Consider the following 57,671-nt stretch of genomic DNA (forward strand, 5'->3'; position numbering starts at 1 on the left):
TTACGCCCTGAACGAAATCGAGCGGTGCATACAGAGAATAGGTAATGGTGTTGCCCGGTTCGATAAACATCGCTCCGCCACCCGTGCAACGGCGTACCACGTCGAAGCCGAGCTGCTTGGCAATGTCCAGATTCACCTCGTCCTGGGCCGATTGGAAACGGCCGATGACCACAGCCGGGCCCACCCACTCCCATAATCGGATGGTCGGCTGTCGTGTTCCTGCTGCGACTTCACGCGCCCAGGTCTCGTCAATGGCCATTTGTTCGTCCGGAGTACGCGGATGGTCGTGGATCACGGTGAGTTGAGGCTTGAGGGCGTTCCAACGCTCCCGGTATTCAGAGCTTTTGTCGGACTGTTTGGTTTGTGTATTGATGGATGCTGGGATGTTCGGCGCATCGGGGCTGACCACCCCCACCCGCTGCGCGGGAGCCCCCGCCAGCGGGGGCAAGTTGCTGCTTACGGCTCGGCTGTATGCGGTTTTGATGGCAACTTCATCGGTGCCGATAATTCGGCAACTTGGATGAGCGTCCAATACGGACCGCAATGAATCATCGCTAATTAGCGCTTGTTCCAGGTCATGTAACAAAGCATGAGATTCGGCATCCGAAACTGATTCAATAAAGAAATCACCACTGATATGGCATGACTGTGCGGTGCCGTCATCATCGACGGATACGGTCACGGCGACTAGTTTGCCGCCAACGGTTTTGCATTCCCCATGTCGTATTTGCATGCAACTCAGTATAGAGAGTTTTCTGGCTCCCCTCTGAAGGGGAGCCAAGTTTGAGGTCACATGCGGGCCAGAATGTCCTTGCCGACCTGGTCGGTGGAGCGCACGGTGGAGCCGAGCTCCTCGATGTCCGCTTCGACGGCGGTGTGAATCTTCTTGGCCGCATCATCAAAGCCGAGATGCTCGAGCAGCATGGCGGCGGAGAGGATGGCGGCGGTCGGGTTGGCCTTGTTCTGACCGGCGATGTCCGGAGCGGAACCGTGAATCGGCTCGAACATGGACGGGAACTCGTCGGAGGCGTTGATGCAGCCGGAGGCGGAGTAGCCCACGCCGCCCACCACGGAGCCGGCCTCATCGGTCAGAATGTCGCCGAAGAGGTTGTCGGTGAGAATCACATCGAAACGGCTCGGGTCGGAGACCAGGAAGATGGTGGCCGCATCGATGTGCTGGTAGTCGTGGGTGACCTCAGGGTATTCCTCGCCGACCTTGTCGACGATGCGCTGCCACATATCACCGGCGTTGACGAGCACGTTCTTCTTGTGCACCAGGGTGACGTGCTTCTTGCGCTTCATAGCAAGCTTGAAGGCGTAACGCACCACACGCTCCACACCGTATGCGGTGTTGATGGACACCTCGGTGGCCACCTCCTGCGGGGTGTTGCGGCGCACCGCGCCGCCGGCACCGCAGTACAGACCTTCGGTGCCTTCACGCACCACCACGAAGTCGATGTCGCCGGGGTTGGCGAGCGGCGAGGTGACGCCCTTGTACAGCTTGGAGGGGCGCAGGTTCACGTACTGGTCGAGGTCGAAGCGCAGCTTCAGCAGCAGGCCGCGTTCCAGAATGCCGGCCTTGATACGCGGATCGCCCACGGCACCGAGCAGAATCGCGTCGTTGGCCTTGATGCGCCCCTCTTCGTCCTCGGGCAGGATCGCACCATCGCGCAGATAGCGCTCGGCACCCAAGTCGAAGTTCTCATACTCGAAGTCAGCTACGCCTTCAGCGGCCTTTTCCAAAGCCTTCTGAGCCCACGGAGTGACTTCCTTGCCAATACCGTCGCCGGGAATAACGGCGATTTTATATGTCTTTGCCATAGTTCAAGGAGCCTACTCGCGCGACCCCCTGCCGGCCCGAACCCGCTCAGCTAGTGGACACAACCAACATGCGTATCGTGTCGAGACATTCATTAGGTCATTTTAGTGTTCATTAGGTCGGTGTGGGTTCATTTCAGGGACTGAAATGGCGGCATTTCAGTCTCACATAGAAGAGGACACCGACCTAATGAACGACAGAATGACCTAATGAGCGAGCCCCATCACATCCATGCACCAAGCGTTCTCATAGGAAACCTCTTCCCATTGCTTGTAACGCCCGGATAGACCGCCGTGACCGGCCTCGACCTCAATCTTGGCCACCGCGTCCACGCCGGCGGACTGCAGACGGGCCAGCCATTTGAGCGGCTCGACGTACAGCACGCGGGTGTCGTTCATCGAGGTGGTAATGAAGATTCTCGGGAATTGCGCGGCGGCGAGCGCGCCGGTGGCAGCCCCATCAGCACTGCCGCCACCGGCAGCCTCGTCGTCGCCGCCCTCGAGCACGGTGACCGGCACATTCTCGTATGGCGTGTACGACTTCATGTACTGATACACCTCAGGGTCATGCAACGGGTCTCCCCATTCGTCCCATTCGGTGACGGTCAACGGCAAGTCCGGGTCAAGAATGGAGGTCAACGCGTCCACGAACGGCACATCCGCCTCAATACCGGCGTAGCATTCGGGCGCCATATTGGCAATCGCGCCCATCAGCAGGCCGCCAGCGGATCCGCCGTTGGCCACGGTGCGCCAAGCATCAGCCAAATGCGCCTTCTGCAGCGCGCGTGTGGCGTCCACGAAGTCCTCAAAGGAATGCTTCTTGTTCAGTCTGCGCCCCTGTTCATACCAGGCACGTCCCATTTCGCCGCCGCCACGAATATGCGGCACGGCGTACAGCACACCGCGATCCAACATGCTCAGACGAGAGACCGAGAACCCCGGATCGGAGGAAATCTCGTATGCACCATATCCGGTAATGAACATCGGCGAATCCTGCGCCGGGCAATCGCGGTGCCAGACGAGGGAAACAGGAATGCGTTCGCCGTCGCGCGCGGTAATCCACACACGGCGTTCCATGTAATCGCGTGGATTGAAGTTGCCCAACACGGTGGCTCGCTTCAGCAGCGTATCTTCACCGGTGGCGGGATCGATTTCGTGCAGCTCGCCCGGGCGGGTGTAGCTGGCGAACGAGTAGCGCATGCGCGGCGCCTCATACGATGGGTTGCCGCCGACGCCGATGGTGTACAAGCGCCGGGTCTCACCGGGCAGGTGGTCGTCGCTGGCACCATCGGAAGATGACGTGTGATCCGTGGGGGCCTCATCTTCGGTCCACAAGATTTCGCCATGATCGCCGGTGAAGCCTTCGCGATCGGCGGCAACCATGTCCCAGTCGTCCTCCAGGGCAGGCGGCAGCAGTTCCGTAAACCGCCACGGCCGTCCGGCCAGGAAGTCGGCGGCAGCCGCGCTCTTGGTCATGTATGCCACGTGCGGCTGGCCGTCGGCACGGTAGCTCAGGGACACAAAGTTGCGATGCAACGCGATGCCTTCGATGCCCAGACCGTGGGCACCCTGCAATATCGCCGGATTGGCGGCGTTGAAGTATGCCTCGGTAATCGGCTTATCCGGCTCACCATGTTCACAGCCGTACGGCGACCCGGCGGCAATGCACACGCCTTCGCCGAGCCGGTACGGCGGCTCATGGCCACGCATGTCAATGACGTCGATTTCGAAATTCGGATTGGCGGCGTTGTGATAGACCACGGCGAGTGGCACATCCGCACCGTTCTCCCCCACGCCTTCAAAACAGGCAAAGCTCACATCATATTCAATATCGTTCTGACGTGGAATGAAGGCTTGGAATTCGCCTTCAGGCGTGGCCACCGGCAGCATCAGCACTTCGGTGGTGGTTTTGGAACCGGTGCCGATCACGATATTGCGCTCATCAAAACTGATGCCGACGCCCACCCAGAACCGTTCATCGGTTTCTCGGTACACGCACACATCCGATTCGACCGCCGTGCCAACACGATGCCGCCACACGGCGAGCGGCCGCCAGGAATCGTCCAATTCCACCCAGAACACCCATTGGCCGTCCGGCGTGAAGCATGCGCTGCCAATGCCGGTGAACTGTTCGGGCAGTTCGCTGACCGGCTCCCCGGTCTCCAGCCCGGCAAGGTCGCGAATGCGGAAATCATATCGTTCGTCTCCCGCAACATCCACGCCGTACAGCATCCAACGGCCGTCCTTGCTCAGATCCAAGCCGCCGAGCCGGAAGAAGTCATGCCCCTCGGATTCCTTGTTCGCATCAAAAACGACCTGTTCACCGGGCATGGAGCCGGGCGCGCCTTGCGGATCCACGACCGGCGGGTCCCAGTCATCGGCATCGCACACGGGGATGCGGCATTGCACGCCATACTGTTTGCCCTGCTGCGTGCGGGTGAAGTACCAGTAATCATTGACGCGCGTGGGAACCGACATATCGGTCTCTTCCACATGCGATTTCAGCTCTTCAAACAACGTATGCCGGAAATCCGCCAGATGCGCCATGCGACGCTCGCAGTACTGGTTTTCGGCAGCTACGTAGCTGCGCACATCATCGGAGTCTTTGTCTCGCATCCACTCGTAATCGTCTTCGAAAACGTCACCGTGGAATTCGCGGCGCTTCGGCTCGCGTTTGGCATAAGGCGGCATCGCGGCCGCGGCGTTTGTGCTCTCGTCAGTCATACCACGCGATTATAGGCGAGGCACCACACCGGGACGCATTCGGCGTTCATCACGCCGCGCTTATCGCAACACCGTCTTCAGATACGGCAGCATGGTCTTCAGAATGTTCGAGCCGGTGGTGCCGGTGAATACTGGTACATCGGTTACCGGAGTCGGCTGGGTCGAGGTGAGCCCCGTCACCGACGCCAATCCGGTTGATTCGCGCGGGCTCAACTCACGAATGACGATAGCCAGTACACGTCCGGGATATCTGCGGGCGATGGTGGCGTACGTGGTCGGGTCCTTCTGCCCGTCATCGCCCACCAGAATGAACTTCATGTCCGGGAAGTCGGCCATAAGTTGTTCAGCAAACTCAAGTTTGTGCTGGGGGCCGGTGGGCACGAAGGTCTTGGGCCTCGGGTCGAGGTCGCGCAGCAGCAGCGGGCCTTCGGGAAAACCATGGTCAGTGATGAAGTTGCGAATCGAACTCTCCACATTCCAAGGCGATGTCGAAAGATAGAAGAACGGTGCGCCGGGGAACAAGTCGGCGATGCGGGTGAACAGCACGCTCATGCCCGGCACGGAGGCTTTCTTCTTGGGGTCGAGGAACAGCAGGTTGTACGCGGCCTTCCATGGCACCGGGGCCTGCGTGATCATGATGGTGTCGTCCACATCGGAGATGATGCCGACTTTGGCACTGGCGGGGATGGTGTACAGGTTGGCGCTCACGGGTTTGCGGTTGGCCACGCTGTAGGAGACGCGATGGATGCCGGGCACCAGACGATGCTCGGCCACGAGGTCGAGGTATCCGGCGGAATCGGAGATGGCGTATTCGCTGCCGAGATCGCGCGTGCGGTCCACCTTGTCATAGACCTCGGAGACACCGATCTGCACGGTGTTCAGCGGCATGTCATCAATGCTGGCCTGCACGTGGGTGCGCGGCGCGGGCACGGCAAGCATGCCGCGGATGCCGCGGATCAGTTCGCCGGATTGCGCATGCTTGGGGGCGTATACCGTGCGGCAGATCAGGCGCGAGTAATCGCCGGTGCCATAACCCACATAGGGTTCCACTCGCGGATACCAGCCCCATTGGCGCACCACCTGAGTGGAGATGTGTGACCATACGCCGAACACGCGGGTGATGGCACGACGTATGAATCGGGTGATCGGCGGCTTGACCTCGATGCGCTCATGCTTGGAGGGGGTGTCGAACGTCGTGGCAGCCTTGCGTGCGGGAATCGGCACGGTGGGCATGTCATCGGAATGTTCAGCATTGCTGGCATTGTCGGCGCCATTGGCGGATGCCTTGACGTCAGAGACTGGCGCAGTGGCGGACAGCGCTGCATTGCGAGCAGCAGCATCCCAAGGCAGTCGCTTGCCTGCCGCCTCAAAATCCTCGCGTGGGCTTCTCATAGACACCAATATAGGCCATACACCTCATTTTCTTGGCTCCCCTCTCTGAGGGGAGCTGTCGCCATGGGCGACTGAGGGGAGTCCCCAACATATGGAAACTCCCCTCAGTCCGCTTCATAGCCAGCTCCCCTCAGGGGGGGGGAGCCATGGGTAGAACTACCGCACGACATTCGCGTATTCGTCGGCGCTCAGCAGCTCCGGCTCATCGTCGTCAAGCTCGACCTTCAGCAGCCAGCCTTCGCCGTACGGATCGCCGTTGACCACGGACGGGTCGTCCGCCACGTCACGGTTCACATACTTGACCGTACCCGCCACGGGGCTGATCAACGGCTGGACGGCCTTGGAGGATTCAAGCTCCACGATCTCGTCGCCGGCCTCCACACGGGCGCCAGGCTCAGGCAGATCCACGAACACAAGTTCGCCAAGCTGGTCGGCGGCGTATTCGGTGATGCCGATGATTGCGGGGTCGACCGAACGGTCCACCCACGCATGCTCCTCGGAGTATTCGAGATGGTCGGGAATGTCGAGGTTCAGCGGCTGTTCGTTTTCGTTGTCATCACTCATAGTCATAAGCCTAACCTATCTTCGCGGTCCGTCACAGCTCGCGACCGAGCCATTCCTCAATCATGTAGCGGGCGATGGTGGCGCGGCCCGGCGCCGCCATACGGCCGGCGATGAGCTCGGCCGTGTATTCGTCGCGTGTGACCCATCGCGCGGTCATGGTCTCCTCGCCGTCCACATGCACGTCGGTGGTGATTGCATGTGCTTTGAACGCCATCATCAGCGAAGCCGGGAACGGCCACGGCTGCGAGCCCAGGTACCGCACCTCGCCGAGCTTGATGCCGGTCTCTTCCATGGCCTCGCGGCGGCAGGCGTGTTCAAGGTTCTCCCCCGCCTCCACAAATCCGGCGGACACCGAATACAGCCTCGAATCATTCCATGCCGCGTTGTGTTGCAGCAGCAGACGGTCGTGCCCGTCCACGATGGCGGTGATGACCGCCGGCTCCACGCGCGGGAACAGCACACGGTTGCCGTCCGCCTCGTTGGTGCATCGCTGCGCCCATCCGGCGAGCGCCGGCCGGACCGCCGCGCCACAGGTGGGGCAGAACCGCTGGCGGCTGTGCCAGATGCTTAAGGTGATGGCACTGGTGGCTTGCCCAGCCTCGCGCGCGTTGGCGTGAGGGGCGAATCCGCGCAGGTCCACCCAGTCGAACCGGGTCACGGCCTGTTGCAACAGCGTGGGCTTCGGGACCAAGGGTTGTACGGGCGCGCCGACCGAATCATCGAAGGCATCGTCCGCACCTTGCCCGGCCGAATCCGGTACACCGAGCGGCCCGGCGATTTTGGCTGCGGCTACGCCGCCATTGCCCTTGGTATTTCCCGGCTGCCGTATTCCGGCGGCAGCACCTCCGCTGATGCCGTTCTTGCCCAGCGCGCCGTCCACGGTGCCGGAATCCTGGGTGCCGAGCACGCCGCCGGCAGCACCGGAAACATCAGCAATCCCGTCAACACCGGGAACACCGGCTTCCGGCACGCGCGTGATATCCACGGCGACCACGGATTCGCCGCGCGCCCCGACATAGGAGCCGAGGAACATGGCGACCGCTTCGGGGTAGCGTGCCAGTTCGGCGGACACATAGGCGCCCGGCAACGTGGCGAGCCGCATTTTCACGTTCTCATAGTCCACGAGCTCGCCTTGGCCGCGCGGTACGGCGACAAGTCCGCCGCGCGTAAGCACGACTTTGGTGGTCGGCTCGGCCAACAGCTCGTCGATCAGACCGGGTTCACCGCGCCGGTCCACCTGATAGTCGATGTCACCTTGCGCGAGCGGCAGGAACGGCAGCGCATGGGTCAGTGCCAGAGGTGAGAAATGAATGTCAGCGGTCATCGAGGTCTCCTATGCGTTCTTCTGCGCGCTCTGCACGCGCCTGACAAGCGAGAGCAGCGCCCGCGCCACGGTATCCGGATGTTCGACGGCGCTGAAATGGCCGCAGTCCGGAATGTCGATGAATTCAGCGCCGGTGATTCGTTCGGCGAGCGGACGCATCACGCTCGGGTTGCTGGAGGGGTCCAGTTCACCGGATACCACCAGGCTCGGCGCGCTGATCGTTTCCGGCACCGCCTCCAATTCGGGCCGGCCATAGGTCATGCGCTGACGCCAAGCCAGACCAGCCGGGTTCTGTTCGTTGATCCAGTCGGTCATGGTCGCGATGAATTCAGGAGTCTTCTTGACGGTGGAATCGCCATCGGCCGGTTGCGCGAAGTGCATGACCGGTTCGACCGAGTTCGTCTGTTCGGCGGCGTCCGCCATCTTCAGTCGGTTCTCTCCGCCCACACCGTCGGACGCGGCCATCGTGTCGCACAAGGCCAGTCCGGCCACCGTTTCGGGGTACAGGCGCTGGATGTCCATCGCCACGTAGCCGCCCATCGACAGCCCGACCCAGATCGCCTGCTCATAGCCGGCGGCCTTGATCAGGTCCACGTAGGCTCCGGCCAGGCGATCCAGCGCCTCGCTGTACGCGCCGTTGGCCATACGCGGGCCGGAATCGACCTCGCTGGGAACCGGGGATGCGCCGGAGCCGGCCATATCCGGCGCCCAAATCGGGAAGTCCGGCACATCGTTCAGGTCGGCGAAGTCGGCGAGCGCCTTCGCGCACACGTCCCACATGCGGTGGTCCACCGGGTAGGCGTTCATCAGCACCACCGGCACGCCTTCGCCATCGCGATAGATATGATTGGCCAATTCGATTGCCATTGTCGTTACTCCTTCACATTCACACCCCACTGGCGGAGCTGTCGGCTCAGTCGGCTGGGAGCGGTTTCAACGCGGACCGCCCTCCGTCGCCACGCGCCATCCCCACCAGCGGGAAGCAGAACAACTGTCAGATTCCGGCCCAGGCCAACGCCTGCCGCACGATGCGACCATGACCGTTGACCATCTGCGCCACGAACGTGTTCATTACGTCGCTCTTGGGATCCACCCATTCCACATCCAGCGTCTCGTCCTGTGGCTTGCAGTCGCCAGCGATAGGTACCACGTAGCACAGTGCGATGGCGTGCTGGCGCGGATCGTAGTATTCGCTTAGTCCCGGCGTCGGGAAGAATTCGGCCACGGTGAACGGCTGGAGCCCGACCGGCAGCAGCGGCAAGGCGATATCGCCCAAATCCTTGGCCACATTGCGGGCGATGGCCTCGCGCAACGTTTCGTGATACAGCACACGGCCGGTGATCAGCGTACGCTCGATCGACCCGTCTTCGGCGACGCGCAGCAACGAGCCGACCTGGGCAATGCGGCCCATCTCATCGGTGCGCACGGGCACGATCTCCACGTACGCGATGGGCATCTGGTGGCGGGCCCGGTTGATGTCGGCCGGTCCCAGCCATCCCGGCGGGTTGCCGTGGCCCGAACCGCCGCCGTGAATGAAGTCCTCGGGCGTGATGTTGTCGAATTCGCCGCGGCCACGGCCGGCATCGTAATCGCCCTCGTCGGGCACTTCATCATTCATGACTGGCATGGTCTCATTATCGCGCGCATTGATGAACATGGGCACAATTCACCGAAAAATTGTCTGTGAATTCTCAGCAAAGCGCCTCATCGCCTCCATGCGCCCGCAATCCATTCAGCTTGGGGCACAAACTTTTGCCGAAATGTTGGGTGGTGCTGGGAAACTGGTATACAGCATCAAGCACTGTGTTTGAGGAAGGAACTTCAATGGCCACCACCGCCATCACTTCAGCTGAGTTTGAGAAGACCATTACCGACAACGAAATCGTGTTCGTTGACTTCTGGGCCACTTGGTGCGGTCCGTGCCGAGCATTCGGCCCGATTTTCGAGGCTGCGTCCAACGAGCCGGAGAATGCGAACATCGCTTTCGTCAAGGTGGACATCGATGCCAATCAGGATCTGGCTCAGGCTGCCGGCATTCAGGCGGTGCCTACGCTGATGATTGCCAAGCAGGGCGAGGTCATTTTCCAGCAGGCCGGCGCGCTGCAGGCCTCCGATCTGGACGACCTCATCGCCCAGGCCAAGGCGCTGGATCTGGCCGCCGCCAAAGCGCAGCAGGCAGCGCAGGAGCAGCAGTAAGCCTTATCACGCTGCGGCAGCGGAAGCACGGAAAAAGACCATATATAGCGCTTCCTTGCACTGCTAGCTACTACATATGCCATCCGTGGCGGGTCGAACACCCACCACGGATTTTTTATTCATCCACTCAACGTCCTATGATGGAGAGCAGTGTGTACCCAACCAAGGAGCGCAATGTCGAAGCACGCTGAGCGAACCTCAATCGTCAAGACCCTATCTCGGGGTCAGTGGGCGAAGATCGCAGCGGCCGTAGCCGCAGTGGGTCTCATTGCCACTGCAGGCGTTATATCTCGCGACTTCTATCAGTCGAGCACCGCTACGCATCCCATCACCCCAACCTCATTCTCCGCCACCGACGGCGCAGCTTCCCGCTCGGCCTCCCGTGGTGCGCTCAAGAGCACCACCTACGTGACCGTCAAGGTCAACGGCAAGTCCCGCGTGGTCCTCGGCGAAAAAGACAACATGACCACCGTCAAGGATGTGCTGGAAACCGGCGATATCGTTCTCGATCCGGAAGATAGCGTGAGCCCAAGCCTGGATTCCAAGGTCACCGAGTCCACGGTCATTTCCATCGACCGCGCCAACACCACGGTGGAGACCACTGACACCGATATCGCTTTCAATGAAGTACGCAAGGAGACCTCGAGCCTGCCCAATGGCCAGGAGAAGGTCGAGACCGAGGGTGAGAAGGGTGTGCTGGAGACCACGTCTCTGGTGACCCGCTCCGGCGATAAGGTCGTCTCCTCCAACGTGTTCACCTCATGGGTCAAGAAGGCACCGGTCGACAAGGTGATTCTGGTGGGTACCGCCACCGTGTCTTCGCCCAGCGCCGCCAGCATCGGCACTACCACGCCGGCCGGCGAGATTCAGTCCTGGGCGCATGACTACCTGATTTCCAACGGCTACTCCGAGGCCGACTTCACCGCCGCCAACTTCATCATCAGCCACGAATCCGGCTGGAGCCCCACCGCCACGAACCCGTCTTCAGGTGCTTATGGCCTGCCGCAGGCGCTGCCGGGCAGCAAGATGGCTTCCGCAGGTGCAGACTGGCAGACCAACTACCAGACCCAGTTCAAGTGGTTTGTGAATTATTGCAAAGACCGCTATGGTTCGATTTCCGGCGCGTACGCGTATTGGCAGGCGCACAAGAGCTACTAAGCCAGCCAAATCAACACGCACACAACAGGTTCCGCGCCGCAAGGAGGCTGAGTGAAACCCGGCCCAAACGCCGAGCGAACTCATGCGCATGATGCCGGTTCCCAATCATCGGGGATCGGCATCAGCATTTCTGCGCCTTATCAGCCGAATAATAATTGTGTTGTCTATCTCTAACATTTTATAAAATGTTAGAGATAGACAACACAATATTCATATGTAATGTTAGAATGATCGAACAATGACAGTAATGTTCGGTATTACTAACATCCAGGTGGATCAATGAAAGCTTCTAGTATCATACGGTCGCCCCGTCAGCTCGCTATCAGCCTACGTGACGCACGCATCGCCAAAGGACTCACGCAGACAGCGCTCGCCCAACAAACCGGTCTCGGCCGTCCTTGGATCAACCAATTAGAACAAGGAAAAATCGAAAACGCCAGCCTCAGCCGAATCCTTGCATTATGCAACGCCCTAGAGGTCACTTTTACCGTGTCATACGAAGTGCCCTCCACACAGGACATAGCCCCGTACCCATCAGCGCATGCATCTCTCGCAAGCAATCAGAATACGTTCGCAGAAACATCAGATGCATTGAGCCAAACCAATACACCAAGCATGGCAAAACTGGCCAAGCAGATTGCGGAACAAGCGACCTCGTTACCATCATTCCAAGAGCAGCTCAAACAATATCAGCTTCAACTGAAATCCATATCTTCGCTGCCAGTGCGACAATATCTCGACACATTGCATGACCTATCCTCAGCATCCGACGCATATGACCTTACAGGGGCAGACGAACCGAACGACAGCGAGGAATACGATGACAAAAATCAAGATGCTTAACGTTTTTTTGGAAGGCATCCACTTAGGAGTCCTCCAAGAGGATCTTTTCGGCAATCATACTTTCACCTATGACTTATCAAGCCCCAGCAATGCGCAGTTATCATTATCGATGCCGCGCCGCGCAGCACCATGGAAGGGCATTGCAGTCGAAGCGTATATTGATGGGATCCTTCCTGATGACCCAGCAGTCAGGCAACGCATAGCACGTTTACATGGCGTTAATGCGCGCAATCCTTTTTCGCTACTCACCGCCGTTGGCCTTGACTGTGGTGGAGGGGTGCAATTCATTCCCGAAAAATCAGACTCTCTAATCACAGAAACGATTACGCCAATCAGCAAAGAACAAATCGGACAACGACTCGAAAAAATAACAGGGGAACAGCCGCCTTCCTGGCAAAGCCCCGATGAACATTGGTCTTTAAACGGCGCACATGACAAACTCGCCGTCAGATTCACCAATGGACAATGGTATGAGGCCGAAGGCAAAGCCGCCACTACTCACATCATCAAACCCGGAGTAAGTAGTCTGCACGAACAGGCATTCAATGAATACATATGTCTTAATACCGCAAAGAAACTCGGAATTCCCGTTGCACAATCCGACTATTGTCTTTTCGGCGGCATTCCGGCAATAGTCAGCGAACGATGGGATCGCATTGTCGACAACAGCGTCGCACCCGCAATCGTGAAGCGCATTCATCAGGAGGATTTATGCCAAGCGATGAGTGTTATGACCGACCAAAAGTATGAATCAGAGGGAGGCCCAGGAGCCACTGACATCGTGCATTTCATGCGCGACAATGGTTTGCCAGAGGACAGCGTACATCTTTTCTTCAAAGCGTTGGTTTTCAACTACATCATTGCCGGCGGAGATGCACATGCCAAGAATTATGCTATTTTGGAACCAATCGGCGGGACACCCCATCTTGCACCGCTATACGATATCGCATCGTATTTTGCCTACGATACACAGCGCAAAGAACGTAAACTTGCGATGCGCATTGGAGGAGAATATTCATGGGAACGTATCGATTTACGTCACTGGCATCGATTTGCCGAAGCATGTACAGGACAATCCGATTGGGAGACGCTCGGTAATATACTTCTCGAATATGCATTGAGCACATTGCCAGCATTCCTACAAGTTTCTGAGGAAGCTCTTGCACTGGCACAACAGCTGGAGCAATCCGCCACCGGCGAACAAACCGCAAATAAATTCGAACTGATTATGCGAATCCGTGACGGCATAGCGGCACAAAGCACGCGTATATTGAGCTGGTTCGCAACAGCAAATGGTGGAAATGCGCGCTACTGTTATTCGCGGTTCCTTTGACAATTAGGCTAGAGCACAATCACTTACGGCTTCGGCTCAACTTCCGGTTCCTTCTCCTGATCATCTTTCGGTTTCTTCTCCTGATCAGGCGCCGGGGCGCCTGTCCCCCTCATCGTCTGGTTGTTCTGCTGCTGCAACAACTGCTGCTGCCTTAATCGTGCATAATAATCATTCAGAGCTTTCTGCCGCGCTGCTTCTTGCTGAGCCTCAACAGCTGCGCTGTAGTTGGCCATGGACGTGTTGACTGCATCCATGGACGCAGTCAACGTGTTGACGGCATCCTGCATGGCCTTTACGTCAGTGCCCTGCTGGGACAGCACGGTATTGGCGTTGGCGATGTCGCTTTCCAGCGTCACTCGCGTTGAATTATCGTCGACGGCATACAGGCTGTTGTCCAGCAAAGTCTGTGCCTCGGCGATCTTGCCTTGCAACGCCTGCTGGGCGTTAGCCTGATCCTTAGTGTTCTTGCTGTCCGTCACGGCCTTTGCCGCGGCAGTAATCACAGTGGCGTTCTTCTTGGCGGTCTTGGTCTGGCTAGTGGCCGTCTTGGCATATTCCTTGAGGTCCGACGTAGAAGCTGAAGTCTTGCACTCCACCGCTTCCACGTTCTTTACCGCAGCAACTGCCTTCTTCAACGCATCCACGGTCGCGCCGTCAGCCACTTGATCAGCTGTAATGCTTTGAGCACTCTTGGCGTCGGCCAACGCCTTGGCCAGCGCCTTCTGAGCGGTGGAATTCTGGTCCACGGCCTCAGCACATGCCGTCAACGCATCCTGATGCAGCTGATGGCTTTCCTGACGCTGCTCGCTGGAACGCCAGTACCATACACCACCAATGATCGCTGCAATCACCACCAGCGCAGCAATCACCGAAATGATAATGCCCTTGGTCTTCTTCTTGCCGCCCTTGCCACCGCGAGGAGTCCCTGCCACACGGTCTTCTTCCGGCTCCTCCACCGGCTCGGGATTCTGTTCGATGGCACTGAAGTCGATGTTCAAATCGTCTATAGCACTATCACGTTGCGGCTTGGCTTCAGGAACCGGCGCAAAAAGCGGCAGCGTCGCATTGTCATCCCGCCGAGGCGACTGAGCGCTCTCCGCAGTATCAGGCGCCGCAAAAGTCATCGGGGCAGTAGCCACAGCATCGGAAGGGGAAGAGGCACCGCCATCAGTATTCGCCGCGCCCGCAGCGGGCCACTCCATTACTTCGTCAAAGCTGGGGAATGCAAATTGAGAGCCATCCGCAACAGCACCAGTACTGTTGCCGTCACCCGACGCAGCGCTGCCTGCGTTCTCGACAAACGAGATAGGCGGTATGTCCCAGCAGGTATCGACGATATCACCACGAGCCGGCGACGTAGAGGAACCAGATTCCGCGTTCGGTTCAGGGCGTTCGTCTGTTCCCATGCTCTTCTCATTCCTTTGCATCATTGAAGTCATTCCAAACTGTCAGTTTATACAGCCCCATGCCAAGTGTGCCAGCTGGTACTCAAGAACGTCACAATTCTTTACTATTCGATATACAGCCAGCATCATGCACCCAAACAACTCAGTCCTTTAACAGTAAAACCGTGCGGCACAGAAGCACCGCACGGTTCATATTGCAAGACAATAGGCAAACGCCGAAACTACTACTTGCGGCCTTCCTTCTTGCCCTAGCCCTTGCTCTTGGCGCCCTTATGAGATCTGCGCTTGTTGCCGTCCTCGTAATAGTAGTAATAATAGTTCTTCGAGTGCATCTTCTTCGGATCAGCGAAGTTGAAGATGAAGCCGAGAATCGGCACTTCGGCGGTCTGCAGAGCCGTAGCGGTGCTTCTCAGCTCCTTCTTCTCCACAACGCCCTTACCGGTCACGAGCACCAGACCACCGGCCATACGACCGAATACGGTGGCGTCGCTGGCCACGGACAGCGGAGCAGTATCAATAATCACGTAATCGTACTGGGTGAGGGCCTGCTCGACCATTTCCTTCATGAGATCGGAGTTCAGCAAGATGCTGGCGTTAGCCGGGCGCTTGCCGGCAGGCATGATGTGCAGGTTCGGCTTCCAGTACTTCTGGATGACATCGGCTGGGGACGCCTGGCGAGACAGCACGTGAGACAGGCCCACGTGGCCTTCGATGCCGAGTTTGTGGGCCACGGACGGGTGGCGCAGATCGGCGTCGATAAGCAGCACACTCTTGCCTTCCTCGGCGAGAGCCACGGCAACGTTGCAGGAAACCGTCGTCTTACCTTCGGACGGATCGGTAGAGGTGATGACCAGCAGTCGGCCATGACCCTGCGTGGCGGTGGTGGTAAGGAACGAAAGGTTCGTGCGAATACGACGGAATTCCTCGGCCTCGCTACCGGCCGGCTGAGCAACCACGACCGGGCGGCTGTCGTCAAGAATCGCAGCCTGCGGCACGGCACCCAGCGAAGAGGCGTGGGTCAGTTCGCGCACGTCATCGGTGGAGTCCACCTTGGTGTTGAGGATGTCCTTCAGCAGGGCAACGCCAATGCCTACGATGAGGCCGAGAATCAGGCCCGCGGCCAGATACAGCGGAATGTTCGGGGAGCTCTGCCCGGTAGGAGTCTGAGCCTTCTGCACTACCGTGAGCTTGATGGGAGAGTCGCTGGAAGAGGAGTTGTTGTACAGGTCGGAAGAAACCTGATCGGCCAGGTTCTTCGCCACGCTGTTGGCGATGTCGGCCGCTTGCTGCGGATCGCCGACTTCCGCCGAGATATCCACCATGAACGTGTTCGTGGGGTTCGTAGCGGTCACCACATCGGCAAGATCGGTCGTGGTCATATCCAGACCGAGGTCCTTAATGACGGGCTGGAGCACGGCTTCGGTCTTCACCAGTTCCGGATACGTCGTGATCTGGGTATTCAAATAATTGGCACCAGAGCTCATATCGTTGGTAGTCTGCGTCTCACCGGACTGACCGGCATACGTGGCGAACACTTCAGCCGTAGCCGTGTACTTCGGCGGCATGATGAATGTGACAGCTGCGACTGCAGCAAACACCACCACGAACGAGATAATCGCAGACGCGAGATGCTTGCGAACAATCTGCAGCAAATCAGCGATGGTCAATGTTCTTCCTTACCTCTTCGGGAAATTTTCACAGATGGTCTATAATTTAGCACCTACCGGGGAACTTCTCGAGCTTTTGTATCCTTGTGAACAATGACCAAAACCCTTGATACGACTGCAGAATAACTGTACACAATCGCAATCACAATGTACTCTCACTAAATATTTTGCGACAGCACTATTCCCTATTCCATATTATGAATTGAAATTGAGAATGTGATATATAAAATTGTAATTCAAATTATCATTCATTACAATCAAAATTGTCAATAATATTTATGCAGTGTGAAGGAGTATATTATGGCATCCTTGCTTCAAGGATTCGAATTTTGTAAGCGACTGCCAATTACTTGGTGGGAGTTTAAAAGTACTTCATGAAAGTGAACGGTTGACCGAACCCCCATCACCTCACCCACACATGCAACTGGTACAGTTCTCACGGAGGATATGGGAGGGAACCAAGTATGTCCACACCGAACAATACGCAGCTCAGCAACAAGTCAGTTCAAGAAAAACGCAGAAACTCCGGTCATTGCCCCGCGCTACAGCGTGGGGCAATGACCGAGACGCTGACTCGTATCACCATCACCCCATCAGACATGTTGGTGTTTGCCGCAGTGGCCATGCTGCCATTTGATGGCACAAAAATTGGCATTCCACTCCCCTATTGGACGCCAATCTCCCCCTGGTTGTTCACCCTGTACACAATCATCAACTGGCGATACTTGCGCGATACCGCACGCCGCTTCCTGCCGTTCTTCCTCTTTCCCCTGCTACTAGTGCTCACATCCGTATACGGCTGGCAGTCATATGGAATACACGCCAGCGCAACCGCAAAGTCATTCATCTCCATATTGTTAGGGCTGGCGTGCTTGGCTTCGCTCGACATCGCGATCCGCATTAAACGTGTACCTGTACGAACATTGTTAACTACGCTATTCACCGCATATGTAGTGGCATTCCTCATTGGGATACTGCAATATATCGCTTTGGAACGACATCTGAACTGGCAGCCAGTACGAGCATATTTTTGGGGTGCTCTGTATAGAAACTATGCGAGCGTTCGTCCTCAATTCATGTTCGCAGAACCTAGCTATATCGGCATGCATTTGTTCGGCGTACTCCTGCCAGTTTTCTGGCTGACCCGCGACCGCAAGATTGGCATATTGATACCGATATTTGCCGCTGGAGCAATTGCGATGGGCTCCGGCACCCGAATCATACTGGATACAGTGGTAGCTACATTTATCTGGCTGATAGCGACAATCAACTTCCACTCACGTAAGGCAACAGCTGGGTTCGTCGGTGCTTTAGGACTTCTTGGAGCAGGTGGGTTGAGCGCAATTATCATCAATCCGCGTCTAAACTCTTTAGTCACCAATGGATTACTTGCTGGTGACGGATCGATGAGTGCAAGAATCTTCCATATGCTCGCTCCCATGTGGTCATGGAAACATGATCTACCTCACTTCATGTTTGGATGGGGCGCAGGCAATATCTCTAATGCAGTGCGTACTGGTTACGCCGGTGCCCGCCAATGGTATGACGCCCATGGCGGTGCGCCCAATACCGAAATCGACGGTTTAGCAAATCCCCCAGCGGATACTTTCACAATGAGCATCTATGCCAGCTTCATTACCGAATTTGGTCTATTTTGCTTTTTGACCTTCTTGCTCTTGGTATTAGCACATGTAGCGGTCCATCATGGATGGAGCCGACGGAACATATGCTGGTTCATTCTTCTCGCATACCTATATATTCAGTTTGAATCATACGCATTCTATGCAATTCCACTGTTCATATGGGCTGTCTGCACAATAATGAATCGAGGAAAAAACAACATCAATTCTCTTTAGAATGCGAGAATCGCAATTCGCTACTCTCTATCATGCCGATAAAGAGTGCGCATACGGAATGATCGGTCAGGCGTTTTAGGATACAGATGCGGACGGTATCCTTTTTGATGAAAAGTGCGGTACACTCACCCATCTTTTCACGTACCAGGTCTAGGAAAACACCTGATATGAGCTAATTTTTGTTCCGCATTTCCCCTAACTCGATGGGAGATGATGGAACCATGACAAAAGGAACGAGATACACGCCAGAGTTCAAGGCGTCGGCACCGAACCGGCTGCATGTCGCCGACATCACCTACGTGCGCACGGCGGGACCGACGGGCTCGTGCACCATTCCGACCATGGCGTGCAGTACACCGGCACCGTCTACACCAGCCGGGTCAAGGAATACGGCATGCTGCCCTCGACCGGCACGCACAGCGCCTCGCCGACCTGCTGTTGGGTGATGCCGTGACTTACGCGCCGTTCGCGCAGTCTGGCGCCGCGTTCGACCAACGTTGCACGTCTAGATAGACAACGGGAAAGACAAAGACCTCGAAACATCTGTTATACTTATGGATACAAGCCCCGTGCTGACCGCTGGTTCCCATGTCACCGGGGCATTGCTTTACTCGTTCGCCTACGACGCCAAGGAGTCCCAAGAATGATTGACGTCCTCGCGCACAACCACGCTCCAGATGAAACATGGGTCCTCGAATGGCTCTCATCACCACGTCTCCAAACGTATCTTGACGCTTCAGGGAACAATCTGCAGCGCGCCCTCCGGTTGTACGAATGGAATATCAATCTTGGCCAGACCCTGATGAAGGACATCGCGTTCTTCGAAGTCGCACTACGCAATGCCTACAACAGAGAAATCGACTCGCGTTGGGACGGTACCAGGCACTGGCTGTTCGATGACGATTCACCTGTCAACATCCCTATACCACGACATAACAGAGCCGGACAGTCGTTCGACGCGAACGCATTGAACCGGACGAGCATTCGCAACGCCACACCCTCCCGTACGGAGACCATACAACCGGACAAGACGATCGCGAACCTTCCACTTGGATTCTGGGCGCATCTGACCTACAAAGCCCACGAAAGAATTCTGTGGATACCATACCTCCACCACGCGTGGCCCTCCGGGACGAATCGTGCGGACCTGAACGCTAAAATCCGTCTCATCAACGAGTGCAGGAACCGTATTGCGCATCATGAGCCGTTGTTTCACAATGCCGACGGGACAAGGAACCCGACCGTGGTTGATGGATTGGTTGTGGATTTGTTCCATGAACTCCTGCCACAAGCAGATGTCTTCGAACCCGATGCGCCAACCCCCGTCGAACTTTTTCTGCATTCCAGCCCACGCCCCTGACTCACTTCGGAACATTCGTCCCGCGGCCGTCCGCTGACGCGATTCTGTCTTCCCTTACAGCATGGATTGACCGATATCCCGAATCAGTCAATTCAATCAAACCACAGCAGAAAGGGGCTGGTGACGTTTTCTTGGATGAGGTTGGTCACGGAAGAAATGGGATGAGGCATACAGTCGGTCTGGGAACGTAGAATTCAGAGGGAAGAGAGACCACAGACTAGAGGAGAATTGTGAGCGAGAAGAACCAGGCCACGGAGAACAACGGCGGTATGAGCGCCAAACACAGCGCACCGGCACATGGCGGATTCTAGTGGTGGTTGCAACACCTGAGGTTTGAGCGGCCTTCCATGGTCACGTTGTCGGTTGTTGAGGTTATCACGCGGCGTCGAGCAGTTCGATGATCTTCTCGCTTGGTTTCATGAACCCGAGGGTTTTGCGTGGCCGGTCGTTGAGTTCCTCGGCGACCGCGTCGAGGTGGTCCTCCGGGTAGACGGATGGGTCGGTGCCTTTGGGGAAGTACTGGCGCAGGAGCCCGTTGGTGTTCTCGTTGGTGCCGCGCTGCCACGGGGAGTGCGGGTCGCAGAAGCAGACGGCCATGTCCAGCGAGGCGCCGATCCGTTTGTGCAGGGCGAGTTCCGCTCCCTGGTCCCAGGTCAGGCTGTTGCGCAGGAGTTTGGGCAGGTGCTGCATCTTGTCGATGATGGCCTGCCGGGCGTGTTCGGCGTCGTGCCCGTCGGGCAGGTGCGGCAGGATCGTGAACCTGGTGGTGCGCTCGACGAGCGTGCCGATGGCGCTTTTGTTGCGGCTGCCGGTGATGAGATCGCCCTCCCAGTGGCCCGGGACCGCCCGGTCCTCGATCTCCGGGGGCCGCTCCGAGATCATGACCATGGGTTCGCGGAAACGGGGTTTGCGGCCTTGGCCGCCTCGGGGTCTGCGGGCGGTTCGCCCCTGCCTCATGGCGCGTTTCGGCTCCTGCCTGAGTTCGCCCCTGGCCTGCAGGTAGATGGCCTGGCAGATCGTCTCGACGCTCGCGTGCATATCCCCATTATCCGGGAGGTCCGGCCTCGGCCGGTTGGCTATCTGCTCCGGGCTCCAATGCCTGCGCAACCCGGCGGCGATCTCGTCCCACAGTCGCGTGCCCTCGGACGCCTTGCGCGGTTTGGGGCGTTTGAGCCGGTCCGCGGCCTTCTGCCGGGCGCGGCAGGGCTCGTAACCGCCGGACTCGGGATTCCCGTCGCGCTCGACCTCGCGGCCGACCGTGCCGGGGTCGCGGCCCAGCAGGCGGGCGATGGCGCGGACCGAATCGCCCAGACACAGACGGTCCGCGATCTGGATGCGCTCCTCCTGGCTCAGGTAGCGCGGATGGAGGGTCCTGGGTTTGTCCATGGTGGAACGATACCGGTCCACCAGGGGTTTCTCATTCCTTCCCGTGGCGCGCGTCCTGCCGTTGCGCCACGCCTTGCCGGTGCGTTTCGAGACGCCGACCGCGTGCGCGGCCTGGGTGAAGTTCATGCCTTCCTCGTCCAGCAGGCGCACGTACTCGGCGCGTCTCGCCTCGCACATCAGCTTCCTCGTCGGATATTCGACGCCGTTGAACGCCCAACGGTGTTCCCCGCCACGGTCTTCGTCTCGGTGGCTTCTGGCCACCTGACCCTCCTTGCGGTAGGTCAGGTGTTGCAACGATCACTAGAACTCGCCCATCACTTCATCGGCCATAACGGCTATGACGTGCTGAAACTCCCCTTGGGACCGGAACGGATCTTCTTCCAGCTCGTCATGGCCGGCGGCGGCAAGGTCGGCGCGGTCATCTTCTTTTCCATCTCCGCATGGTTCTTCCTCGACAGGGAGCAGACCATCAAATCCAACCTGAAACGCGTGTGGATCATGGAACGCGAGCTCCTGTTCTGGAGTCTGTGCCTTGTAGCGTTCTACCTCGTGTTCGACCGAGCCGATCTCAGTATGAAACTCATGGTGAAAAGCGTCATGCCGTTGAGCATGGGCGTATGGTGGTACGCCACCGCCTACGCCATATTCCTGGCGCTCCTCCCCTTCCTGGCCAAGGGACTGAAGGCGCTCGGACGCGAATACCACCTCGCGCTGGCCACGACCGTGCTGGTCATATGGGGATTGACCAGTTTCATCCCCGGAATGATAAAAATTAATGATGGTTTCTTCGGATTCATCTACCTGTTCATTCTGATTTCTGCTTATAAGTGGTATATGGAACCGTTCACCACCAAGCAGGTCTGGCTGACGACCGGCATCAGGCTCGATTTTTTCCTGTTGTACACCTGCGTCTCCATAACATTGTCGCTGCTTAGGCACGACATGGGAATATACATCACCGGTGATTGGCGGTTACCCGTCATCATGGTCGGCTTCGGCATGTTCCTGCTGTTCGGCCGCGTCACCTTCCACAATCGAACCATCAACCGAATCGCGCAATCCGCGTTCGCCGTGTACCTGATCACCGACTACGCTGCTTCAATGAAACTGCTCTGGGCACGGCTGCTCAATCTGCAGAACCTGTACCAGCAGCCATTGGCAATCCTGCAGATCCTCGGCATCCTGCCGGCGATCTACGCCGTATGCACTCTGCTTGACTTCATCCGCCAAGCATTGTTCGCAGCCACTATCGACCGGCGTCGCGGGCACTGGTTCGAGCTGCTGTGGGACAAAGTCTCCATCCGAGTGCACAATCATTCGCGCACGCCGATGACCGATTCATCCGACACTCAAGCCCGCTGAAAAACGATGAACCATCATTGATTAGCTGATAATCCGCGCGACCGAACCTAGACGGTCGCGCGGATTATCAGCATGTAAGCCAGTGGAAACGTCAAAGGACGAACGTGCCAGAACACCCAATAGAACTAACGCTCAAGTCAGTTCTATTGGGATTGCGCAGGCAACGCAGCAATCGACAACGGCACTATTGACATCGCAGGTATATCATGCGACTGCAATTGTTCAACGAGCTTTTCCCTCATGTAAGGCCATGCAACGGAAAGAGCCGCCGGGGTATTTTCATCATCAATGGGCGAATCGAATTGAATCGCATAGCGCAGATCGGATACGAAAAGGGGAGACACATTCTTTTCGGAATCGCCTTTTTTGAGAGTGATCTCCGAATGCAACGTTAATTCGTACGGCCAAGGCTTGTCATCGCTTGGATTCAAACCAAAATTAAAATTGATGTTGCTTTCCGCGCCTTCCTGCAAGTCTTGGGCAAGATCGCGCTCGCTTGACTGGCCGAGCAGCATAATTCTGTTGACGTTCATCCAACCAGCTCCTTTTTCGATTCCATGTCTTCATTTGCACGCCAAGGAGTAGCCTTGCCCGAAGCACCCATTACGGTAACCTTGTGCGGACCATCATGATCTGGTTTTTGCCGGGATACTTTTATTTCTATGTTGATGGCGCCCACCGTTATATCGCCATTGGACCATTCACTTGTTACCTGCATTTGCTGAGCGGCCTTCCACGTATCGTATTTCCGGCCGCCCTCCGGCTTTAGCTCCGCAGGTTCGACGCTATATGTAATGCGCGCTCCGACTTCCAGCGCATAGTCGGTGAGCAATGTCACAAGCTTTTTTCTTCCGTTCTCAATCTGAGATACGTAAGACTGGGACACGCCCAGCTCATCAGCCAATTGCTTCTGAGTCATGCCCCGTTGCGCACGCAGGGAAACAAGCTCCTCAAGAAGCTGGTCCTCGGCGTGATACAAATCGTAGGCAAGTTCCCGATAATCGTAAGGAAGCCGACCATCCATGGTTCCCTCCTGTGGTGGATATTACTTATAGTAATATCCACCACAGGCTCGACATTATTACCATCAGCTTAGCCTCCAGTCATTTTTTGAACACTCGTCGTATAGAATTTCAGCTATCTCAATCTGACGATTTTGCTTTTCCGTAATTTCAGTATCGGTTCCTGTTATGTCCTTCACATGCATGACAAGACCAAAAACGGAGTTCCTCACTTCAACAGGCTCCGCCTCGTAATGGCGTATCTGCGTCTTGCCTTTATGCTGAGCCGCGGCTTCAAAATGCCAACGCAATTCAAAGATGACTCGCGAGCTTGCATGTTTGACCTCTATAACCTCGCTGCCAGGCGTTAGCTTCCCCTCCTGCAATCGATTAAGCTTTTCCTCAAGAAAGGCTTCGAGCTTAATCCTGTATTTGTCGAAACGACGGAAATCGATATTCCCATTCGCAAGTTCTTGATTCGCCGCTTTGTCTGCAAACCAAGACGCCACCGTTTTGGACATGGTTTCGCCTTGTTCCGAAGTTTGGCCCAAAGACTCGCCGGCCCATAGGTATACCACTGATTTGCCGCTTACGCAACGACTTCTTGCAGAACGAGAAGCCATATGATATCCACCCTTTCCGAGGAATACGCTATGGCAAAGCTAGCACACTCCTCAAACGTTTGTTCGATTCTGAGAAGGCAAATCCTATATTTCCCACGACAGATAACACTGACATCGACTTCCCCCAAGACCATTACCCAGTCCCCGAAGGATATGACGAAAAGGAACAACAGCAACTTGTTTCATCAATGGAAGGTTGAGCACCAAACCAGCGAATGCGATTCAATGTTGCTTAGGTGGTGGTTGCATCGGATTCTCAGAAACCTGACAGATGAATGCCCTAATTTGTGATATGACTGCGCTTCGTGAAACAACGCAAGACCACTTCGGATTCACAGGAATAGTCGAAAGCACGCTAGGCTCATCGATGAAGATGATGAGCCCACGGTTTTTAGTCGTGAATAAAAGTATATAAGGCGGGAATATACCCCGCCCTGGGAGAGACCGAAAATCAGCCCCAGACTCACCCCTATATACGACAGAAATGTCTCACTATAAAGTGCATATGAACAGCCATTGATTATTCCATAGTTTCAACATACGAGCAAGGCACATCGGCGATTCCCTACTGCCGGAAATTCCTTTCTCCCAGCTCGACTTCGTCCGCCAGACACTGCTCGCCATCACCATCAACCAACGACGCGGATAGCCGCGCATGGCGTAGGCAAGAATACGCGAGTGCTCTATCCCGAGCTTTTTCACCACTGACAAGACCTGTTATGGAATGCGCTTCCTTGGTACGAATAATTTCAATTAGAGTACAGTTTCCACACTCTTTCACAAGAGAAAAACGCACAACAAGAGATTGATCGGGCATGTTTTCATGCCACCTTTGAATTAAGGTTCAATAAGCATATATGCATTCCGGAGAAGGAGATATGCGTTGGGAGAGGTATTCCAGGAGATCGTCAGCGGCATCGGCTGGCTATGGGCCCACAGAACAGTCATTCCCGATGATTTATACATCTGGACACTGCTGATCCTGGCGACAGGAGGATCCCGCCTCCCATCATTGCATGCAGATAACCAATCACGACCGAAAAGACAAAAGTATATGCTTTATCATAAAATTATACTAAGCAATAAATGGTATTAGTCAACTTCATAGAATATCGAAAAGTGTAAGTTTAGCTTTATGGAATACAATCGAAAGGATTTACATGAGAACGCTGTACCTTCTTGGTAATGGCTTCGACTTAGCATGCGGGTTGAAATCTCGCTATGCAGATTATTTTGAGTCACGTTTCAAATGGTACAAAGGATATAACTCCTCTGATTCAAAAGCGATTACAGCACTTTATGAAGAAATTCAAGATGGAGGCATCAAGAATATTCCCTCTGCTTGGTTCATTGTCTTTGCCTATGAACATGACCAACCTGGTTATAGGAATGATTATGTTCTTTGGCAAGATATAGAAAAAAAATATCGATACGTTTTTACAGGATTATCCACAAGAAAACGAGATATCTATCAGCGAATATTTTAAATATTTTTCCAATAGACCAGAAAATACATCTCCTCAAAAGAAGAGCATGTATGAGCTTTTAACACTTTACTTCCAAAAGAAGGATATCGCTTTCCGTACAGAAGAAAATTTATTTGACATATTTGATCAAGAGCTAAGCAATCTTGAAAACGATTTTGCAAAATATTTAAGTACAATAGACCAAAATCCCAACTATCAAACCAACGCAAAGCTACTATTCGAAAAAATTCAGAAAGCCGAGACCTCAAAACGGATTGAATATGTTACCTTTGGAACCATCGGAGGACATATGTCCAGTATGCCCAAAGAGCCCCACGAAGAATTTGTAATGTCTTTTAACTACACTCGGCCATTGGAAGGCATACCTAACTACGTTAATCTTCATGGTGAAGAGAATCAAGGCACTGCCATGTTTGGCATCGCAGACGACAACGGTTACCCTACTAAAACTAAGATGAAGATTACATCAGGTTACCGCTCTTCTTTCTTCAAAGACACAAGACGACAACAAAAAGAATGCTTAGATAAGCAATCTGCAAGAACCATTAATGAATTAAGTAAAAAACAAATTGACGAAATCAGATGTTTCGGATGTTCATTCAGCGATGCTGATTTTGATTATTTCAGAAGATATTTTGATCTTGCAAAATTTGACAAATCCGATTCTACGTTGGGTATATATTACACGAACGGCATATCCAGAAAATCTGCAATAAAAACTTACGCAAACTGCTTAATAAATACGATTCAGCTCACGAATCTGATAATAATAATACGTATCAAACCTTGGAAAATAGTGGCAGAATTTCTTTTGAAGAAATCCAACTTCCATAAAGATAAACAATACAAAATAACAAGTATTTCGCGAATCTTATTACGCTTGGGGATTCTTCAGCCACTAGATATATAAGGTTGCGCATTTGGGAATCATGCATGTGACGTAAAAATCCTAGGTGCGCAACCTCTCAGTCACTACTCCACTGATTCCAGATCACCTTTTAAAATATCTGTGGGCTAAACGTCCAGCTTTTCTTTCAATGCTTTCCTCATAGAAGAACCTATTGAATCTTCCAGGGCAATCAGTCGTTCTCTCATTCTGGCAGGAATTTCCTCAGTAAATTCGATCACCGCTTCAGCTATCCATTCTTTTTGAGCAAGCGTACCGTTCGCCATTATGTCCTCAACAGTTTCGGTTACGATCACGCCACCGAAATTGCATAGCTCGAGTTTGGTCAACGCGCCGGCCGCAGTATCGCACATGCCAGCAGGTCCCATTTTCAGCATGGTGACCATCAACTGTACGTACCTCTCAGCGGGGAACCGTTGCACTATGCGAGCGACCGCATTGTATCGCTTATTCGATATCAGATAATCAATAATATTTTGACGTTCATCCTCACACAGTAATGCCATTGCCTCATACGCTAGCCAATAGACAATATTGGCCTTATCCTCACAGCTTTTGACAAAACACGACAACATGCTGAAAAGTTCCTCTCGAATTCCATCAGGCAATTCATTACTGAAATGTATAAGGAATTTCAAAGGCCATCTTTTGTCTTGAAGCGCCTCAGCGTTGGACAGCATAAGCTTCACGAATGAATCCCAATCAACTAATTCCGGATGAGCATATCCGCAGAAGAGGAATGCGCTCAGCATGTGATCCACACCATGAACAGCAATAACTCCAGACTGTTCGTAGCTTGCTATTGCCTCAGCACAATATGCAGAAAAACAATCAGAAACCCTTCGAATCTCGTCCTCGGAAAGTTTTTGCGCATCATCGACGCTCTTGATTACATCAACTTGACCGCTCTTCACCTTTACGCGCCATTGCGCTTCCGATTCCTCATCATGAGAGCTTTGCTTATATTCGTACCATTGCTGCAGAGAGCCTGCATCGCATCGTTGCAGCAAGATTGCCAGATTGTCATCACCCCAAAAGGACTCCGGAAACAGAATCGTCAGGTTCTGCGCTCTCGAAGCGTAGCTTTCTTCTACGCAAGGCAACTCCAAGAACCATTGCTCAATCTTTTCCTGTACATCTCGATTTGCCGCCCTATAACAAGCTTTAAGCGTCTCGAGCAGTTCAATAGGGATATTGAACGTCGCAGAAACCTTCCGAGCGTACTCCCGCACAGACGCCATCGTCGTCAAGCACCAAAGGCAAACTTCATCAGCCTTATCTGCAGAAAGATAATCACCTATGCACTGGAACAACGTCAGATCATTCAGTGCCGTTGAATGCGTGGACTCATTCAACGATACAGTTTCGGCATATTCAACAATCCTGGAATCTGAAGCTCTCTGGATGGCGGACCAAAGTACTTTCCGATAATCGTCTTTGGAAGAACACCGCCGAAACATTTCAAGCACATTGACGATGTCCGTTCTCCCCTCATTATCATCCTCAATCTGAGCATACGCATTTTCTGCCTGCAAACAGCAATATCTTTTCCACGCATCTCTGTCACCGAGAAATGCCGTCTGAAGAATAAGGGAGATAAAACGTCGTCTTAGCGAATGGGTTTTCTCTGCTTCTCCAATGCTATGAAGCCACCGATTCGACACTGCGTTACCCGCAATGCTACGCTCTCCCAATTCGAGCCACCAGAAAATTGGATTGTCGGATGACTGAATCACCTCAGCTACATCAACCTGCTTTCCAGATGACTTAACGTTTCCCCAAATCCAATCGTATTGCCACAGCAATCTCATTGCCGCGCCACAGATTCCATTAGCGGTAATATCATCTGGATTCTGCAAGCAAAGACTCACTGCATTCGAACCGGCAGAAATAGCTTCATCCTTACGACCGAGTTCAAACATCGCCCATGATTCGTGAACCAGCAGCCACGCTTTATCTACAGGATAAAGATCATAAGTCATAACAGCTTCAATATGTTGAAGAGCGGCACTCCAATCATTATCATCTATATCAAAGGCAAATTGCATTACCGCCGATGCGGCTTGCTCTTCAGGAGATTTCGCAACCGAAAAAAGCTCATCCAAGCGTCCACCCTGTCCATCAAAGTAATCATAAAAAGCCGCGGCCGCCTTCCAGCACCAGTCAGATGAAGCCCATGCCTCATCCTTTCTTTTCCCTTTCTGCATGGCCACGTCAGCCATGGAACCACTTCCCGCTCTCCAGTACCACTCCAATCCATACTCATTCCCATATAGCAAGGAAGCCAAGGCCTCATGACCTTTCAAGTTATCTATATGTTTATTCACATGCGGGGCTATCACACGAGGAGCGAGCATTGCGAGTCGAATGCGATCCTGGTTTTTAATGTTTTTCAGACCATTCCACACAACTCCGTTGAATGCAGACTTCTCATACGTGCTGCATGCGAACTCATAAATCTCTTCTTCATCTGTCTTTTCCAGCACATGATCCTTGTATACAAGAATCTTGGGTTTTCGGGAAGAACGGTCAATCTGTGAAGACTCGATCTTGGACCAATACATTGTTCCTTCATTAGAAATCAGAACAACAACATGAGCAATTCTCCCATTAGTCCACGAAGCTTCATGATTGGCATCAAATCCGAACCACCAGCCAATCACATTACCTTGCTCATCCTTTTTAGGATGCCTGAAGTAGCTTGCTCCTTTCTTTACTTGCACACCGAGAACCACAAATGAAGGAATTCCCTCATCGCCCACCGGCATCACCCATAAATCAGTGCCAAAATCAATGTCCTTGGACATTATGCACCATTGGAAAGTGTCAGAGAAAAAAGCCTTTACCTGATTTTCGCCGCCCTCTCCCCTTCGAGCTTCCGGTGAGATTCTGACCCCAAATGTTCCAGGCATAACCACTACCTTTCACAAGTAACTTCGTCGTGTATTTTTCACTCGTTTTGCTCTGAATCTTACAGTACAAAGGACAAATGTTCGAGTCGGTTTAGATAACCCCGAGATTCTATGTGCTCTTAAGTTTCACCCTTGAGATAAAAATAACGCAATTTACATCTTATGCGCGACCTCGCTAACCGATAGGGGGGGCTGCGGACGTTTTCTTGGAGACTGAACGAAAGGATTATCATATGTCCGGTCCCGAGGAACGGCGACGTACGGTGGAGCTGTATTTCACCACGCCGATGACCACGGCCCAGGTGGTGAGGCATCTGGGCGATCCGACCAGGCAGTGCCTGGAACGCTGGCTGGCGGCGGATCCCGGGTATGCTGGCCATATGGCGGAACCAATCATCCCGCCGGAGATGAGGACCAAGGCGATCGAACCGGTGCCGGACGGCATGCGGCAGAAGCAGGCCGCCGAACTGCTCGGCGTAAGCGTCGGAGCTGTCCACAACTGGGTCAAGGCGTATCGCGAGGGCGGCATGGCCGCGATGCAGCCCAGGAACAGGAACGCCAGCCAGACCAACAAGCCTGCTCCGCGACCCACTGTGTGTGATCGAATAAAGGTGTTCACTGTCGGCACTTGTTTCTGTACACCTTGAGCGTTCAATTTGGACATCGCCGGCGGTGACGGTGCCGGTGAAATAAGAACACCGGCATCGTCTTGTTCCTTGATGGATTCCCGAGTGCCTGTCAACCAAACTGATGGTTCTCGGGAGGAAAGGAAATGACGACACCGGTGCGTGTCCGACGGCGTATCAGGCAGCTCGACCGCCAAGGCCTGAGCCACAAGGAGATATCACGAAGGCTCGGCGTATCGCGTACGACCGTGGTCAAGTACGCCAACCATGGGGATTATTCACCCAGGCCATCGAATGCCGTCCGACCGGGCAGGTCGCTGGTCGACGACGGGTACGCGGCCATCGTGGACGGATGGCCGGCCGCCGACCTGCGCATGCCGGTCAAGCAACGCCATACCGCGACCCGCGTGTACGAGCGGCTCGTGGCGGAATGCGGGTTCACGGGCCCGTACTCGTCGGTGCAGCGCCGGGTCAAGCGTTGGAGGCAAGAGCATCGAGCGCGGTCGGACGGCTTCGCCGAATCGAAGTGGGCGCCGGGAAGCGCGCAGGTCGATTTCGGCCAGGCCCGGGCCGTGGTCGCGGGCGTGGAACGGGTCGTGCATTTCCTGGCGGTGTCGTTCCCGTGTTCGAACATGCGCCGGGTGGCGGCATTGCCGGGCGAGACCGCGGAATGCGTGTGCCAGGGACTGCCGGAGGTGTTCGAGAGGACGGGCATGACGCCCGGGGTCGTGGTGTTCGACAACGCCACCGGCGTGGGCCACCGCAACTCCGACGGCACGGCCGCCCGGACCCGTCTGTTCTCCCTGTTCTGCGCGCATTACGGGTTCGAACCCCGGTTCTGCAACCCGTATTCCGGCCACGGGAAGGGCGGCGTGGAGAACGCGGTCGGCTTTCGCGGGGCGCGACCTGATGGTGCCGATGCCGTCGGCCGAGAGCTTCCGGGCGCCGGCCCGCGTGTGGCTGGACGCGTGCGAACGCATCGCCGGATCGGACCATTACCGGCATGGCGTTCCGGTTCGGGAACTGTTCGAGGCGGAGAAGGACCACATGCTGCCCTTGCCTGGCGTGCGGTTCGACCCGTGTGACTGGAGGAGCGTGAAGGCCGACAAGACCGGCTCCGTCGTCATCGACGCGAACCGGTATCTGGCCGGCCCGAGATGGCGTTCGATGCGTTTGCAGGCCGGGGTGCGCGTCTTCGAGATCGAGCTTCGCGATCCCGATGGCGGGCACATCGTCACATTGGAACGCGTGTGGGGGAAATCGGCGGAAACCCAGGCGGATCCGACGAGCCTGCTCGCGATCATCGCGCGCAAGCCGCGCATATGGGGCGAAAGCCCAATCAGGAACGATTGCCCCGATACCGTGCGGTCCCTGCTCGACCGCATGGACGGACGCGTGCGGGCCAACCTGCTCGACGACATCCGCGCCGTGGCCGCCGAATGCGGGTTCGCCGCCACCGTCAAAGCGGTGGAGACCGTCATCGACGCCGGACGGACCATCGACCGGGCCGCAATCGCCACATGCGCCCGACGCGTCCTCGAGGGCAAGGGCTCCTCGGGCGGCCAGGATCCGAAACACCATGACGAATACATGGAGGGACGGGCATGAGCGCACACGACGGCCAGCCGCGCAAGCGCGGCGGCGGAGTGGTCGACAAGGCCACACCCGGACAGGTCATGACCTTGGCGCGCAACCCGCCATTGACCCACAGCGTGCCGCGCGACGCCATCGAGAACGCGACCCCGGGCCGGCCCGGCTTCCTGGCCAACCTGTTCGAGAAGGAGAACGCGAGCCGGGCCGAATCCAAACGGCGGCGGCTGCCCGGACAGGCCGGCTTCCCCCGGAACAAGACCCTGGACGGCTACGACCGGGGGCATGGCCTCGTTCCCCGCCGACCGGGGCCGCGAGCAGCTGGAAAGCCTGGAGTCCGTCGAACGGGCCGAGGACCTCGTGCTCCACGGCGACGTCGGCTGCGGCAAGACCCACCTGGCCATCGCGATCGGCATGCTCGCATGCCAACGCATGATACCCGTGAGGTTCCTCGCCGCCTCGAGCCTGGTCATGCGCTTGAGGAAGGCCAAGGACGACAACAGATTGGACGCCGAGCTCAAGTCGATAGGCAGGGCCGGGCTGGTCATCATCGACGAGCCCGGCCATCTGCCCATCGACATCAACGGGGCCCGCCTCCTGTTCCAGGCCGGCGCGGACGGCTACGAGACCCGCAGCGTCATCTCCGACTCGAACCTCGGGTCCGGCGGATGGGGCGACGTGTTCGGCGACGGGGACATGGCCGCCGCGGTCATGGACCGCATCGTCCACCACGGCGGGATCCTCCGCTTCCACGGCGAATCCTAACGGAACAGGCACTCCCTCATGAAATAAACCAGACAAACAACAAAAAAAACAAGGGAACAGCCGACGATGGTGTTCAAGTTGAACGCCGACCGTGTCCAGATTAAGTGCTGAAAGCGTCCACCTCGATTTGACGTTGATAATGGTTATGCCGGTTTCTGATCGGTGATAATGGTGGATGACGGCTTGGGCGGTGACCCCACATTTGACTGACGCCATCGGTTCCGGTGGCTGTCCTTATTTTGATTTGTCCCGCCCATGGCCGCCGACCCGTGGGCCATGGATGCATGACCCCATGGGAGCGTGGCCGCTCCCGTCGGATCCCGCAAGAACCATGGTAGCGTGCCCCGTCAACGTCCTGTCTGCGCCGCAAGCCCCCGGGAGGCATCCGAACACATGGAAAGGAACGACAACGATGACGCCGCCGAACGAAGTGGTGCGGGCCGGGATCGACACCCACACGGACACGCACACCATCGCATTGCTCGACGAGCGGGGCAGGCCGCTGGGCGCCGAGACGTTCACGGCGGACCCGGACGGATACGACAGGCTGATCGGCATGCCGCCCGGGCCGGGCAGGGTCGCGGCCGTGGGCGTGGAGGGCACGAACTCGTTCGGAGCGGCCCTGGCCCGTCGTCTCACTGCCGCCGGATACGAGGTGCGCGAGGTGCCGCGCCCCAGGCGAAGCGTGCGCCGCAGGGACGGCAAGTCCGATCCCCTCGACGCGGTCGCCGCTGCCCGTAGCGTCATGGCCGGCGACGGCACGAGCCTGCCGAAAAGCTCGGACGGCTGGGTCGAGGCACTGCGCCACCTCAACGCGCAGCGATCCCAACTGGTGTCGGCGATGACCGCGATCCCCGATTCGACGAACGGGCTGCTCGCCGCCGCCCCGGAACCCATCAGGGAACGTTACCGGGGGTTGAGGAGCAAGACCCGCATGAACAGGCTCGCCGAATGCAGACCGGCCGGCGGCCTGGTCGAGCGGAGCGTGCTGGCCGCGCTGAAATCCGCCGCCAAGGCATGGAAGGCGCTCAAACGGCAGGCCGGTCTCCTGGAGGAACGCATGCGCCTGATCCTCGAGGAACACGCCAGGCCGCTGCTCGACATGTACTGCGCGGGCGCCGTCATCGCCGCGACCCTGGCCATCGTCGCCGGGGACAACCCCGAACGCATCCGAAGCGAGGCCGCGTTCGCCAAACTCTGCGGCGTCTGCCCCATCCCCGCGTCCAGCGGCAGGACCAACCGACACAGGCTCAACAAAGGCGGCAACCGGCAGGGCAATATGGCATTGCACCGCATCGCCATCGTCCGCCTGCGATACCACAAGCCGACCCGCGACTACATGGCCAAAAAGACCCGCGAGGGCAAAGGCAAGCTCGAGATCATCCGCTGCGTCAAACGGTTCATCGCCCGCGAGGCATACCGGGCGCTCATCAGCATACGCAACGGCGAGGTCGGACGCGGGACCCCGGCCGAACGCGGCGCCAAGCTGCGCGAACTACGCGTCAGCCGGAACATCACCCAGCAACAGATCGGCGAGGCGCTCTGCGTGCCCTCGAGCCGCATCAGCGAGATCGAACGCGGCGCACGCGACCTTCCCGAACTCGAGCAACGGGCCATCCAGTGGATACACTCGACAACCAACCCAAAACAACACACCCAAACGCTTGACAATGTATAGGAGCATCAGAATACACACGTCTCCGTCATCGCCGGAGGAGTCGTCGCGCCGCGGCCTCGACGGTGTCCCGCCGTCCTGCGCGGCGTTCCCGTTCCTGGGCGGCAACGCGGCCATGCCGCCCTCGCGATGCGCCTTGGCCCAATGGGCCACGGCGCTCACGCCCGCGCCGAGCCGCCGGTCGGCTTGCTTCCGCGCATGCCGCCCGATACCGGTTCGATCGTCTTCCGCCCGGTTTCCAGGGGATGATGGGTTTCGCCATATGGCCGACGTAACGGGGATCCTTCGCCGGCCGGCGTTCCAGGCGCCGTCTGGTCGGATGACCGAGATGTTCGACCGCTTCGGCGGTCGTCGTTGATGTCGTGAGATAGAGTTCCACCGCCCGCTTGCGTTCCTCGGGAGTGAACACAACCAAATCCTTGCGTTCGGTCTCCAAGAAAATGTCCGCAGCCCCTTTTCTTGGACTCCCCGACCGGGAGGAGACCCCCCCCTAGGGTGGTATACAGCCTAGCGCGCACGATGCGGCGCGGGCCATTCGAAAAGCAGGACACGCTGCTCACGGCGTGGATTGATGGGCCCATGCCCCGGCCAACGCAAACTGAGGCATGTCCCGGTTCCCGAGGAATCGAAACGCAGAGCTGTGGACGCGGTCGCGTTGTTCCTTGCTGTATACCACCCTAGGGGGTCTCCTCCCGGTCGGAGAGTCCAAGAAAACGCCACCACCTCGCTAGTTGATATGTAGCTTCTTCTTCAGCATACCTACCAACATGGAACGTTCTTTCTTTCCGAGCAACAACACTACATCCAAAAGCATTGTGACCAATGCATACAGGCAACACGTCAGAATCAACGAGACCCAGCCATTGGCGACCAGCGCGAACACATGCCTGATTCCCCAGCAGACGGCGGCAGCCACCGCTGTGGAGGCGAAGTACCGAATATAGATGGGATAGAACTCGAATTTCCCGATGCCCAAGCATCTGGAGGCATAAACGGGCACGAATGTCACATTTGCCAAAATCTCAAACAGAGGCGGAATCGCCGCCACGAGGAAAACGCCCCACTTCGGAAGAACCTCGATAAAGGCAATCAGCACGACCATGGATATCGCACTGTAGACGAGCCATCCGATAGAATACTTCTTCAAACGGTTGACGATCAGCGGCAGATTCTGCAACGTCGTAGCGACACCGGAAATCAGCAAGCCCAGCATGGTAAGGGTAAGCAACTGATACAACAGCTCCGTATCCTGACCATGCTGCCACAAACTCATGAAATCATATCCTGCAACAAGCATCGCCACAAAAATAATATTCGTGAAGAAACCGGTCACCTTCATGCCCGATTTGAGGTCTTCGATGAGTTCCTTATGCTTGCCCTGCGCATAGTATTTCGTCTGTTCAGGATAAAACAGGCTCGACACAGTCCACATTAGTCCGCTGATCTGGTTCGGAACGGTCTGGGCGATGGAGAGCATACCCATAAGATACGGGCTGATCATCAGGTTCGCCACCAGCAACTGCAATCCGAACATCATAATCTGCTGGAGTTTCGTGACCACGTTCCACACGCCGGCGGAAAGCATCTCACGAATGCTCGTCCACGATACCGATTTCCTGTCGAAGGAAATGTCGGGAAGTAATCTGCGCGTATACGAGCGATTCATCAGCGTCATCACCGCCGTCGCCAAGCATACGGCCAAGCCCACGTAGTAGACCTTTGGCGGCAGAATCCCGAAAAGCGCGACCATGGCCACCACACGTACCAAGGAAAACGCGAGATTCGCGATACTGCTCAGATACAGCTTGTTCTTCACGAATGTGGCGACGGAATACACCGTGGCGATGGTCGAAAGCATGAAATTCAGGAATATGAAGACGAACAGAGCCTTCACGTCTCCCACAAGATGTGGAGAGATGTTCACCAGCTTGTCAAGGAACGTCACCACCGGAACCGCGACGACCACCAGTATGGCGACCATGACGCCGTTTGCCGCAAGCGTAGACGAATAATACCCGTTCGCCTTGGAATCATCGCCTTCATGGTATGCGACCGTGATGAAGCGCCCGGCCACCGAATTCAATGCGATGGTAAGCAGCTGCGCATAGCTCACGAACGTGTTCGCCAATCCGACGAACCCATAGGCTTCAGCGCCGATGCTACGCACGATATATGGCGTAAGCACCAGACCGATTCCAACGGAAACCGTGAAATTCACCAAACTTGCGACCATGTTCACAAGCAGTTGTTTCTTATCTCCCATAATTCAGCCTATTACTCGCCTATCTTCTCCACGAATTCCCGATAAAAGGATTCTTCCGTAAATTTCCGCGAATGCAGCAACGCCGCCTGCGACATCGATTCCAGTCTCCTGGAGTCGCCGTTCAATTCCCTAAGCGCATCCACCAACGAATCGATGATCCTGCCGCAATACAATGCCACGAAATCATCGGGAGCAAAACCAAACCGCGCACGAATCGCCTTTCGGTCATCCTCAGTGAACCCGCGTTGGAATTTGGAGATATCGATGCCGTTATGAGCCACACGCACATCCGTCACCGGATCAAGGCAATTGCGCCTCCACGAGTTCGCCATATAGTCGCTCACCGCGATCACGCGCGAATACCCCGTGCTATGGAACGGCATCGTCGGATCATAATGCAGGTGGTACATCAAAGCGTCGCCGCGATAATCCTCATACGGAGCCATGGCATCACAAGGACCGCCTTCAATGACCACCACATCGAACGGACCGGCTTTCTTGATCTCCACCAGCGCCTTCGCATAATACGTGGAAACGCGGGAACGCTTCTTCCGGTTCCATAGGTTCCGAACCCGGTTGGCCACCTTGTACGGCAGACCGGGGCTCTGCAGGAACACGACATGGGTCGAACGGTATTTCTCGGCCAATGCGCGAGCCTTCGGCTCATCAGGCGAAACCAAGCACACCCGAATCGGCGTATCAACCATATCAGAGCATTCCAATCAATCACACAATAAAAACTTCATGGCTCGAACCATCATTCCGCCACTCTCCACATATTATTGGGCTCCCCAATGACAACCCACATACCCCAGCTCGAAGCCAGACAGCACCTTCTCCGGCTCCCCTTCACCCCCATATACGGTAAGTCATTATATACTGACTGTACAGAAGCACATACGGCATATGGGAACTATCCCGGCGAGCCCCGTATATGCCTTCCTTTCCCGCATATGAAGATATAAAAGAAGGTAAATATGGCCGATAGTCGATTCCAAGAGCCAATGCAAAATCACGAAGGACGCCAATCATCCAATGGGTCGGATCCACTGATTACTGTCGTTCTGCCTATTTACAATGTTGCAAAGTGGCTTGATACCTGTATACAGAGCATCGTTAAACAGACCTATCGGAATCTGCAAATCATTCTCGTCGACGATGGGTCGACCGACGAATCGCCAACCATCTGCGAGCATTGGGCAGCCAAAGACAGCCGCATCAATGTCGTGCACCAGCGGAATGCAGGACTATCCGCGGCAAGGAACACGGGATTGCGACTGCGCAAGGGCGAATACATCTGCTTTGTGGACAGCGACGATTATGTCGAACATGATTACGTCAAACGCATGCTCGATACGGCACATGCCGAACAGGCGGATATGGTGATTTGCAATGTCCGGAAAGAGGATGAGAACGGCGCTGCGCTCGCCGAAGAAGCTGATCCTAGCTTTGAGACTAAAACACTCACCAGCCGCCAGTACATGATCTATGCGATGCAATCCAGCTGGAAGCATATCGTGGCGTGGAATAAACTGTACCGAAGTGAAATTTGGGATAATCTCACATACCCTGTCGGTAAAATTCATGAGGACGAATTTGTATTCGCGCAACTGGTCGTCCGCTGTCATCGTGTTGCATGCATCGATGATGTTCTTTACCATTATGTGCAGCATGATGGCAGCATTATGAACGAAAATTATTCCATTAGGAATCTTGATAAAATCGAGGCATTGTGTCAGCGCCTCCTCTTCCTTGATGAAAACGGCTTTAATGAATGCCTTTTAAATACTTTTAATGGTATTATTGCAGATTTCATGCGGGCGGAAAACAATTTACGCAGCGATATGCAAGCACAGCAACGCTTACATTCCTTGTCATCTCAAGCACAAGCATTATCTCCTATATGCTTTAAATCACCAATGTCTTGGTTTGAAAAGACAAAAGTACTATTTTGCTTAATATTTTCACCATTGTCATATGCTATATTCAGCAATCGATTACATCATTTGATAAAAAAAATTAAGAGTCAATTGCAGTTTTCGTGGATCAGGTGACGGGCGCCGGTAGGCGAATCGGCAGCCCGCTGTATCTGAGTTTGACCATGGCGATGAGGCTGTCGACCTTGCCGAAACGGTAGTGCCCGAAAGGTTGCGCACTTTGGATCGTGGCCGTCCATGGCGCGATGACCGGTTCGCTTCCATGAGACTGTCATCGAGCCGGGACATGTCAAGGTAACGCCGGTTGGACCATTCGTTCGCGGTGACGTACCTGATGCGGGCGCATATGAGCATGAGGGCGCTGTTCCCGTCCGGGAAGCTTCCCACGACGCGCGTGCGCCGCCTGATCTCCCGGTTGAGCCGTTCGATCATGTCGTTCGTGCGGATGCGCCTGCGGTGCCAGTCCGGGAACCCGGGCAGCAGGTAGGTCACGGTCTCGCCGATACCCTCCCGCAGGCAGTTGGCGGCGGCCTTCAGCCTCCTGGCCTCCATCTCCGCGGCGACGGTCTCGGCCTTGTCCAGCGCGGATTCCCAGGACTCCATGGCGAACACGGCCTTCAGGGCCGCCGACGTCCATTCCCTGTGTCCGGGCGGCACCTTGGAGAGCACGTCGCGCATGAAACGCACCATACACCGCTGGTACCTCGCCTCGGGCAGCATCGAGCCGACCGTGGCGACGAGTCCGGCGTACCGGTCGCCGACCACCAGGCGCACGCCCTTGAGGCCGCGTTCAATCATGGAGCGGACGAACTGCTCCCAGCTGGCGGAATCCTCCTTCATGCCCTCGGCGACGCCGAGCACCTCACGGTGACCATCCATGCCGATGCCGATGGCGACGAGCACGCTCACGTTCTCCACTCGCCCGCCCCATGATCGCTTGTGCCACACGCCGTCCACGAACACGTACGGCCATTCGCCCTCCAACGGCCTGTTGCGCCACTGGTCCATCTCCCCATAGAAGCGCTTGAACTTGTCGGAGAGCGTCCGCGAGGGCATGCGATCGCCCCACAACAGCCGGCCGGTGTCGTCCACCTGCCGGGTGCTCGCGCCCGCCAGGTACATGTCGATCAATGGTTCCTCGATGCCCCTGCTCGCACCGCCGGTATCGTTCGATCACCGCCGACCCGAAGACCGCGCCCTCCGGTTTCGGCACCTTCGGCTCCAGCCTGCCGGCCTTGGCGGTCAGGCCGCGTTCGTAATGGCCGGCACGGTACGCCTTGCGTCCGCCGGTTCGTTCGTATCCTGCGGCGCTGGCGATCTCGTCGACCTGAAGCGTCGGGCATCGCGTTGACGATCCGCTCAACCTTGTCACGCACCATGGCGTCGAGCTTCGTCTCGAACATGGCGTCGTCGAACTGTATGATTTCCCTGGACATGGCCTCCGCCTCTTTCCAATCGCGGTTTTCCAGTGTCAGCGACTGAAAATCGCACCCGGAACGGGCCATGTCCTCTTCCAAGAAACCCGAATCACAAAGTGCGCAGGATTTCGGGCCTTATCCCAGCAATACTTTGGAAGCAGTGCTCCAAGTATTGTTCCATATTATAAGCCGGCACGATAATGCTGACTAATTCGTTCTGCTTGACAAGAATTTCCTGCTTCCCACCGCCATACAATACATAAATCTTATACTTCTACTAAACTAATCCGGAAAAATTTTTTACAGATCATATCCTCTAATATTTCTCGCAAGATCTTCAATTATTCCTTCATCAACTCGTTCGTCAAATTTTCGCGCGAACAGCATAGGCGAGGTAATCAATTCGTTGTAATCTGATGAATGGAAAACATACGGATTACCCCGTTTCCAGTCAATGAGTCTCATAATAGATCGGTAATCATCATCAGCCTGTGGATGCCAGATATTTTCCCGGAAAGGTGAGTTCATCAGCATTGTCTGCATAAATAATTCATCAGCACACCAAGAATACTGAAAAATTCTTCTATATGCCGCCCATTGATCGACGACCCATAAAGCAAACCCATGGGTAATACTGTACCAGTTCGCTCCCTTAGCAAGAACTTCTGCATGTTCTTTCAAACGGTTGACCCCCATTAAACGTTGAAAGCGCTTTGAGAGCCACTCAACATATCGACAATCTCGACCCAACATATTTTGAAAAGGATGGAAAAGCGAGACCCTTTCTCGTGTAGACTGCAATATGTCTGATCCAATCTCACAGAAATCAACGAATTCTTGACCACGATGGGATTTGAAGAAGTCATCGATATAATCCATGTCATGTAATGGCAAGTCAGCCCCCGACAACAGATGGTAGTAATCACATTCACAGGCAACAGCTCGGCGAAGAAGCGCCAACTCACATTGAATCTGGGAGCTCCCACCCCATGTCACTTTGACGCGGGGGGCAAAAGTCAACGAAGCATGCTTCAATACCCCATTGAACATGCTTGCGTCAAAATCTTTCGATCGGGCGTCAATATGGACATCTATCGAATTCCGTTCGTCATCAAGCAAAGAGAGCAACGTACGCAACTGATTCCAGTTGTTGTGCGCCATAATCATAAATGCATGTCTCATATACGGAAATCTCCTGAACCTGCGTTACCTGATACCATACTGATCCAACAACTGACCAAACCATGAACGCTGGCCATTCCCACAATCTGGTTGAGGTGGTTCTTTCCAAGAAAGCTTATGCAAGAAAGTACCATTGTCATCTGAACGATGGTTTATCGAAGCTGTATTTACAATTGGTGATGTCAGCACATCGACATTGTTAACAGGAATAGCATCTATGGTATTCCGCACATCCACAAATTCTTGATATGCCACAGAAATAATGCGATCTATCAGGAAATAGTCAATCATTACACTGCCTTCTCGCTCATGATATCGCTCAAAGAAACGCAACATGAAATCAAAGAAAGGATCGCCTGCGCATCCACCCCAACAGTATGCAGTCCAATTGCGAGACCACATCGGACTCCATTGCTCTCCTGGCCGTATAGTGCCATGCTTGATGCTGAACAGTCTGAGATCATTCACGAAATCCGGTATGGGAGCGGTCATCAGCAATGTGGCATCTAGCCAGAATCCACCATATTTGTGAAGCAAATCAAATCGAACATAATCAGAAAAATGAGTCAGAGAAATGGCTCCATGCTCTACATATCGATAGAAATCGACGGACCGTTTGGCATAATCATGATAGTTGTCCTTCGTAATCAGCATGACAGGTCTCCGGCCTGCAAACCTACGCATGGAAGCGACCGCCAAACGCACAACATCAGGCATCCGTTCCTCACCTTGCCACCACATCACCCAGATTGGTGCATCAGCTTGAATTTTTCCACAAAACTCAGTTTTATGGTAGGCAACATCCGGAAGATAATAATGTTTCAGATACTCTTCTATCTGTCTACATACAGAAAAGCCAGCCTGCGGTAACAGCTTATACAGCATTTTCGTAGCAACAAGTCTTGGACCAAAACGCTTACAATAATTAACTGCCTGACCCAATGATTGAACTGCCATGCTCAGTGTCCCCTCATACATTTAGCAGCAAGAACCGCACATATACGAATATGCAACAACTTGAATTGTACTAAAATAATTCGAATCCTATTCTTTAGATCACGATAATTAAGCGAATCCTTATATTGAACAAATTTTTCTTCCAGAAAAACTTGCCATTTGTTGTTGATTAATTTATTATTCAATAATCCTATTGAAATTAAATCAATAAAAGCCAATCGAGCCGAGAAAGCAGCATATGCATTAAGCTGCATGGGGAATCGCTCAACTGTATAGTTCCACAGCTTCTGCTGCATGTCCCAAGTATCACAGAGCCTTTTATCCATCGCCTCTACTGTTCTTGCCTTCCCCATCATGGAATCTGGACGCTGGAAATACCCATAATACGCTTTATCAAGAAAAGCGACCTGTTTTGCAGCACCAATAAGATGATATGTGAAATACAAATCTTCTCCCACATAAATTCCCTTAGGGAAACGAACACTACTGTCAGTAAATAATTCACGCTTGGAAATGGTCTGCCATACATTCCAATAAAAGCGTCCTTCCAACATCCATGTTAGCGCAGTCGCGGAATCAAGCAATTGATTGGATGGGAACGTAAGATGCACAGGTCTAGGAGAAGAATCAGTTTTCTCTGACGAATTGAAGTAATCATAAAAAGCGACATCAGCGGCACTTTTCTCCAATCTTGATACGGCGTCAGTAACCGCACCTTGCGCAAGCCAGTCATCGGCATCAGCAAACATTAAATAATCTCCCGATGCTCTTTCAATACCAAGATTCCTCGCAATAGAAACTCCAGTAACCGCCGATTGTATCACTTTGATGCGAGCATCTTCCCGAGCTAGACGTTCACATGCTGCAAGCGATCCATCACTTGAACCATTCTCAACCAAAAGAATTTCCAAAGCCTTATAATCTTGGTCAGCAATGCTTCGCGCACAGCGCTCAACGTACTGTTCAACATTATGCACAGGAATGATAAAACTGACCATTTTCTTATTGTACATGCTCGTTTTCCCCTGAATATCAGCAATCTGCCGACGAATAAATCAACTCAAGCTGCCGAGTAATTGCAACACGGTTATAACCCAGCTTGTTCACGATACGAGAACCATCACTACGGTCAGACAAGGTTTCATGCATTTTGCATTGCATTATCGCCTCAGCCCATTGCCGTGGTTGACCAGTCGGAAGATGACGAATTCTTGGCGCTTCAAAAGATCCAAGCTGGATTGTATCCGAGATTAAAATAGGAAGCCCGTTGTCAGTGGCTTCTACCACTACCATCGGAAACCCCTCGTATAAAGATGGCATGGTAAAAACATCAAAAGCACTCATAAATCGTTCGGGCTCTGCTGTGCCACCAGGAAGATGAACCCTGTCATTTAAGTCAAGTACTTTCGCTTCTTGTCTCACATTACAAGACAATGGTCCCTCCCCAACTAGAAGTAAATGAGCATCTACCCCCATATCACATAATACTTTCAAAACACGAATTTGGAATAACGGATCCTTGGCTTCTGCTAAACGTCCAACAGAACCGAATAACAAAGATTCTGAACCAACTCCGAGCTCAGCACGCACCTGGGACCGAATAGGCATACTGAAACGGAAACGTTCTACATCTACGCCATTATGAATAATGTCAAATCTTCTTTTTCCAAAAAGATACTTCCCAGCCTCAGATGAACAAGCAAGATTAAACGTGGCATATCTGGACCACGCCTGTTGCCCAAATTTATGCATAATTTGTTTTATTATCCGTGATCCTGAGCCAAAAGCAGAATTATGTGAATGAACAATTCTGACCGGTATTCCTGCATCATAAGCAATCTTAGCATATAAAAAACCCATGCCATTCATGGTATTAATATGAACAGCGTCATAGTGTTTGGAACATAATTGCTTTCTCCAAGCACTAGAACTGCATATTGCACGTTTCATAAGATTCGGCTTAAAACCATGGAATACCGTGTAACGCTTACCACCGAGACTTGAAATAGTATCATCATAGCATGCACTCCAATCATGCGTACAAAAGACATCAAAACTATAGTTATGTCGATCCAACGCTTCTGCGGTATTTACTATGAAACGTTCAATACCACCTAAGCCCCAACCTTCAGAATAATATAAAACTTTTATGGTCATACATACTCCTTATTTAATACTCGAAACTGTCAATTAAATACCAAGTATTTCTGAAGTGTAAGGGTATACTTCATACCAGCCACCATATATGACCAGATACAAAAAACACACTACGCCCCACAATAAGAATAATAATTGTAGCGTTTTCTCTAACAGCTTATTACTGGAAAAAATATTAGGTATTAATAATATAGTAAAAATTTTCTCGTAAAGGAAAACTCTATCGATATTTGGACTAATCACTGTAAATTCAGTACCAAGCCAACCTATAATTGCAAAATATACATATACATTTAAATTCTGGTTGTAAATAATGTCTTTATCTTGGTTTTTGACTACTAAAAAAATACAGGAAATCAGAACAGCAGAAATGATTGGCAGGATAGACGTGCCACCCGTACCAAGTCGAGCTACACTCCAATTAACAGTGGGATGATATTCCGCAACAAATCTTACTAGAGTAGATCCACTATAATACCCTAAAACAAATATAAATAATGTAATTAATACAAGAAACGTCCTTCTTGTTTTTTCGGTGCTTACAATATTTCCAGTGTTTTCTCCTTTTATCAATAAAACACACGGATAATATACCAGAGCAGTTAATGCAGTGAAATGAAACTGTGTTGCAATAAAAATTACACAAATAAATTTTACGATTTTTTTGTCAAAGCAATATCTTAGAGAATATAAGCAAATTGCGACAGCTAAGTACTGCTTCATAGTATTCATAGATTCAGCATAGAAGAATAGCATATATGCGGCCATGCATAGCCAAGTCCTTCCCTTACAGAATCTTGCAGCAGAAACATAGAGCATGAATATGATTAATAATTCTATTGCAAATAAGAAAAAATGGACATCTGAGACTACGTGAGCACATAGCCAAGCAAGTAGTGCAAAACCAAGAGGAATAGGCTTATCAATTCCAAAATAACTAATAAATATATCCGTAAAACGCAGCTGACTGACTTTTTCGAATGTGTCAATCACATATACCTTGACATCAGTACCAATAGTCACATCACGCACACCGGCGATTGATGCAAGAAAGAGAATTCCAGATGCAGAAAAGATTTTACATAATAAATATCTATATTGTTCACCGCCCCAGAAATGCGCCGATCTGTCTGAAATCCAGAAAAAAACAAGCGAGATAGCGAATACAAGCGGATAAAATAATATTTGAAACATATAAATCAACTAATTCATCTATTTTAAGGGATCAATCTAGAAACACTACTGCTAATAACGTCACGCCCACCGCTTCCTTCCTAGACGAATCTGCGTGTGCCTAAACCAAGCGACCACATACAAGCAGAGAAATAAGTGCAGTTTCCAAAACATAAGCACTATGGAACGACTCTTGGAATTCATCTGCGCGCAATGCACATTTCTTATTGCACACGCAAATTCATCAATCTGACGAACCTTACGATACAAATGCCAATGATCTTTTAAAGTCATTCCCGCATTTGCATTAAACACATAATTGACAGTTAATTGCATGAGAACATGCGCTACAAAAATGTCAAACTCTTTGGGTTCCCACTTCGCTTCTTTAAAATCCTGATTCATTATTTTAAATGCACGAATATATCGATTCATATAATCTTCAGAAAAGCGTTTCGTTGATGAATCTGCATTGCGATAATACTGATAACTAAATACCGGAGACCCCATGAAAGTGACATTGTTTTGTTCTGCCTTAAAAGCCAAACGTAGAATAAATTCACAATCTTCACCGAAAGCAAGACTCTCATCATAATACAAATGATTAGTAATTAGAAAATCCCGAGAAAAAAGCTTTGCCCAAGCTTGCCCCATGTTATACGTACACCGCATCAAGCGCGAACAGCACTCTACACCATTAAAGCGCTCATCTTCACAATAATTCATCATACGTTTACTGTATGATCTGAATACCTCGATATGGTTTGTGCAGTACGCCACCGTATCTGATGCACCTTTTAGCGCATTCAACGCCAATGTCAAACCCTCGACACAGATAGCGTCATCCGCATCTACAATGAAAAGCCATTTCCCCTGAGAGAGTTTGATGCCCGCATTCCTAACAGCATTTAGCCCAGCATGTGCTATTTCGATTACTTTCACTCTCTCCGGCGAAGAAAAACACTCCTGGCATATTGCCCAATAACGATCGTGTTGGCCATCCCCGTCAATCATAATCAACACTTCATAGGAAAGATTTTTAAGATTGGCAATACTGTTCATACAACGTTTGAAAATCTCTGAGGGAATATTCCATGTGGGAACGATAATAGAGAGAATAATTCCCTCATCTTCCTGATTTTGTGGAACAATATTAGCCAATTTTTTGTCTTTCATATGTCACTTTCCGCCTTATATACCGATACTTTTGTATTGCATTTTATCATATGCGCGCTGCATAGAAAGCTAGCTCTTGGACTATAGGGGGCCAAAAAGCATCCAAAAGCAAAACTATACAAGCCAAACAGCATTCCCAATTTATCAGAAACTCTTCCCATATTTCTTGCCACGGAACTTGGCGTTAAGGAATCCCATGATCTTAGCAGGCCAATCGACCGGTTCGGGCGACGCAACGGGAAGCTCAACCATCCGGACACCTTGCTGCAGCTGCTCGGAAAGCCATACATCCAGCAGCGTCTCTGAAACACGTCCTGGGTACCGCAGGTTGAAAGCGTCATAGGCTGAATCGTCAGTGCGCTGTTCAAGCTCGAACAGAATTGGAAACAGCCAGGCACAGTAATCGGCAAGCAGATCTCGACGCATTATGAACATATTGAACATATGAGCCTTTGTTCCACCCATCACCTTGTCGAACGTGGCAAGATACTGCGGGTAGCGTTCCCGAATAACGTCCCGCGTAACATCGAGATGCTCAGCCGGCAATGTGTGCTCATAATGCGAACGGACCGTTTCAATTACGTAATTACGATGGTTTGGCACTACTACATCCGCCTTTTGCAGCACCTGAGCAAGTTCCTGACCGCCGATGATCCTGTCAAAACGATCGCGGGCTCGACGCCCCAGCCAACTGCGAGTAGCGAAATGCCTGCGGTAGTGCACCAAACCGATGTAATCGGCATCGCAGTTCTTCCACAACCAATACAGGCCGGTCAGCTCCGAATACTTGCCATTGCGATCCGAGATATTCTCACCCTCGTTGTCCTGAACCCAATCGGGCAACACATCCGGATGCAGCGCGGCGCCCACATGCAGTGGCATATATACCGAATCAGCCGGCATGCGATATGGCTTATGCGACACTACGGCAACGACAATCTCCTGATTCACACCCGTTGTCATATTGTTATCCTACCTTTCACCCGTTGTCTAATTGAAAGTGCAACATCCGTTAGATTGGAGATTGTCCAGAAAACCAGTCCGAAGGGATGTTGCACCTATGGGGAAAGTATATTCGCACCTGTCGGAAGAGGAACGCCAGGTCATCCAGATCGAGGTCGGCAACGGCACGAGCGTCAGGAAGATGGCCCGTTTGCCGGGACGCAGCCCGTTCAGCATCAGCCGGGAGATCAAGCGCAACACATGGTTCCCGTCCAACGAGAGCGAGTCCTACCGGCCGTACCGGCCGAAGCGTCTGAAGACGGGCCCGTGGACGGGCCGGTATCACATCGCCGACTCCTACGGTTCCCGGCGGCGGGGCGGCGATGAGAACCGCAACGGCATCATCCGCCGCTGCCTGCCCAAACGCACGATCATCGAACCCGGTATGGCAAGAGGGCTCCGGGAGATCGTCGACGAGACCGACGACCGGCCCATGCGCGTGCTCGGCCACCGCACGCCCGCCGAGGCATTCGCCGACGAACTGCTAGAATCAGCCGAAAACAAGGATGCTGCACTTACAAATAGATAACGGGTATATTTGAACGAGACTATCTTCCGCATCTGGAAGTATGAAGTGTAGATACCCGTATCACAAATAAACACTCATACCGTATAAGCATACTGACGCGTAATTTGAGGCCGTACCGGGGCTTCCTCAACGCGGTAGTGCTTACGCATGCTGGTCAGGATGGTGCGCAGCGCTTTGTTCGTCTGCTCTGCTGCGGTACGGAACTTTGCGTATTCCTTGCCGTGCGGATCTTCAATATCCTCAGGCTCAGGGAGCATTGGCCGAATAATGGAAGCAGAGTCAATCACTGACTGCAAGCGTTCCTGAATGGTCAAGCCCTTGACCAGCCCGTTACGTGCGCAGTACTCACACATGTTCGCAAAGTCGTCCAGCAGGAACGTGTATTTCACAGCAGTGGGAGCCAACGTGACGATGTCTTTGCGCTGATCCTTTTCAAAGCACAGGATCAGATCAGCTGACTTGGCCATCGGCTGTGTCAGGCGTCGAGAGCGGAACCCACCCGGTTCGATGCCCACGCTCTCCATGAGCAGGGCGCTGTTAGGATCAATCTGATGCATGGGCAAGCCATGCGTACCCGCACTGGAAACCTGCACCGTGGTGCCAGAGAGGTAGCGAGTGAGCAATAGCTCACCCATAGGAGAACGACAAATATTGCCGGTGCAGACGAACATAATGTGCATGGGCTCAGTCCTTCTTCATACTTACAACGCTACCTTGCGGGCCTGCGTACAAACCACTAGCGCACCATTCTAGTCCGATACGTCGGACTGTGGCCAATCCGCGTCCGCCCACCATCACTTCATCTTCACAGAATGCTAATGGGAAATCCGTTTTTTTGAGCGATTTTGCTATAGGGGGGGGGTGTTCCTATGTTTTTGTCAACTCCTTGGGGAGTTGACGTGTCGGGATTCCGGTTGGCTGTCGTGGGCGCGCTTCGCCCTGCCGGTGGCGTCCGGCGTCCTTTCCCGTGTGGCCCGGTTCAGGCTACGAGGGCTGGTTCCTGGTAGAGGGTTCCGTTTTTGAGCATGCTGTAGATCACGTCGCAGCGCCGACGCGCGAGGCAGATGATGGCGGCGTTGTGGTGTTTGCCCTGTTCGCGTTTGCGCTTGTAATAGGCCACGGAGGGCGGGTGTTTGGTGGATGCGACGAACGCGGTCTGCCACAGCGCGTTCTTGAGGCGTTTGTTGCCCCGCCTGGAGGGCCGTTCGCCTTTGATGCTGGTGCCGGATTGGCCGGTGACGGGCGATATGCCCGCGTAGGCGGCCAGATGGGCGGACGATTTGAAGTTGGCGATGTCGCCGCCGATGCCGAGCAGGATGTTGCTTGCGGTCCTGACGCCTATCCCGGGCATCGACGCCGGGACCGTGAGAAGAGGGTGGTCCTCCAGGAGCTTCTCGACCTGGCGGCCGACCTCGCGCCGCCGGTCCCTGATCGTCTTGATGTCGTGGGCGATGGAGGGGATGATGGTCTCGGCCATGAGGGTGCCGGGCACGGTGACGGTCTGCTCGCCGATCGCCTTGAACATGTCGTCGATGATGCGGCCGGCGCGAAGCCCGTTGGACTTGGCCCAGTCCTTCACGTCCTCGATCCCGGCCCGTTTCACGCCCATGGGCCCGCCGTATCGTTCGAGCAGCGCGAGCGTCGCGTCGCGCGTGATTCTCTCGCCCTTGAGCGCGCGTTCGAACGCGGGGTGGGTCTGCAGCAGCAGGCTCCGCAGGCGGTTGACGTGGCGGGTGGATTCGTGGGCGAGGTCCTCGTCGTGGCCGGCGAGCAGCTTCAGGGCGGCGAGGGTCTCGTCATCCGGGCCCGCGTCCCTGAGCGTCTCGGGCAGCTTGAGCGCGGCCCACGCGATCACATGCGCGTCCCTGCGGTCGGTCTTCGCGTCCCCGGGCAGCAGCTGCGCGGTCCTGCGCATGGCCGTGCCGGGAAGGTAGGCAACCGCGATCCCCATGTTCCGCGCCACCGTCAGGGGCAGGGAGCCGATGGTGTTGGGCTGGTCCACGACCAGCAGCACACGGCCATGCTTGGAGAGCTTGCCCAGCATCGTGCGGATGGCCTTCTCGTCCTGTTTCAACGGCTTGTCGTACAGGGTGTTCCCGTCATGGTCGAGGGCGTGCGCGTGGTGCGCGCTCTTGCCCACGTCCAGGCCGACCCACACGTCGATGTCGTCCGGGGTCATCATCGTTCCTCCCGTCATGAAGGTTTTCCGGTCGCCGCGGGCTCGGAGGAGTCCGGACGCCCGCGCCGCACCCACATTACGACGAGACCTGCGCCATGCGCCCCTGAAGCGTCCGTGTAGCCGGCCTGGTTCCTATCAGCGGTCATCGGGCGTCCCCGTTCCCGGCGACAACACCCCCCGGATCATCGACGACAGGGCAGGAAAGTCATACCGGAACCGGCGACCCGGCCCCGACCATCGGGGCCTACCAAACATGGTAATGGGCGGACTCATGGTAGGGTGTGCCACAGAGATGAAATTAACATGATTTCCTTGCAGTTTCAGGAAATACCTTAAGGGAAAGAAGTTCACGTACCATGTCGAGAGTCAGCACCACGGCATCAGCAACGGCTCAACATATGAACAGCACCACAGCAGAGACTGAGACACTGCACCGAGTGCAAATCAGCCGTGCTCAGGCAGCACATACGGATTCTCACATTGCGGACGCAACTCCTGATACGGCTGCACCAACATTTTTTGACGGCACTTACTTCTCATCTTCTCCGGATGGCACCGTTACTCATAACGATGCTGGCGATAGGCCTCATCTCATCGAATATTCAGTGCCCAAATGGCGTTATCTGTACAATACGACCATGGTGATTCTGGATCTGCTGATGACCATCATCGCCACCTGCATCGTATTCGCGTGCAATCCAGGAGCATATGCCAATGTGCGGAACATGGGACCATCCGATTATGGTGTATTCAGTTTCCTGAGCTTGGCCTGCATCTCCTGGCTCATCAGCCTCTATGCAGCTCGAAGCTACGAACGCCACACTATGGGCGAGGGATACGGACTATATGCCAAGCTGCTGAATGCGGCCTTTATCGACTTCATTATGCTCTGTACATTGGGCTACTTGTTCCATCTGAATGTGCCGCGTTCCCTGAATGTATTTATTCCTATCCTTTCTCTCATCCTCGTTATCGTTGAACGGTGGCTGATGCGTCGTGCGCTTCACCGCAATCGAGCAAAAGGCGAGTTCAACTACCCCACTATTATCATTGGCTCTCCGGAGGGCATCAGTAAAACGCTGAAGCAGCTCAGGGCATGCCTCAGCCTGGGGTATGCACCCATCGCGGTCTGCCCTGTTGCCTCTGTGTGTGATTCGGATGACCCGAATGCTGCTCAACATCTTGTATCGGTTCCGTTTATTCCTGCCAATGATGAAGAAGCGCGGCTCAAGGTGTTGGCGTTGAACTCCCATTTGCCTCAGACCGCCAAGCGGATGAAGGTTCGCACTATTCTGATCGCTGATGTGCTGACGCATGATTCTGAAACCATGCGTACTCTTTCGCTCGCTGTTGAATCTATGGGCATCGAGCTGGCTCTTACTGCATCCGTTGCAGATCTGAGCGGCGCAAATCTGCAGCTACACAATGACCCCTCTATGCCGATTTTGACAGCCCGACTTGCACAGTATTCTCTGCCGACTCGCATCTTTAAGCGTGTGTGCGATATCGTTCTCTCCCTGGTGGCAATCATTCTGAGTTCGCCCATCATGCTATGGGCTGCATATAAGGTTAAGCGAGAAGACGGTGGCCCCGTGTTCTACTCACAGACTCGTATCGGCATCTACGGCAAGCCTTTCACTATGTACAAATTCCGTTCCATGCGGCTGAACGCCGATAAGATGGATGCCGAAGTGGCTGCCGCAGCTGGCGTGGAACTGGGAACAACATTCAAGGTCAAGGACGATCCTCGTGTTACTAAAATTGGTAAGTTTATCCGTAAGACTTCCATTGACGAGGTTCCTCAGTTCTTCAATGTGCTGAAGGGCGATATGTCCATGGTGGGTCCGCGTCCGCAACGTCAATATGAGGTTGACCAGTACTCGCCATTGTATTCCACTCGCCTACTGGTCAAGCCGGGTATCACCGGTCCTTGGCAGATTTCCGGGCGTAATGATTTGTCTCAGGAACAGTCTGAATATGCAGATGTGTCATATATTCAGAATTGGTCTATCACGGGGGATATCGCGATTCTGCTGAAGACAGTGGGCGCGGTATTTAATGGAACTGGTATGTAGTTTTTGCAATGCGAAGAAGGGCGTCAGCTTCTTGCTGACGCCCTTCTTTTGTCTCTCCCTCAGAGCCTGTGGCTGACGTCCTCGTCAGAGGGAACTTTTTTAACCGGTTCTATTGTGGAGGTTCGAAGTTATGAAGAAGAAGATTATGGCCGTGCTGGCCGCTATCGCCGCGGTGTGGCCATTGCGTTGCTTGCCGCCGCGGGCATCGCCCTGTTCGCCGTCCGCAAGAGCACCACTCGTCGCTGACGTGACTGACATAATAGACGGTAGACGCTGAAGCATAGTTCGCGAATACCACTGAACCGGGAGTCGATGATTCCCGGTTTTTCCATGTTATTGCTACGGTAATTATGCAATCATGCATGCATGGATTTGTATAATACGGAATTAGCTGGCTACAATTAGCGACGTAAAAAAGACACGTGACCAATGCAATAAGGAGAGCAATCATGGCTTCATTGCTTCAGGGATTCGAAGAGGTTCAGCTGGTCAAGCCGGTGGGCAAGACCGTTCTGACCGTCACCGATTCCGCCATTCGTTTCAACAAAGCCACCGCTGAAGCGCTCGGATTCCCGGCGTACGTCAAGGTGCTGATCAACGACAAGACCAGGCAGATCGCCGTGACCCCGACCACCGCCAAGGCCGGCAACGCCATCAAGTTCAGCAAGCCCGAAGGCAAGCAGGCCGCTTCGGTAAGCGTCAAGGAAGCCACGTTCATTGAAGCAGTGAAGGCATACCTCACTCTGCCCGAGGCACCGGAAGGCGAAATCGCCTACCAGTCCGTCAACGGTACCGCCTACCCCGAAAGCAAGACCGTGATCTTCGACGTGGCCAACGCCACCGCCGGCACCATGAAGCGCCGCGGGCGCAAAAAGGCCGCCTGATTCTTCCGCCTTGAAATGGTGCCCTGATTGAAGACGAACAGCCGGAACCCGTAAAAGATTCCAGCTGTTCCGCTGAGGTGCCACGTCAACAGCTCCTTGGTTTGGTCTGTCCAGTGTACGGGAAAGGTTCGATGGATACTGGTAGGCTGTCTTCTAGCAGAAAGGTCGCGCCAACTTCGGAGCAATCTTCTAGGCGGCGCCACAGACTTTCGTCCCGTTGGACCCAACTGCCGAGGTTTCCTCAACCTCAGTTGTTACCAGAAAGGTCCTTGGCTGGTGAACTCAGTCAGGGACCTTTTACTTTTTCAAATTCCGGGTTAAGGGCCAGTTTCCTTACCTCGATTTGCAAGGAAAGCCCGATGCCATAAGGCACCACCGCTAAGAATCGTGTCGCAACCGCGCTTTGCGACCCGCCCAAGCAAATACCAGGCAAATAAAATTTGGCGAAATTCCAACGTTTCGCACATGTGGAGTGCAGAATACGCAGTAACGAAGCAAATAAAAAAAGTCCATTAGAGCTACGGCAGCACTATCACCGAATCAGCATAAACGATTGCTCACTCTCGTACCCATGCCGGTATATACCGCATCTTCTTATTGGCGGCATCCGCATCCACCGGGCGAATCAACCTGTCAGATATGGCGTCAGCAATCAGCCTTGAGATTTGAGAGCTGGATGATGTGGATAGTCCGAACCTCTCACGCAAAGACGCATTAGTCAGCGCATTACCATTGGCGTACTGCAGACAAGCATGCCAGTAGCATGCCTGCAATCTTTCATCAACCGTAAGATCCCGATATGGGCGCCGCTGCATTAAACGGACCCGCATACTCGGCGCATCACCGCGAGCCTCCTGAATCTCTGGCGCAGGCAACTGCATCAGTTCACAGGAACGAATAATCTTATCCCAGCCAGACCCGGCTTCTTCACATATATGCAGCCTACGAGCCAATTTTGCCAGTCGCGGATTGCGTGACTGAGGAGGATCATTAACCAGCCTCGGCACCTGAATCAGGGATGCACCTGGATTAGAAAATTCAACACGATCATCAAAAACCTCCACGAGAGGACCACCGCCTCGTATCGTAAGATCCTGATGAATGAGCATATTGCCCACGAGTTCACGAATCGCCAATTCAGGATAACCGTTCATGGTTACACGCAATCCCTTATCAATCACTTCTTGCTCCGGCAATAACGCCTGAATGTAATCCATGACACCGTCAATATAGGCATATCCACCTAGGAAAATCTTGGAACGAGTCGCCGCAATCCGATCTTTGCCCGAGTAGCGAATAATGCGAATGGCCTTACGCGAGACGGTCTCGAAATCATCCATATTCGCTGCGAACAACAACGCCCCGAGATTGGTTACAGCGTATTGCCCGCTATCTAACGTCTTAACGATGTTATCTGTAACGAGATAATGAAGTATGGACGACCCACCTTCCGGTACTGGAATACCGGTCTGAGTAAAGTAACGAGCCCAATTGATTTTATGCAGCACTTCATCGCGGCTTAGCCAGCGCAATGCTATCTGATCCTCAAATGCTCCTGATCGAGTCAAATCCCACAACCGTTGTTCACGTTGGGAATTTTTCTGCAGAGGTTGGGTCGAGGTTCCTGAACGAATATATTCGACATTATCGAACGACACCGGATAACCGACTGCCGGCCAAATACGCAGCACAACGACATGTTTGCCATCTACATCGACTGAGAGGAATCGGAACTCAGCATTGCTGGAGAGTTTTACACGGAGCCAAATTTCTAGTTCCTGATTGCCTCTTTTTGCCGTCAGCGGATCGAATGATGTCCCGATAATGGCATGCGTCGAATCCTCAACACCCCATACCATATACGCATAATCTTGCCCCTCCACAATTGCGGAATTAGCAAGTGCCGCAATATCACGGCCAATCATCTCGAATCGGGCATTGGAATCCTTGAACTCAATCGTCTGCGTCTCTGAAACGTGACCGATGAGTTGTTTCACCAGTTCAACGTAATCTTCCGGCATGATGCTTATCCTTTCCGCGGCCCCTCTGCCAAGTCGTTATCTCAAGTTCTTTTCCATCCAGTGTACCCCACCCAAGCAAATACCAGGCAAATAAAATTTTGGCGGAATTCCAACGTTTCGCACATGTGGAGTGCAGAATACGCAGTAACGAAGCAAATAAAATCATCAGGAGAGTCGCACAATCGATAGCTGGAGTCGGTCCCATACAATCACAAAGCAGACCACGTGGCCAACACTTGGGAACGGCCTTACGGATCCGACGTGCATACTCACCCATGATTAAAGGGGCTCTTCGGGTGTTTGTGTGGGTGTGAATCATCTGTCTTGCTTACTGTCTATTGGCGTCCGGGGAGTTGGAGGTTGAGTCCGCCGCATTTGAGCATGACCAGGGCGATGAGGTTGTCGAGGTTCCGGTAGCCGTAGCCGATCTTGATGGTGGTCTTGATCCTGTTGTTCACGGCCTCGAGCCTTGCGTTGGACAGTCCGCTGACATGCTTAGCCGCGAGCGCCCTGTTGTCGATGATGAGCAGGCGCGAGTGGCTGAAACATTCAAGAAACTCCATCGAGGCGATATGGGCATCGTTGCCTACGAGGATGAGCACAAGTTTGATGGGGACGGGGACGAGCCGGCGTAGCATCAGTTCGCTTGAACTCACATATTCATGTATATATGTGTATATAAGTGTATATTTTTACCTAGAACTTATGGAAGGCCAAAGGAACCGCACATGAACACCGTGGATTCAACCAGACGCAAAGAAGCGATGCACGCCCTCAATCCATTCGCGCCCGGAGCGGGAAGACAACCCAAGGAACTCGTAGGACGCGAGCAGGAACTCGAAATCATGGACAGAATCATCGCCAGAACAAAAGCGGGATACTCCGACCGCGGACTGGTCTACAGCGGGCTGAGAGGCGTCGGCAAGACCGTGCTCCTGCTGAGAATGAAAGACATGGCCGCCAGCCAGGGACTCATTACCGTCCGCATGGAAGCCACGGGAAACGAGACCCACGACTACGAACTCCTCTTCGACGGCATCTCCAAAGCAATACTGCGCGAGAGAAGAGGAACGCTCCGACAGAAAATGCTCGACTCCCTCAAACACGTCAACGAGGTTTCCTTCGAACTCGGGGTAATCAAAACGTCAATCGGGTTCGGCAACGAGGACAAAGGCATATCCAGCGACTCGCTGCGACTCGAAATGATGGTCGAGGAACTATGCCGCGAACTCAAAAAGGAAGGATCGGGCCTGTTCCTGTTCATCGACGAGTTCCAAGTGATGTCCAGCGACCTGATGGGCACCATCATCGGACTGCAGCACAGCATGGGACAGGAGGATCTGCCCTTCTACGTCATCGCGGCGGGACTGCCCAACCTTCCCGGCGTTCTTACCAAATCACGCTCCTACGCCGAACGCCTGTTCCAGTACAAGCGAATCGGACGGCTCCCTGAAGACGAGACCAGGGAATGCTTCGAAAAGACCATCAGCAAGATCAATGTGCGATTCGACGACGATGCCCTGAACCGTCTCATAGAGCTCTCCAAGGGGTATCCGTATTTCATCCAAGCATATGGTTCTGCAGCCTTCGATGAATCCGAATCATCGCCAATCCCATTGTCCGCCGTCATCAAGGGCGAACCCATAGCGCAGGCATCACTGGACAGCGGCCTATACGAATCACGCTGGCAACGGGCCCGCCCACTGGAACGGGAATACATGAGGGCCATGGCCTCGCTCGAAAAAAGCGTGTGCAGCTCGGCGGAGATCGCGGAACGACTGGGACGTCCGCCTGCGGATGTCGTACGGGTCAGAAAAGGCATCATCGATTCCGGGCTGGCATATGCGCCAGAACGTGGGCTCTTGGCATTCACCGTTCCCGGCATGGGTGATTTCATTCGCAGAGCCGCACCGTCGGAGGAACAGACCTATGACGACCGAGCATAGAGAAAACAGAAGCCTAAGGACTACAGGAACCTATTACACGACCACATCGTGGCATGACGCAGGGGATATGAAACGTACCCGGTCGCTCGTTATGAGCGCCGGGGCGTTTGTGGTTGTTTGACGAAATCGTCCGACGGGGTCTTGAATTCGTCGGAGACGGCGCGTTTCAGGACTCCGTCTATCTCGAGCCGAAGCCGTATCCGCAATATCTTCGATACCATTCCTTGTATCTTTTCCCTACCTTTTCCTCCGGAAAAGCGATCTTCCCATAAGCGTCCGAGATGGTGAGAGCAAGTACCAGGGCGGCACCACAGCATTCCGCCCGCAGCGCCTTCCTCACTTCATCGGCAAGGCATATCTCCATGGGATTCGTCATCTGCGGCGCAAGTCTTCTATTCCCTGTCGGCATCCCCCCTTCCGGTCCTTGTGCCCGTTCAAGGTCAAGATCGACGAGAAGATGCACGCGAAGATCGTTGACGAGCTCGACGCCAAGCTCGCTTCCGGCGAGATCGTCGACGATGAGGCGCAGACCGTGGAGGCCGCCGAAGCCGGAGTAGACGGTACGTCCACAACACGGCAACTCGACCGGTACAAGGACAATCCGTAACAAGTCCATACGGTTCATCGCACGTTGAACATCAGCCGAACGGCGAATGATATTTGATGCGCGCACCATGAACAGTGCCTGAATCAGCCCTCGTTTCCCAAAAGCGGCGGATAGCCTTACAAAGGCCATATGCGTAGGTGCATTGCAACGGCACATTCGCATCGTCGTTGAAATAGGTGCTAAGGAGAAC

Annotated in this window: 49 protein-coding genes and 3 pseudogenes (2 of these 52 cut by a window edge); 21 read left to right on the forward strand and 31 right to left on the reverse strand. The window is 54.0% G+C overall.

What is annotated here, in order from left to right:
* The 8 genes from BLIJ_RS10730 to BLIJ_RS10765 all read right to left on the reverse strand — a co-directional run.
* A protein-coding gene (locus BLIJ_RS10730; protein WP_012578338.1) for a lipoate--protein ligase family protein crosses the window boundary here: on the reverse strand, positions 1-733 show its 5' portion. Its footprint begins 353 nt before the window's first position; only the first 733 of its 1,086 coding nucleotides appear in the window; it begins with the start codon at positions 731-733; the stop codon falls past the left edge of the window.
* Positions 734-789: 56 nt separating this feature from the next.
* Positions 790-1,821 (reverse strand): 3-isopropylmalate dehydrogenase, encoded by a 1,032-nt coding sequence (locus BLIJ_RS10735; RefSeq protein WP_012578339.1) that lies wholly within the window; start codon positions 1,819-1,821, stop codon positions 790-792.
* Positions 1,822-2,025: 204 nt separating this feature from the next.
* A complete protein-coding gene (locus BLIJ_RS10740) occupies positions 2,026-4,542 on the reverse strand; it encodes a S9 family peptidase (protein WP_012578340.1) in 2,517 nt (838 codons plus the stop codon).
* Positions 4,543-4,602: 60 nt separating this feature from the next.
* Positions 4,603-5,934, reverse strand: a complete 1,332-nt coding sequence (locus BLIJ_RS10745) for an App1 family protein phosphatidate phosphatase (protein ID WP_014485115.1) — start codon at positions 5,932-5,934, stop codon at positions 4,603-4,605.
* Between the two features lie 156 nt (positions 5,935-6,090).
* Entirely contained in the window at positions 6,091-6,504 is a 414-nt protein-coding gene (gene gcvH / locus BLIJ_RS10750; protein WP_012578342.1) for a glycine cleavage system protein GcvH, read from the reverse strand.
* Positions 6,505-6,529: 25 nt separating this feature from the next.
* Entirely contained in the window at positions 6,530-7,822 is a 1,293-nt protein-coding gene (gene nudC, locus BLIJ_RS10755) for an NAD(+) diphosphatase (RefSeq protein WP_012578343.1), read from the reverse strand.
* Between the two features lie 9 nt (positions 7,823-7,831).
* On the reverse strand, positions 7,832-8,689 hold the full coding sequence (locus BLIJ_RS10760) for an alpha/beta fold hydrolase (protein WP_012578344.1): 858 nt from the start codon (positions 8,687-8,689) through the stop codon (positions 7,832-7,834).
* A gap of 127 nt (positions 8,690-8,816) precedes the next feature.
* Positions 8,817-9,479, reverse strand: a complete 663-nt coding sequence (locus tag BLIJ_RS10765) for an NUDIX hydrolase family protein (RefSeq protein WP_013140295.1) — start codon at positions 9,477-9,479, stop codon at positions 8,817-8,819.
* A 167-nt stretch (positions 9,480-9,646) separates the two neighbouring features.
* On the opposite strand from BLIJ_RS10765, the gene trxA reads away from it, so the two are divergent.
* The 4 genes from trxA to BLIJ_RS10785 all read left to right on the forward strand — a co-directional run bounded on the left by trxA (position 9,647) and on the right by BLIJ_RS10785 (position 13,352).
* Positions 9,647-10,018 (forward strand): thioredoxin, encoded by a 372-nt coding sequence (gene trxA, locus BLIJ_RS10770; RefSeq protein WP_003828388.1) that lies wholly within the window; start codon positions 9,647-9,649, stop codon positions 10,016-10,018.
* A 174-nt stretch (positions 10,019-10,192) separates the two neighbouring features.
* Positions 10,193-11,176 (forward strand): resuscitation-promoting factor, encoded by a 984-nt coding sequence (locus BLIJ_RS10775; protein ID WP_012578346.1) that lies wholly within the window; start codon positions 10,193-10,195, stop codon positions 11,174-11,176.
* 279 nt (positions 11,177-11,455) lie between these two features.
* A complete protein-coding gene (locus BLIJ_RS10780; protein WP_012578347.1) occupies positions 11,456-12,019 on the forward strand; it encodes a helix-turn-helix domain-containing protein in 564 nt (187 codons plus the stop codon).
* On the forward strand, positions 11,997-13,352 hold the full coding sequence (locus BLIJ_RS10785) for a type II toxin-antitoxin system HipA family toxin (RefSeq protein ID WP_012578348.1): 1,356 nt from the start codon (positions 11,997-11,999) through the stop codon (positions 13,350-13,352). Before BLIJ_RS10780 ends, BLIJ_RS10785 begins: the two co-directional genes overlap by 23 nt.
* Before the next feature lie 23 nt (positions 13,353-13,375).
* Here the strand turns inward: BLIJ_RS10785 and BLIJ_RS10790 are convergent, their stop codons facing one another.
* Both BLIJ_RS10790 and BLIJ_RS10795 read right to left on the reverse strand, forming a co-directional pair.
* The gene (locus BLIJ_RS10790; protein ID WP_077323796.1) at positions 13,376-14,782 is read right to left on the reverse strand and encodes a hypothetical protein; all 1,407 of its coding nucleotides are present in this window, start codon (positions 14,780-14,782) and stop codon (positions 13,376-13,378) included.
* Positions 14,783-15,006: 224 nt separating this feature from the next.
* On the reverse strand, positions 15,007-16,425 hold the full coding sequence (locus BLIJ_RS10795) for a tyrosine-protein kinase domain-containing protein (RefSeq protein WP_012578350.1): 1,419 nt from the start codon (positions 16,423-16,425) through the stop codon (positions 15,007-15,009).
* Between the two features lie 464 nt (positions 16,426-16,889).
* Here BLIJ_RS10795 and BLIJ_RS10800 point away from each other — a divergent pair, with 464 nt between their 5' ends.
* The 3 genes from BLIJ_RS10800 to BLIJ_RS10805 all read left to right on the forward strand — a co-directional run bounded on the left by BLIJ_RS10800 (position 16,890) and on the right by BLIJ_RS10805 (position 19,641).
* A complete protein-coding gene (locus tag BLIJ_RS10800; protein WP_012578351.1) occupies positions 16,890-18,281 on the forward strand; it encodes a hypothetical protein in 1,392 nt (463 codons plus the stop codon).
* Between the two features lie 325 nt (positions 18,282-18,606).
* A complete protein-coding gene (locus BLIJ_RS15400; protein ID WP_014485118.1) occupies positions 18,607-18,735 on the forward strand; it encodes a hypothetical protein in 129 nt (42 codons plus the stop codon).
* A 189-nt stretch (positions 18,736-18,924) separates the two neighbouring features.
* On the forward strand, positions 18,925-19,641 hold the full coding sequence (locus tag BLIJ_RS10805; RefSeq protein ID WP_012578352.1) for an Abi family protein: 717 nt from the start codon (positions 18,925-18,927) through the stop codon (positions 19,639-19,641).
* A gap of 375 nt (positions 19,642-20,016) precedes the next feature.
* Here BLIJ_RS10805 and BLIJ_RS10810 read toward each other — a convergent pair whose 3' ends face one another.
* Entirely contained in the window at positions 20,017-21,288 is a 1,272-nt protein-coding gene (locus BLIJ_RS10810) for an IS30 family transposase (protein ID WP_014485119.1), read from the reverse strand.
* A 24-nt stretch (positions 21,289-21,312) separates the two neighbouring features.
* Between BLIJ_RS10810 and BLIJ_RS10815 the strand changes: the two genes are divergently transcribed.
* Positions 21,313-22,389 carry an acyltransferase family protein gene (locus BLIJ_RS10815; RefSeq protein WP_012578354.1) on the forward strand — a complete coding sequence of 359 codons (1,077 nt, stop codon included), beginning with the start codon at positions 21,313-21,315 and terminating at the stop codon, positions 22,387-22,389.
* Positions 22,390-22,532: 143 nt separating this feature from the next.
* Here the strand turns inward: BLIJ_RS10815 and BLIJ_RS10820 are convergent, their stop codons facing one another.
* From BLIJ_RS10820 to BLIJ_RS14490, 4 genes are all read right to left on the reverse strand, one after another.
* Complete coding sequence (locus BLIJ_RS10820; protein WP_012578355.1) at positions 22,533-22,922, reverse strand: hypothetical protein; 390 nt, start codon at positions 22,920-22,922, stop codon at positions 22,533-22,535.
* Positions 22,919-23,413 carry a helix-turn-helix domain-containing protein gene (locus BLIJ_RS10825; protein ID WP_012578356.1) on the reverse strand — a complete coding sequence of 165 codons (495 nt, stop codon included), beginning with the start codon at positions 23,411-23,413 and terminating at the stop codon, positions 22,919-22,921. The genes BLIJ_RS10820 and BLIJ_RS10825 overlap by 4 nt, the downstream gene beginning before the upstream one ends.
* A gap of 63 nt (positions 23,414-23,476) precedes the next feature.
* Positions 23,477-23,911, reverse strand: a complete 435-nt coding sequence (locus tag BLIJ_RS10830) for a hypothetical protein (RefSeq protein WP_014485121.1) — start codon at positions 23,909-23,911, stop codon at positions 23,477-23,479.
* 667 nt (positions 23,912-24,578) lie between these two features.
* On the reverse strand, positions 24,579-24,830 hold the full coding sequence (locus BLIJ_RS14490) for a hypothetical protein (protein ID WP_126386354.1): 252 nt from the start codon (positions 24,828-24,830) through the stop codon (positions 24,579-24,581).
* 343 nt (positions 24,831-25,173) lie between these two features.
* Between BLIJ_RS14490 and BLIJ_RS13845 the strand changes: the two genes are divergently transcribed.
* Both BLIJ_RS13845 and BLIJ_RS10840 read left to right on the forward strand, forming a co-directional pair.
* Complete coding sequence (locus BLIJ_RS13845) at positions 25,174-25,500, forward strand: AbiH family protein (RefSeq protein ID WP_012578358.1); 327 nt, start codon at positions 25,174-25,176, stop codon at positions 25,498-25,500.
* Positions 25,484-26,410 carry an AbiH family protein gene (locus BLIJ_RS10840; protein WP_475559616.1) on the forward strand — a complete coding sequence of 309 codons (927 nt, stop codon included), beginning with the start codon at positions 25,484-25,486 and terminating at the stop codon, positions 26,408-26,410. The genes BLIJ_RS13845 and BLIJ_RS10840 overlap by 17 nt, the downstream gene beginning before the upstream one ends.
* Before the next feature lie 104 nt (positions 26,411-26,514).
* Here BLIJ_RS10840 and BLIJ_RS10845 read toward each other — a convergent pair whose 3' ends face one another.
* Positions 26,515-29,319 carry a DUF4365 domain-containing protein gene (locus BLIJ_RS10845; protein ID WP_041982096.1) on the reverse strand — a complete coding sequence of 935 codons (2,805 nt, stop codon included), beginning with the start codon at positions 29,317-29,319 and terminating at the stop codon, positions 26,515-26,517.
* Between the two features lie 233 nt (positions 29,320-29,552).
* Between BLIJ_RS10845 and BLIJ_RS10850 the strand changes: the two genes are divergently transcribed.
* From BLIJ_RS10850 to BLIJ_RS10865, 4 genes and pseudogenes are all read left to right on the forward strand, one after another.
* Complete coding sequence (locus tag BLIJ_RS10850; protein WP_012578361.1) at positions 29,553-29,966, forward strand: helix-turn-helix domain-containing protein; 414 nt, start codon at positions 29,553-29,555, stop codon at positions 29,964-29,966.
* Between the two features lie 125 nt (positions 29,967-30,091).
* Positions 30,092-31,553, forward strand: a pseudogene (istA, locus tag BLIJ_RS10855) (IS21 family transposase).
* A gap of 68 nt (positions 31,554-31,621) precedes the next feature.
* Positions 31,622-32,300, forward strand: a pseudogene (locus tag BLIJ_RS13850) (ATP-binding protein).
* A gap of 412 nt (positions 32,301-32,712) precedes the next feature.
* A complete protein-coding gene (locus BLIJ_RS10865) occupies positions 32,713-33,978 on the forward strand; it encodes an IS110 family RNA-guided transposase (protein WP_012578363.1) in 1,266 nt (421 codons plus the stop codon).
* Positions 33,979-34,702: 724 nt separating this feature from the next.
* Here BLIJ_RS10865 and BLIJ_RS10870 read toward each other — a convergent pair.
* Together BLIJ_RS10870 and BLIJ_RS10875 are read right to left on the reverse strand one after the other, a co-directional pair.
* Positions 34,703-36,238: a lipopolysaccharide biosynthesis protein gene (locus BLIJ_RS10870; protein ID WP_012578365.1), complete on the reverse strand. Its 1,536-nt coding sequence runs from the start codon at positions 36,236-36,238 to the stop codon at positions 34,703-34,705.
* An 11-nt stretch (positions 36,239-36,249) separates the two neighbouring features.
* Positions 36,250-36,945: a glycosyltransferase family protein gene (locus BLIJ_RS10875; RefSeq protein ID WP_012578366.1), complete on the reverse strand. Its 696-nt coding sequence runs from the start codon at positions 36,943-36,945 to the stop codon at positions 36,250-36,252.
* Positions 36,946-37,215: 270 nt separating this feature from the next.
* Between BLIJ_RS10875 and BLIJ_RS13860 the strand changes: the two genes are divergently transcribed.
* A complete protein-coding gene (locus BLIJ_RS13860) occupies positions 37,216-38,292 on the forward strand; it encodes a glycosyltransferase family 2 protein (RefSeq protein ID WP_050510675.1) in 1,077 nt (358 codons plus the stop codon).
* A gap of 135 nt (positions 38,293-38,427) precedes the next feature.
* On the opposite strand, the pseudogene BLIJ_RS10885 reads toward BLIJ_RS13860, so the two are convergent.
* From BLIJ_RS10885 to BLIJ_RS10910, 8 genes and pseudogenes are all read right to left on the reverse strand, one after another.
* A pseudogene (locus BLIJ_RS10885) lies at positions 38,428-39,611 on the reverse strand (IS256 family transposase); the annotation flags it as partial.
* 282 nt (positions 39,612-39,893) lie between these two features.
* Positions 39,894-40,775: a beta-1,6-N-acetylglucosaminyltransferase gene (locus BLIJ_RS10890; RefSeq protein WP_012578370.1), complete on the reverse strand. Its 882-nt coding sequence runs from the start codon at positions 40,773-40,775 to the stop codon at positions 39,894-39,896.
* Between the two features lie 24 nt (positions 40,776-40,799).
* Positions 40,800-41,732, reverse strand: a complete 933-nt coding sequence (locus BLIJ_RS13865) for a capsular polysaccharide synthesis protein (protein ID WP_157860788.1) — start codon at positions 41,730-41,732, stop codon at positions 40,800-40,802.
* Between the two features lie 2 nt (positions 41,733-41,734).
* Positions 41,735-42,745, reverse strand: coding sequence for a glycosyltransferase family 2 protein (locus BLIJ_RS10900; RefSeq protein WP_014485128.1), 1,011 nt, complete (start codon positions 42,743-42,745; stop codon positions 41,735-41,737).
* A gap of 19 nt (positions 42,746-42,764) precedes the next feature.
* The gene (locus tag BLIJ_RS13870) at positions 42,765-43,889 is read right to left on the reverse strand and encodes a glycosyltransferase (protein WP_012578373.1); all 1,125 of its coding nucleotides are present in this window, start codon (positions 43,887-43,889) and stop codon (positions 42,765-42,767) included.
* Positions 43,890-43,922: 33 nt separating this feature from the next.
* Complete coding sequence (locus BLIJ_RS13875) at positions 43,923-45,083, reverse strand: EpsG family protein (RefSeq protein WP_231837833.1); 1,161 nt, start codon at positions 45,081-45,083, stop codon at positions 43,923-43,925.
* A gap of 60 nt (positions 45,084-45,143) precedes the next feature.
* A complete protein-coding gene (locus tag BLIJ_RS10905) occupies positions 45,144-46,238 on the reverse strand; it encodes a glycosyltransferase family 2 protein (protein WP_012578375.1) in 1,095 nt (364 codons plus the stop codon).
* 144 nt (positions 46,239-46,382) lie between these two features.
* Positions 46,383-47,201, reverse strand: coding sequence for a DUF4422 domain-containing protein (locus BLIJ_RS10910; protein ID WP_012578376.1), 819 nt, complete (start codon positions 47,199-47,201; stop codon positions 46,383-46,385).
* 97 nt (positions 47,202-47,298) lie between these two features.
* Between BLIJ_RS10910 and BLIJ_RS10915 the strand changes: the two genes are divergently transcribed.
* Positions 47,299-47,769: a helix-turn-helix domain-containing protein gene (locus BLIJ_RS10915; RefSeq protein WP_012578377.1), complete on the forward strand. Its 471-nt coding sequence runs from the start codon at positions 47,299-47,301 to the stop codon at positions 47,767-47,769.
* Positions 47,770-47,843: 74 nt separating this feature from the next.
* Here BLIJ_RS10915 and BLIJ_RS10920 read toward each other — a convergent pair whose 3' ends face one another.
* Positions 47,844-48,449: an arsenate reductase/protein-tyrosine-phosphatase family protein gene (locus BLIJ_RS10920; RefSeq protein WP_012578378.1), complete on the reverse strand. Its 606-nt coding sequence runs from the start codon at positions 48,447-48,449 to the stop codon at positions 47,844-47,846.
* Positions 48,450-48,748: 299 nt separating this feature from the next.
* Positions 48,749-49,951 carry an IS110 family RNA-guided transposase gene (locus BLIJ_RS10925; protein WP_012578379.1) on the reverse strand — a complete coding sequence of 401 codons (1,203 nt, stop codon included), beginning with the start codon at positions 49,949-49,951 and terminating at the stop codon, positions 48,749-48,751.
* A gap of 353 nt (positions 49,952-50,304) precedes the next feature.
* On the opposite strand from BLIJ_RS10925, the gene BLIJ_RS10930 reads away from it, so the two are divergent.
* The 3 genes from BLIJ_RS10930 (at position 50,305) to BLIJ_RS10935 (ending at position 52,907) form a co-directional block, all read left to right on the forward strand.
* Positions 50,305-52,023, forward strand: a complete 1,719-nt coding sequence (locus BLIJ_RS10930; protein WP_041982107.1) for a sugar transferase — start codon at positions 50,305-50,307, stop codon at positions 52,021-52,023.
* A gap of 3 nt (positions 52,024-52,026) precedes the next feature.
* Positions 52,027-52,269 carry a hypothetical protein gene (locus tag BLIJ_RS14495; protein ID WP_012578381.1) on the forward strand — a complete coding sequence of 81 codons (243 nt, stop codon included), beginning with the start codon at positions 52,027-52,029 and terminating at the stop codon, positions 52,267-52,269.
* A 203-nt stretch (positions 52,270-52,472) separates the two neighbouring features.
* On the forward strand, positions 52,473-52,907 hold the full coding sequence (locus BLIJ_RS10935) for a hypothetical protein (RefSeq protein WP_012578382.1): 435 nt from the start codon (positions 52,473-52,475) through the stop codon (positions 52,905-52,907).
* Between the two features lie 557 nt (positions 52,908-53,464).
* Here the strand turns inward: BLIJ_RS10935 and BLIJ_RS10940 are convergent.
* Together BLIJ_RS10940 and BLIJ_RS10945 are read right to left on the reverse strand one after the other, a co-directional pair.
* Positions 53,465-54,928 (reverse strand): ATP-binding protein, encoded by a 1,464-nt coding sequence (locus BLIJ_RS10940; RefSeq protein ID WP_014485132.1) that lies wholly within the window; start codon positions 54,926-54,928, stop codon positions 53,465-53,467.
* 335 nt (positions 54,929-55,263) lie between these two features.
* Positions 55,264-55,584, reverse strand: a complete 321-nt coding sequence (locus BLIJ_RS10945; RefSeq protein WP_126386356.1) for a transposase — start codon at positions 55,582-55,584, stop codon at positions 55,264-55,266.
* Positions 55,585-55,656: 72 nt separating this feature from the next.
* On the opposite strand from BLIJ_RS10945, the gene BLIJ_RS10950 reads away from it, so the two are divergent.
* Positions 55,657-56,874: an ATP-binding protein gene (locus BLIJ_RS10950; protein WP_012578386.1), complete on the forward strand. Its 1,218-nt coding sequence runs from the start codon at positions 55,657-55,659 to the stop codon at positions 56,872-56,874.
* Between the two features lie 457 nt (positions 56,875-57,331).
* Positions 57,332-57,481 carry a hypothetical protein gene (locus BLIJ_RS10960; RefSeq protein ID WP_162010633.1) on the forward strand — a complete coding sequence of 50 codons (150 nt, stop codon included), beginning with the start codon at positions 57,332-57,334 and terminating at the stop codon, positions 57,479-57,481.
* 31 nt (positions 57,482-57,512) lie between these two features.
* On the opposite strand, the gene BLIJ_RS15110 is transcribed toward BLIJ_RS10960, so the two are convergent.
* Positions 57,513-57,671: the 3' portion of a hypothetical protein gene (locus BLIJ_RS15110; protein ID WP_227484987.1), read on the reverse strand. It continues 165 nt past the right edge of the window; only the last 159 of its 324 coding nucleotides appear in the window; its start codon lies beyond the right edge, outside the window; its stop codon occupies positions 57,513-57,515.

This window comes from Bifidobacterium longum subsp. infantis ATCC 15697 = JCM 1222 = DSM 20088, assembly GCF_000269965.1.
Lineage (GTDB): Bacteria > Actinomycetota > Actinomycetes > Actinomycetales > Bifidobacteriaceae > Bifidobacterium > Bifidobacterium infantis.

Excerpts from the sequence above, each read along its gene's own strand:
- BLIJ_RS10735 (WP_012578339.1), bottom strand. The coding sequence starts at position 1,821 with ATGGCAAAGACATATAAAATCGCCGTTATTCCCGGCGACGGTATTGGC.
- BLIJ_RS10740 (WP_012578340.1), bottom strand. The coding sequence starts at position 4,542 with ATGACTGACGAGAGCACAAACGCCGCGGCCGCGATGCCGCCTTATGCC.
- BLIJ_RS10745 (WP_014485115.1), bottom strand. The coding sequence starts at position 5,934 with ATGAGAAGCCCACGCGAGGATTTTGAGGCGGCAGGCAAGCGACTGCCT.
- gcvH (WP_012578342.1), bottom strand. The coding sequence starts at position 6,504 with ATGACTATGAGTGATGACAACGAAAACGAACAGCCGCTGAACCTCGAC.
- nudC (WP_012578343.1), bottom strand. The coding sequence starts at position 7,822 with ATGACCGCTGACATTCATTTCTCACCTCTGGCACTGACCCATGCGCTG.
- BLIJ_RS10760 (WP_012578344.1), bottom strand. The coding sequence starts at position 8,689 with ATGGCAATCGAATTGGCCAATCATATCTATCGCGATGGCGAAGGCGTG.
- BLIJ_RS10765 (WP_013140295.1), bottom strand. The coding sequence starts at position 9,479 with ATGTTCATCAATGCGCGCGATAATGAGACCATGCCAGTCATGAATGAT.
- trxA (WP_003828388.1), top strand. The coding sequence starts at position 9,647 with ATGGCCACCACCGCCATCACTTCAGCTGAGTTTGAGAAGACCATTACC.
- BLIJ_RS10775 (WP_012578346.1), top strand. The coding sequence starts at position 10,193 with ATGTCGAAGCACGCTGAGCGAACCTCAATCGTCAAGACCCTATCTCGG.
- BLIJ_RS10780 (WP_012578347.1), top strand. The coding sequence starts at position 11,456 with ATGAAAGCTTCTAGTATCATACGGTCGCCCCGTCAGCTCGCTATCAGC.
- BLIJ_RS10785 (WP_012578348.1), top strand. The coding sequence starts at position 11,997 with ATGACAAAAATCAAGATGCTTAACGTTTTTTTGGAAGGCATCCACTTA.
- BLIJ_RS10790 (WP_077323796.1), bottom strand. The coding sequence starts at position 14,782 with ATGATGCAAAGGAATGAGAAGAGCATGGGAACAGACGAACGCCCTGAA.
- BLIJ_RS10800 (WP_012578351.1), top strand. The coding sequence starts at position 16,890 with ATGTCCACACCGAACAATACGCAGCTCAGCAACAAGTCAGTTCAAGAA.
- BLIJ_RS10805 (WP_012578352.1), top strand. The coding sequence starts at position 18,925 with ATGATTGACGTCCTCGCGCACAACCACGCTCCAGATGAAACATGGGTC.
- BLIJ_RS10820 (WP_012578355.1), bottom strand. The coding sequence starts at position 22,922 with ATGAACGTCAACAGAATTATGCTGCTCGGCCAGTCAAGCGAGCGCGAT.
- BLIJ_RS10825 (WP_012578356.1), bottom strand. The coding sequence starts at position 23,413 with ATGGATGGTCGGCTTCCTTACGATTATCGGGAACTTGCCTACGATTTG.
- BLIJ_RS10830 (WP_014485121.1), bottom strand. The coding sequence starts at position 23,911 with ATGTCCAAAACGGTGGCGTCTTGGTTTGCAGACAAAGCGGCGAATCAA.
- BLIJ_RS14490 (WP_126386354.1), bottom strand. The coding sequence starts at position 24,830 with ATGCCCGATCAATCTCTTGTTGTGCGTTTTTCTCTTGTGAAAGAGTGT.
- BLIJ_RS13845 (WP_012578358.1), top strand. The coding sequence starts at position 25,174 with ATGAGAACGCTGTACCTTCTTGGTAATGGCTTCGACTTAGCATGCGGG.
- BLIJ_RS10845 (WP_041982096.1), bottom strand. The coding sequence starts at position 29,319 with ATGCCTGGAACATTTGGGGTCAGAATCTCACCGGAAGCTCGAAGGGGA.
- BLIJ_RS10850 (WP_012578361.1), top strand. The coding sequence starts at position 29,553 with ATGTCCGGTCCCGAGGAACGGCGACGTACGGTGGAGCTGTATTTCACC.
- BLIJ_RS10865 (WP_012578363.1), top strand. The coding sequence starts at position 32,713 with ATGACGCCGCCGAACGAAGTGGTGCGGGCCGGGATCGACACCCACACG.
- BLIJ_RS10870 (WP_012578365.1), bottom strand. The coding sequence starts at position 36,238 with ATGGGAGATAAGAAACAACTGCTTGTGAACATGGTCGCAAGTTTGGTG.
- BLIJ_RS10875 (WP_012578366.1), bottom strand. The coding sequence starts at position 36,945 with ATGGTTGATACGCCGATTCGGGTGTGCTTGGTTTCGCCTGATGAGCCG.
- BLIJ_RS13860 (WP_050510675.1), top strand. The coding sequence starts at position 37,216 with ATGGCCGATAGTCGATTCCAAGAGCCAATGCAAAATCACGAAGGACGC.
- BLIJ_RS10890 (WP_012578370.1), bottom strand. The coding sequence starts at position 40,775 with ATGAGACATGCATTTATGATTATGGCGCACAACAACTGGAATCAGTTG.
- BLIJ_RS13865 (WP_157860788.1), bottom strand. The coding sequence starts at position 41,732 with ATGGCAGTTCAATCATTGGGTCAGGCAGTTAATTATTGTAAGCGTTTT.
- BLIJ_RS10900 (WP_014485128.1), bottom strand. The coding sequence starts at position 42,745 with ATGTACAATAAGAAAATGGTCAGTTTTATCATTCCTGTGCATAATGTT.
- BLIJ_RS13870 (WP_012578373.1), bottom strand. The coding sequence starts at position 43,889 with ATGACCATAAAAGTTTTATATTATTCTGAAGGTTGGGGCTTAGGTGGT.
- BLIJ_RS13875 (WP_231837833.1), bottom strand. The coding sequence starts at position 45,083 with ATGTTTCAAATATTATTTTATCCGCTTGTATTCGCTATCTCGCTTGTT.
- BLIJ_RS10905 (WP_012578375.1), bottom strand. The coding sequence starts at position 46,238 with ATGAAAGACAAAAAATTGGCTAATATTGTTCCACAAAATCAGGAAGAT.
- BLIJ_RS10910 (WP_012578376.1), bottom strand. The coding sequence starts at position 47,201 with ATGACAACGGGTGTGAATCAGGAGATTGTCGTTGCCGTAGTGTCGCAT.
- BLIJ_RS10915 (WP_012578377.1), top strand. The coding sequence starts at position 47,299 with ATGGGGAAAGTATATTCGCACCTGTCGGAAGAGGAACGCCAGGTCATC.
- BLIJ_RS10920 (WP_012578378.1), bottom strand. The coding sequence starts at position 48,449 with ATGCACATTATGTTCGTCTGCACCGGCAATATTTGTCGTTCTCCTATG.
- BLIJ_RS10925 (WP_012578379.1), bottom strand. The coding sequence starts at position 49,951 with ATGATGACCCCGGACGACATCGACGTGTGGGTCGGCCTGGACGTGGGC.
- BLIJ_RS10930 (WP_041982107.1), top strand. The coding sequence starts at position 50,305 with ATGTCGAGAGTCAGCACCACGGCATCAGCAACGGCTCAACATATGAAC.
- BLIJ_RS10935 (WP_012578382.1), top strand. The coding sequence starts at position 52,473 with ATGGCTTCATTGCTTCAGGGATTCGAAGAGGTTCAGCTGGTCAAGCCG.
- BLIJ_RS10940 (WP_014485132.1), bottom strand. The coding sequence starts at position 54,928 with ATGCCGGAAGATTACGTTGAACTGGTGAAACAACTCATCGGTCACGTT.
- BLIJ_RS10950 (WP_012578386.1), top strand. The coding sequence starts at position 55,657 with ATGAACACCGTGGATTCAACCAGACGCAAAGAAGCGATGCACGCCCTC.
- BLIJ_RS10960 (WP_162010633.1), top strand. The coding sequence starts at position 57,332 with ATGCACGCGAAGATCGTTGACGAGCTCGACGCCAAGCTCGCTTCCGGC.